This window comes from Priestia sp. HNGD-A6 (assembly GCF_045784335.1).
Classification (GTDB): domain Bacteria; phylum Bacillota; class Bacilli; order Bacillales; family Bacillaceae_H; genus Priestia; species Priestia zanthoxyli.
In genome coordinates this window covers 3,135,001-3,192,671 of sequence record NZ_CP138621.1, presented here as the reverse complement: position 1 = coordinate 3,192,671, position 57,671 = coordinate 3,135,001, and the positions used below count along the sequence as shown (strand labels likewise).

Here is a 57,671-nt window from a genome sequence, read left to right as displayed (position 1 = left end):
ACCATTCGCATAACCATTACTACATCTTCTAAGGAGTTATTTAAATCAGAACCTCCAAGTGTAATTCTAGACATAACAGGCGCTAACGAATATAAAAGTAAAAATGCAAGTATTCCTGTGACAAGCATTAATTTCATGCCGGCCCGATACATTCTTCTACTCGTATAATAATCACCGAGTGCATTATATTTTGATACAAATTTCGATACGGCCATTGGCATACCGGCTGTAGCAATACTTAAATAAATAGCATATTGGTTATATCCATAACCAAACAGTGCTCCCCCTACGGTTCCAACAAGGATCGCAAATGGAAATAAATAAATCATTCCCAGAATTCGGGATACATAAGTGCCAAGCGTTAGCACAAAGGTCCCTCTTAACAATTTTGAATCAGACATACGTTTGCCTCCGATACTTAATGTTACATACTGATAATAATGATAGAATTGAAAAGAAGCAAGTGAGAGTATACACTAAGAAAGGTCTTATACTCACTCACACTCGTCAACAAGCTAAAAAACAAAGACTATAGCCCATTTTATCCAATGTTGAGAGATTTGTCAGTGAACAAACTAAAATTTTTTAAGAATAGACAGGTTGGTGAAAGTATGATATATGATGTAGTCGTAATCGGAGGAGGACCTTCTGGTTTGATGGCATCGATTGCAGCTGGTGAGTCAGGTGCAAACGTATTATTAATTGATAAAGGCAATAAACTCGGACGAAAGCTTGCCATTTCTGGAGGGGGCCGCTGTAATGTAACAAACCGCCTTCCGATTGATGAACTTATTAAACACATTCCAGGAAACGGACGCTTTTTATACAGTGCGTTTTCTGTTTTTAATAACGAAGATATCATCTCCTATTTTGAAGGCCTTGGAATTAAATTAAAAGAAGAAGATCACGGGCGTATGTTTCCGGTTAGCAATAAAGCACAATCTGTTGTTGATGCATTAATTAGTGAACTTCACCGTCTTCGTGTAACAATTCGCACAAACACAGCCGTTAAACGCGTAAACTATGAAAACAACACCGTGAAAGAAGTTGTGCTTCAAGACGGAGAAGCAATCCAAACGAAAAGCGTTGTGATTGCAGTAGGCGGAAAATCAGTGCCTCATACGGGTTCGACAGGAGACGGTTATCAATGGGCAAAAGATGCAGGTCATAAAATTACTGAACTTTACCCAACAGAAGTTCCTATTACATCTAGCGAACACTTTATTAAAACAAAAACGCTTCAAGGTCTATCGCTTCGCAACGTAGGACTAAGCGTACTTAATAAAAAAGGCAAACCTGTCATCACTCATCAGATGGATATGATTTTCACTCACTTTGGCATCTCTGGCCCTGCCGCTCTTCGCTGCAGCCAATATGTTGTTAAAGAGTTAAAGAAACAAAAAAGCAACACTGTTCAAATGTCTCTTGATTTATTTCCTAGCCAAAACGAAGAAGAGATTTTTCAACAATTAGTCAAAACAACAAAAGAAGAGCCGAAAAAAGCGATTAAAAATGTTTTAAAAGGTTTTGTATCTGAACGCTATCTATTATTTTTACTCGAGCAAGCAGACATTGATAGCCAAGCGCTAGCGGGACAGCTTCAGCATGAAAAACTGAGAGAATTCTCGAGAATGTGCAAACGATTTGAATTTGCTGTAAACGGCACACTTTCTTTAGAGAAAGCCTTCGTCACAGGAGGCGGAGTATCCGTTAAAGAAATTCACCCAAAAGAAATGTCTTCTAAATTTATGCAAGGCCTTTACTTCTGCGGGGAAATTCTTGATATCCACGGATATACTGGAGGATACAATATTACTTCTGCCCTTGTAACAGGCCGTTTGGCTGGCAGTAATGCAGGAGAATTTGCAACAAGCCTAGCATAATACGCTAGGCTTTATACATAACCATGGCTGAAAAACAGTACACCTGCTCATCACGATCAACATCCACTGTGACTTGGTACTTAATATCCACGACGTCTTCATCTTCTAATTTGCGTAAAAATCGGTTCACCGCAAACTCTAAATCTTTTTCATGCTCTTTATCAAACATTTTCACCTGTATCATAGCTTCTACCACCTTGTCCTATCAAATTTGTTTCAATCAGAATGGACTGCTTCTCTCAATGATGGCTTTCGTACTGATTTTCAACTTCTTCCTACCTCTATTTTTATGAAGACTTTTATAGATTTAGTCATCATTTGTTTTGCTACTATCATTTTAGTCGAATGGTAGAAGTTTCATTCCAAAAGAAAAAAGCGCCTGTCAAAGGCGCTTTTTCTTATTTATTAACCGTTTTTCCTTCCCACTCTAACATACCGCCAACCATATTTGTTACTTTATAACCTTGTTCTTGAAGGTAGTAACATACGTTTTCACTGCGGCGTCCAGAACGGCAAATGAAAATATATTCTTTTTCTTTATCGAAATAATCCACATTAGTTGGAATATCATTCATACGAATGTGTTTAGCAGTTGGAATCATTCCTTCTGCTACTTCCTCATCTTCGCGAACATCAACTAAATGAAGCTCTTCTCCATTTTCAACGCGTTTTTGAAGCTCTTCAGGCGTAATCACTTTTACTTCTTCCATCTTCGTCATTCCTCTCTATTCTTTCATTCAGCTTGCTATCGCTATTGTAGCAAATTCAAATACCTTTATGCCACTAAATAAGAAAAGCTTAAGCAGCAGCCTACCTAAGCTTTTCCAATCGTAGTTAAAGGTTTAACTAAGGGCCTGATGTCAACCCCGAAAGGGGGACATCAGGCCCTTAGGTCTAGAACAGCCCCCCTGACTGCTCTTTAGTCAGGGGGGCTGTTCTACATCAATACTTAATTAGCTACGATGTTTACTAATTTACCAGGCACAGCAATCACTTTGCGTACTGTCTTACCTTCAATGAACTCTTGAACATCTTCATTAGCCATTGCAATATCTTGAAGCTCTTCACGAGATGCCTCAGCAGGTACGTTTAATTTTGCACGTACTTTACCGTTAATTTGAACGACAATTTCCACTTCATCATCTACAAGTTTCGCTTCATCAAACGCAGGCCAAGCTTCATATGAAATCGTATCTTCGTGGCCTAGTTTGCTCCATAATTCCTCAGTTGTATGAGGACAAATTGGTGCTAATAGCTTCACAAATCCTTCTACGTATTGCTTTGGCAGCACATCAACTTTGTATGCGTCGTTGATGAATACCATAAGTTGAGAGATACCTGTATTAAAACGAAGACCTTCGTAATCTTCCGTTACTTTTTTCACCGTTTGGTGATATACGCGTTCAAGTGTAGTATCATTGCTTTCTTGAACCTTGCTGCTTAATTCACCATTATCCTCGATAAGTAAACGCCATACACGATCTAAGAAACGGCGTGCACCATCAAGCCCTTTTGTTGACCAAGCAATGGATGCATCTAACGGTCCCATAAACATTTCGTAAAGGCGAAGCGTATCTGCACCGTGGCTTTCTACGATTTCGTCTGGGTTTACAACGTTACCTTTTGACTTACTCATTTTTTCATTGTTTTCTCCAAGAATCATACCTTGGTTAAACAGTTTTTGGAACGGCTCTTTTGTTGGAACTACGCCGATATCATATAAAAATTTATGCCAGAAACGAGCATACAATAGATGAAGAACAGCGTGTTCAGCTCCACCGATATAAATATCAACCGGCAACCATTCTTTTAATTTGTCTGCATCTGCTAATGCTTCGCTGTTCGCTGGATCAATGTAGCGTAAGTAATACCAGCAGCTGCCTGCCCATTGAGGCATTGTATTTGTTTCGCGGCGCCCTTTTTTGCCCGTTTCCGGATCTACAACGTTCACCCAGTCATCAATGTTTGCTAATGGAGATTCACCTGTACCTGACGGCTTGATTTCAGTTGTTTTTGGTAAAACAAGCGGAAGCTGATCTTCAGGAACTGCAGTTGTTGTGCCATCTTCCCAGTGAATAACAGGAATCGGTTCACCCCAGTAGCGCTGACGGCTGAATAACCAGTCACGCAGACGGTATGTTACTTGTTTTTCACCTTTTTCATTTGCTTGAAGCCACTGAATCATATTTGAAATTGCTTCTTCTTTGTCTAGACCATTTAAGAAGTCTGAATTAACGTGCTCGCCGTCGCCTGTATAAGCTTCTTTTGAAACGTCTCCACCCGCTACTACTTCTTTAATCGGCAGTTCAAATTTAACAGCAAACTCATAATCACGCTCATCATGAGCAGGAACAGCCATAATTGCACCTGTACCATAGCTCATTAGAACATAGTCAGCAATCCAAATTGGCATTCTCTCACCGTTTACAGGGTTAATTGCATAAGCACCTGTGAATACGCCCGTTTTGTCTTTAGCTAAGTCTGTACGCTCTAAATCGCTTTTGCTTTTAATTTGATCTAAATACGCTTCTACCGCTTCTTTTTGTTCGGCTGTCGTAATTTTATCCACAAACGGATGTTCAGGTGCTAAAACGGCATACGTTGCCCCAAACAGCGTATCAGGACGCGTTGTGAACACAGTAAATGTTTCGTCATATCCATCAATTGTGAAGTGAACGTGAGCTCCTTCAGAGCGGCCAATCCAGTTTCGCTGCATTTCTTTAATACTTTCTGGCCAATCAAGATCATCTAAATCTTCTAGTAAACGATCTGCATAAGCTGTGATTTTAAGCATCCACTGCTTCATTGGACGACGCTCAACCGGATGCCCACCGCGCTCACTTTTGCCATCTATAACTTCTTCGTTTGCAAGTACTGTTCCCAACGCAGGACACCAGTTAACAGCTACTTCATCCACATAAGCTAAGCCTTTTTTATATAGCTGTAAGAAAATCCACTGCGTCCATTTGTAGTAGTTAGGATCAGTCGTATTAATTTCACGCTCCCAATCGTAAGAGAAACCTAACGATTTGATTTGACGACGGAAATTATTAATGTTAAGTTCAGTGAACTCAGCCGGATCGTTTCCTGTATCTAATGCATACTGCTCAGCAGGTAGTCCGAATGCATCCCATCCCATTGGATGAAGTACATTGTATCCTTGCATACGCTTCATACGAGATAAAATGTCCGTTGCTGTATAACCTTCTGGATGCCCAACGTGTAAACCCGCCCCAGATGGATAAGGGAACATATCTAATGCGTAAAACTTACGCTTTCCTTCATCTTCTGTTGTTCTAAATGTTTTATTTTCTTCCCAAACTTTTTGCCATTTTTGTTCGATCTTTTCATGATTAAAAGCCATACATAATCCTCCTTGTACGCTCCAGCTGTATTTAATTAAACTAAAAAACCCCTCATCCCTCAAACAAAGGGACGAGAGGTTGAATAAACTTCCCGCGGTACCACCCAAATTAGCACAATTATGTACTCACTCATTTTCCTTAACGCGGATAGACGGTAAATGTTACTTTACTTCACATTTACAACTCCAAGGTGAGTTCATGAACGCCCGTTTGCTGACTCGCACCACCCGTCAGCTCTCTTAGCTCGCTTCGTTCACTACTATTCCTTATCATAGTTTTTACATCATACTACCTTGTATTGTAAATAATATGTTCGCAAACTGCAAGTTGTTCAACGGATTTTGTAAAAGTTTCTACACTGCCTCACTGCTTTGTTGCTAAATCCCCTCTTTCATTCTTATATATGAACAACTTCTCCCAAAAACATACATACAACGCCAAACAAAGAGATTTAGACATAATTAAGTTAATCCTATCTAAAGCTGAATAAATAGGATATCTGGACTCCTTGCTACAAAACTGTTCATTTCCGTGCAAGGCTTCATCTTGCGCTCCAATCAACAGCTTAAAGCAACTAAACACATAAAAGCCGAGTTCACCATAATAATGAAAAGATCCGAACGATTTATCGTTCGGATCTTCTTTCAGCTAAAATACTTTTGTCCCCGCCTCTACTTTCTTTAACAGCTATTATTAAATACCAAATCCAAAAGAAAACAGGATAATCGCAAGTACGAGACCAACAAGCGGCACAACTACCGTCATCGCTGCAACTGATCCATACGCATCTTTATGAGTTTCTCCGCAAATAGAATTAATTGTGGTGACGACATAACCATTATGAGGCAAGGAATCTAATACGCCAGAAGATATAGCTACTACACGATGGAGAGCTTCTGGATTTACACCAGCATCTAGATAGTGAGGGGCTAAAATTGGCAAAGCAATCGCCTGACCTCCTGAAGCCGAACCTGTCATCCCCGCGATAACACTCACCGCAATAGCTCCCCCTATCAACGGACTGCCTGGAATATGCGTCATGGCATCTACAGCCACTCCAAACGCGGGAACAGCCTTAGCAACCCCTCCAAAACCTACGACAGCAGCTGTATTCCCAATTGCAATTAGCGCTCCAAGCGTCCCTTCTGATGCTGCATTCCAAAATCCTTTAAAGTGTTTTCGGTTCACAATGTATGTGACAATGATACCGCTTAAAAGTGCGACAATCAACGCAGATTGCTGAAGCGGCTTATGAAGTGCAAAAGAAATAATGAGCACGACCACAAGCGGAAGCAAACTTAATAACGGATTAGGAAGAGACTGATTTTCCGTTACTGCTGGATCTTTCTCGCGTGATATAAAACGCTCTCCATTTTTAACTGCTTTTGAAATTAAGCGCTTTAACCACCAGTAGCCGAATACAGCCATCACTACCGCTACAACTAAACTAACTTCCCATCCTGCATACGGACTAGTCTTTAAATATTCAATTGGAATCCAGTTTTGGATTTCAGGCGATCCAGCCGAGGTCATCGTAAACGTAACGGAACCGAATGCTAAAGCAGCAGGGATAAACCGCCTCGGCAAATCAGCTTGTTTGAATAAGCTTAAAGCCATTGGATAGACAGAGAATGCTACTACAAACAGACTGACTCCTCCATATGTTAAGACCGCACAGGCAAGTACAATCGCCAACACTGCTCTTTTCATTCCTAGTTTACTGACAATCCAGCGAGAAACACTATCAGCGGCCCCGCTGTCTTCCATCACTTTTCCAAAAACGGCCCCCAATAGAAACATTAAATACCAAGAAGCAATAAATCCTGTGAAACCAGACATATAATTCCCAACAAAATTTGCTTCTCCTTCTTTCACCAGCTGTGGAAATAAAGGCATTCCGCTTGTTAACGCAACAACTAAAGCACTAAGCGGACCTGCTATAAATAAATTCATGCCTCTCATCGTTAATACAATGAGCAGCAATAATCCTCCAATTAATCCAATCATACTAAGCATATTCTAGCCCCCAAGAAGTCATATAATTAGAAAACGCTTACATTTTTACAGGTATATACTCCTTTCTTTGCTTGTCACGACCCTTACTATATTATTAAAGGAATACTGAAGACATTCCTACGTTTATTGAACAGTCAAAAATAAAACCACCTCTATTTATTTAGAGATGGTTAGTGAACGCTGACGTTTTTCTTTTAATTTATAATCGTATATCCATGTTGTACACATGCTAAATAACAATAGTGCAATTAATAAATAGCACAGGGTAGACATATTAAACGCATCGAAAATAACGCCTCCAAAGAGAGGGCCAATCATTTTACCTGCAGTAGCCATACTGTTGACTACGCCTTGATAAAACCCTTCTTTTCCTGATGGAGCTAACTGACTTGCGACAGCTGGAATTGCTGGCCAAACAAACATTTCTCCAACTGTTAACACAATCATTGCTGTTAAGAACTGCGAAAATGTTGTGGCATTCACCACGATGATGAAAGAAGCCACAAAAATAACCGTTCCAATTAGAACCTGTACTTTTAATGTCTTTGCTACTTTTTGAATGATAGGCACAATCAAAGGCTGACCGACTACAATTAAAATGCCGTTAATCGTCCAAAGCAAACTGTAGCTAGAAAGAGGTATATTCAACTCACGCGTATGCGTAGCAATCGTTGTTTGCCACTGAACATACGCGACCCAGCATAATACGTATCCTGTACATAAAATAAGAAGGGCCGTCAGTTTCGTTTTGTGCTGAATACTACCGGCTTCATTAAGGACATTCGTTTGCCCAACTGTAACCGAAATATGACGGTATGAAAAAATAGCAATAAGAAGAAAAATAACGTATAAAATTGTATTAGCTAAGAAAATATACGTAAATGAATAGGATGCTACAACGCCCCCTACCGCTGCGCCAATAGCCACTCCTGCATTTTGAGCAACGTACATCGCATTAAATGCTTTTCTTCCGCCTTGTGGCCAGACTGAGCCTGCCATTGCATACATAGATGGAAACACAATACCAGATCCAAACCCTACAATAACCAAGAGAACAACATATGTAGGCCAACCATGGAAAAACACCAGTCCCACTAATGCAACAAGGGTAATAATAATTCCTGATAAAATGGATTTATATCCTCCAATTTTGTCAAAAAGCGTTCCCCCTAGTAAATTACCCACTACGCTTGCAGCAGAGTTCAGCATAAGAACCACTCCTGCAACGGATAACGACTTTCCTAAATGTTCATTTATATAAATTGTATTGAGAGGCCATAAAAACGAAGCTCCCGTTACGTTTACAAGCATACCAATAATCAAAAACCAAAGTGACTTGGGCATTGATCTCCCCCCTATCTATTCGAATGCCAACGTACATTCTAGTCTTTTCTTAAAGGGTTCGCAATGCTTTTACATATAGACAATTTATTTGAAATTCGCTGACTATTTAAAAAGGTGATTTCACATGACAATATCATGCAAAATCACCTTTTTACCGCTTATTTTTGCTTCGAACGAACCGGCTGGGCACGCTTGCTGTTCCGTGCTTTTAATTCTTTTACAGGATCAAAATCTTTTCCTAGCTCAATATCATTGCTGTTGATCCCGTTTTTTGTTTTTTGTTCCGGGTTATTTTGATTTGAACGAGTTGCCATAAAATCCTCTCCTTAATGCTGAGTTGTAATCAATTTATTTTGCAGCTGCTGAACTTGCAGGCGCATGCGATATAGCTGCTCTCTTTGCTGTGCATTTGCACTGTGAGAAAACTCTTCAATTTCTTTATAAGCATTTTCTAATTTTTCCTGTGCTTTTGTATATTCAGTGTCATTGTAATGTTCTTGTTTCATGCCTTCCTGTAACTGACCTTGTCCAAAGCGAATAGCATCTTCACACTGCTGCATAAGTTGATCCACTGCTTGACGAGTTGTCATTGTCTATTCCTCCTATTCGTTCATTTCTGTCTTATTTTGCGCAACTTTACTCCCCTTTACGACAAGAAGAACCTGTTAAATATAAGCATCCTTAAATTTGTTTGGCACTTTTTCACGTTTTTGATACAATTTGTTGATGTATATTGCATGTAAAAAGGAGGTTGCTGATTTGAATCAGACAAACCCATTTCCGTATAAATCTGAAAACAAACGTTATCATACCTGGAATTACCACTTACGTAACCACTTTGGCCATAAGGTATTTAAAGTAGCCTTAGATGGAGGATTTGATTGTCCAAACAGAGACGGCACGGTAGCTCACGGCGGCTGTACGTTTTGCAGCGCTGCCGGTTCAGGAGATTTCGCTGGAAACAGAGCGGATGATCTTGTGACACAATTTAACGAAATCCGTGAAAAAATGCATCATAAATGGAAAGACGGAAAATACGTTGCTTACTTTCAAGCATTCACTAACACTCACGCTCCTGTTGAGGAGCTTCGTGAAAAATATGAAGCGGTCTTAAAGCTTCCCGGAGTTGTTGGGCTTTCTATCGCCACGCGCCCTGACTGTCTCCCCGACGATGTGGTGGAGTACTTGGCTGAATTAAATGAACGAACTTATCTATGGGTAGAACTTGGACTGCAAACTGTTCATGAACGAACTTCACTGCTTATCAACCGGGCACACGATCACCAATGCTATGTAGATGGTGTAGCAAAGCTTCGAAAACACGGTATTCGCGTTTGTTCTCACATCATTAATGGTTTGCCTTTAGAAACACCTGAGATGATGATGGAAACGGTACGGGCAGTAGCAAAATTAGACGTTCAAGGAATTAAGATTCATCTGCTTCATTTACTAAAAGGAACTCCTATGGTCAAACAGTATGAAAAGGGCCTTGTTGAATTTCTTTCATTTGAAGAATATGTAAAGCTTGTATGCGATCAGCTCGAAGTAATCCCTTCTGAGATGATTGTTCATCGTATTACCGGTGATGGACCGATAGACCTCATGATCGGACCGATGTGGAGCGTAAATAAGTGGAGCGTATTAAATGCCATTGATCAAGAGCTCGAACGTCGCCAAAGCTATCAAGGAAAATATTACGAAAAAGAGTTGATGGAAAGATGAAAATAGAACGTATCCTGCCTTTTGCCCGCACGTTGCTCACTAATGCTGTGGCTGAAGGAGATGTCGCGATTGATGCTACAGCAGGAAATGGACATGATACATTGTTCTTAGCCAACTTAGTCGGAGATACAGGTCATGTATATGGATTTGACATTCAGCCCCAAGCCATTCAAGCAACTCAGCAGCGATTGACAGAACATCATGTAGAAAAACGAGTCACGCTTATCCAAGAAAGCCATAGCAATATAAGCATGCTTCCTACTTCTATTAATGGACGAGTGACGGGCGCTGTCTTTAATTTAGGTTATTTACCAGGTGGAGATAAAGACATCGTCACCACTTCTGAAACAACAATTTCTGCAATTGAGCAGTTACTTGATTTGCTAGCACCTGAAGGAGTGATTGTGCTCGTTATTTATCACGGACACGAACAAGGGAAACAAGAAAGAGACGATTTACTAACGTACGTCCAAAATCTGGATCAAAAAGACGTCCATGTTTTACAATATCGCTTCATGAATCAGCAAAACAATCCTCCGTTCATCATTGCTATTGAAAAAAGATAAGCCGTATATGGCTTATCTTTTTAACATTCGGTACAAGCGTCCGTTGATATAGAAAAAGTAGCTGAGTGCTCCCCCCGCTTTGATTAATCGACGTGCATTCACATGAACATGTTTTTGTGCCCTCACTTTTTGATCGGACAAATAAACGCCCAGGAGTCCCTTATAGATAAAGCAGTGAAAGTGATAATCCGGCAGTTTTTTAGCATATTCGTCCGCTTTTACAACAAAATGCAAAAAGCGGTCCATCATTTGCTGATAGTGAGGATAATAAAAACAAAAGTTCAAATCTCCTCCTGCTTTATCTTCTTCTTGGTCAATTAAATAATCGAGTAAAATATGTAAACCTTGAATATAAGGAAAATATCCCGCTTTTATTTTCTCCGTCATTTCTTTGGTCATCTCTTCTTGAAAACTGTAAGCGGCCAAACAAAAAATGCCTAACGTTGAACCAGAGCACGCTGAAAATTCATACCACTCCATTTCAGGAACACTGTGCCGGTGAGCATCAAACCAATTCTCTAATCGTGGAACTCTTTCCTTGATTTCAACATGCTTATGTATTTGCAAATCACAATAATAAGTAGCTAGTTCTAATAAATGTGAAGAGACGATATGGTAATTACAGGCTTTTCGCAAGGACTGCTGACAAGTCTGGACAAGTTCCGCTAAATATCCTCCATCGTCTTTATCCGTTCGAAAACGATAGTAATCCCCAAGAGGTGCATGAGGAGTCAACGCATCTGGCATCGATTCATGTAAGGCTGCAAAATCTTTAGGATCGAGCGAATTGCTGCGGTCACATAAGTTATCTAAGTAATCGCTGATTGTTTGGTAGGCAACGATAAATTTTACGCATTCAATCATGTTTTCTTTCGCTAAAATCGATAGGATGCCGCCTCCTTCACAATGAAAAGTTTTTGTATCGATACTTGCCAATGCTTGAGTGCGTAATTCTTTATTAGGAATCTCTTTTGCCCGTTCCCGCCAATGGTTAAGCTCATGATGAACGACGGGAAACACTTCTCGATAAATTTTTCTCATTAATGAAATAGGACGAGACGGAATCTTCATTTATTTTCACCTCAATTTCTGACAGCACTCATTAAATGTGAAGATCAACAAAGCTTTTCGCGTATGTAAAAACGTATTCTCTTTCAGGCTCATTAAAGATTTCGTGATACAGCTGAGACCATTCTTTGTAGATTTTTTCACTTAGCTCTATTTCATCAAACCACTGTCTAACAATCAGCTTTTCAATAATTTTATCTTCTCCTGCCTGCATCACAAGAAGCGGAACATCCGGCAAACGATCGATATCTTTAAAAGCTAAGTTAACAGCTTGAATCAATTCTCGGTACCATCTTACAGAAACTTTTGTAACGTACAGTGAGTCGTTTTCATCTTCATCTCGAACTTCTTGGTTTCTTGTTGCTTTTTCAACAGTAAGACCCAAATCAAAAAGTTTGTTCGGCATGACTTTATTTAATCCTTTAGATAACATATCTAAGTAAGCTGGTACTTGCTCTTTTAATCCTAGACAAGGTGAGGAAAGAATCGCACCCCATATAGGAAGATTTTTTGTCTGCAGCGTACGAATAACCGCCAGTCCTCCCATACTATGTCCTAACAGGAAAATAGGCAAATCATATTTTTGCGCTTCACGTACCCATTCTTCCACTTCATATACATATTCATCAAAGGATAGGATATGTCCTCTTCTTCTCGTTGTTAAGCCTTGGCCAGGAAGGTCTCCCATGATTACGTGCATTCCAACCGAACGCCACATCTCAATCAGCCAGCGATAGCGCCCGTGATGCTCCGCTGCTCCATGGACCATGACAATAACGCCTTTTGGATTTTCTGCTTCCCATTTATGCATTTGAGTTACTCCTTCTTCCTTTTTTTGTTTACCTGCTTTAAAAACCTTTGTACACTTACATTAGAAGATTTACTACTTTTTTTCAACTAATAAAGGGAGATGATTTGATGATTTATCCGTATAAAGAAAAAATGCCTAATATTGCACCCAGCTGCTTCCTCGCAGACTATGTCACGATTACTGGAGATGTCACCATTGGTGAAGAAAGCAGCATTTGGTTTAACACCGTTATTAGAGGAGATGTTTCGCCTACTATTATCGGGAAACGAGTAAATATACAAGATCAATCAACACTCCATCAAAGCCCAAATGCTCCTTTGCTTATTGAGGATGATGTGACAGTAGGACATCAAGTTATTTTACACAGCTCCATCATCCGCAAACGCGCGCTCATTGGCATGGGCTCTATTATTTTAGACGGTGCGGAAATTGGTGAAGGTGCTTTTATCGGTGCAGGAAGTTTAGTGCCTCCCGGTAAAAAAATACCACCTAATACTCTCGCACTCGGTCGACCTGCTAAAGTAATCCGCACTCTGACTGAGGAGGATTTAAAAGATATGCAGCGCATTCGTACAGAATATGTAGAAAAAGGGCAGTATTATAAGTCTATTAAGAAATCTGATTCTTCATTATAAAGGAAACGTTCCCTCAGAAAGTCATACTGAGGGAATTTTTTTAGTATCTCCACAAACTCTCTAATCATGTTCTATTCTCTCCACAATTGTAAAGAAATTTCCATATTAATTTACATCGTTTTAGTACTGCCTCCACAATTAAAGATTAAACTGAATAATAAAGACGTATTTATTAAAAAGGGAGCGACTCTATGAAAGCCAAGTTAATTCAGTATGTATACGATGCCGAATGCCGATTATTCAAAAGTGTAAATCAACATTTTGATCGAAAGCACTTAAATAGATTTTTACGTTTACTAACTCATGCCGGCGGAGCCACGTTTACCATTGTGATAGCGTGCTTGCTGCTATTTCTGCATCCTTCATCCGTCGCTTACGCCTGTGCCTTTTCTCTAGCCGTTAGCCATATTCCTGTTGCCATTGCTAAGAAGCTATATCCGAGACAACGGCCTTATATTCAACTAAAGCATACAAAAGTATTAGAAAATCCATTAAAAGATCATTCATTTCCATCGGGGCATACAACGGCTATTTTTTCGTTAGTTACCCCTCTGATGATTACTTACCCAGCCTTCGCTGCCGTTCTTTTGCCGCTTGCAGTAACGGTAGGCATTTCAAGAATTTATCTCGGTCTGCACTATCCGACGGATGTCATGGTAGGCCTGATACTCGGCATCTTTTCAGGTGCTGTTTCACTGAACATATTTTTAGTCTAATTGATAGGAGGAGTACTCATGAGAATTGCTTTATTTACAGATACATTTGCTCCGGAAGTTAACGGAGCTGCTAAAACACTTTATCAATTTACTCAGTATGTCAAATCAAAGCAAATTCCCATCCAGGTATTTGCTCCTGAATTTGCTCATAATCGGTCGTTTTCACCGTATGTTCACCGCTCGCCTAGCATGCCGTTTTTCCTTTATCCAAACAGCCGCTTTTCATTGCCAAACGTTCTAAAAATTAAAAAGCAGCTGCAGGAATTCAACCCTTCTCTTATTCATTTGGCCACTCCTTTTACAATGGGGCTTTGCGGCTCCTATTACGGAAAAAGATTAGGTATTCCTCTTGTCGGCTCTTATCATACCAATTTTGATGATTATTTATCTCACTATGAACTTGAAAAAATGCGTGTACCACTGCAAAAATATATGAAATGGTTTTATAAACCTGTACAAAAATTATTCGCTCCCTCCGAAGTGACCAAACAGCAGCTAGAAAAACAAGGGTTTCACAACGTAGCTATTTGGTCGCGAGGGGTAAATCACAAATTGTTCCATCCCCACTATGACCGCTTTGATATTCGTATTAAATATAATATAAAAAAACCCTACATCTTAACGTATGTAGGAAGGTTAGCTAAAGAAAAGAACGCTGATTTTTTACTAAAAATTGCCCGATCTTTACCTGATCATATCCGCCACCAAGTTCACTGGCTTATTGTGGGAGATGGTCCTTTAAAAGAACAAATGCAACAGCAAGCATCTGAGCATATGACATTTACAGGCTTTCTTGAAGGTAAGCAACTTGCTCATATCTATTCTTCATCTGATTTGTTTGTTTTCCCTTCAGAAACAGAAACGTTCGGAAATGTCGTACTGGAGTCTCTTGCTTCTGGAACTCCCGTGGTGGCAGCAAATGCAGGAGGAGTTAAACAGATGGTTCAGCACGGGCGAAACGGCTACCTTTGCAAACCTCACTCCTTAGAAGAATTCAGTTCGGCTATTACAGGTTTACTTGATGATTTGCACCAGCGGCTTCACTTTGGCCATGCAGCTAGACACTATGCTCTTACTCAATCATGGGACGCCATTTTTCAGCATTTGCTTTCAGAATATGAAGATGTCGTAGAAAAATCTGCTGAAGGTATTCAATGGGCATAAAAAAAATCTCCGTTTTCACGGAGATTTTTTTTATTATTTAGCTAAAGCTTGAGTTTTTAATGCTTCAGCTTTGTCTGTGAACTCCCAAGGAAGCTCCACATCTGTACGACCAAAGTGACCGTAAGCTGCTGTTTGCTTATAAATTGGGCGACGTAAATCAAGCATTTTAATGATGCCTGCTGGACGTAGGTCAAAGTTTTTGCGTACTACATCTACTAGTACTTCTTCAGAAACTTTTCCTGTACCGAATGTATCAATTGAAATAGATACTGGCTGTGCAACACCAATTGCATATGCTAGTTGTACTTCACATTTATCAGCAAGATCAGCTGCTACAATGTTTTTCGCAACATAACGAGCTGCATAAGCTGCTGAACGGTCTACTTTTGTTGCGTCCTTACCAGAGAATGCACCGCCGCCGTGACGAGCATATCCGCCGTAAGTATCAACGATAATTTTACGACCAGTTAAACCAGCATCTCCTTGAGGGCCGCCGATTACGAAACGTCCTGTTGGGTTAATGAAATACTTTGTATTTTCATCAATTAACTCATTTGGAACAACTGGATTAATTACATATTCTTTTAAGTTACGTTGAATTTGCTCTAACGTTACTTCTGGGTGATGCTGAGTTGAAATAACAATTGTATCGATGCGAACAGGTTTGTTGTTTTCATCATATTCAACTGTTACTTGTGTTTTACCATCCGGGCGAAGGTAAGGAAGAATTTCTTCTTTACGTACTTCTGTTAGACGGCGAGCAAGTTTATGAGCTAATGAAATTGGAAGAGGCATTAATTCTTTTGTTTCGTTACATGCATAACCAAACATTAACCCTTGGTCTCCAGCTCCGATTGCTTCGATTTCTTCATCGGACATTTGACCTTCACGTGCTTCTAACGCTTGGTCTACACCAGCAGCGATATCAGCTGACTGCTCGTCGATAGATGTTAATACTGCACAAGTTTCAGCATCAAATCCGTATTTTGCACGAGTATAGCCAATTCCTTTAATTGTTTCACGAACTGTTTTAGGAATATCCACGTAAGTAGAAGTTGTAATTTCACCGCTTACTAAAACTAAACCAGTTGTTACGCTTGTTTCACAAGCAACACGAGCATTTGGATCCTTTGCTAGGATAGCATCAAGAATTGAGTCAGAAATTTGGTCACAAATTTTATCGGGATGTCCCTCTGTAACAGATTCTGACGTGAACAGACGACGTTGTGTTGACATCAGTTTTCCTCCTTATAAATACGATACATTGTGATACGGTACTCATTCCCTTATTTTCATTACACGTTAAAAAATATAAAAAAACCTTTCCTTGTATCGAGGAAAGGTATCAAATTCTACATAAGCCTTTCACTCTTATCGATCAAGGTTGTGCCCTTGCATCAGGTTAGCACCTTATCGTCTACACAAAAAAATGACGATGGTTGCTGGGTTTCACAGGGCCTGTCCCTCCACCAGCTCGGGATAAGAGAGTATCCGTTCAAGGACATATAATACATGAAAAAGCGCTTCACTGTCAACAACATTCAAATGGAAATCATCTCTTTATGTTTGAATCTGTTTTAATGTAACATACTCAAATTTAAAAATAGTATACCTTATTAAGAATGATCACGAAGTTTGGTTAACAAGACAGAAAAAAAAAAGGCTTTCACTTGAAATAACTTCACTTTTTTTGCTTCTAGCACATATACATGTGTCTAAAATAGGTATAACGTATATTTTTTTATAATACACAAACATTTTTAGTTAAATAGTATAGAATAATTAAATAAATGTGTTATACTAATTATAAATTTCAAACATTAATGAATAAATAATAGCTAAAAAGGAAGGTAGTGCACATGAGTACTGTTGATATGTCTATCGAATTAAATGGTTTGCTTCAATTAAAAACAACAAAACACCAATTATCTGTTCCACAACTTGTTGAAAAAATTCTAGCTCGACGCGAAGGAACGCTGACTTCTACAGGTGCTGTGTCAGTCGAAACCGGAAAATATACAGGTCGCTCTCCTTTGGATAAATTTATTGTAAGCGATGCTGTATCTTCAAAAACGGTTGAATGGGGACCCGTCAATCAGCCAATTTCTGCTCAGCGATTCGATGCGCTATACAAAAAAGTCTTAACCCACTTAAAGAAACAGGATGAACTTTTTGTTTTTAATGGATATGCTGGAGCTGATAAAAAGTATCAGTTACCAATTCAAGTAGTTAATGAATTTGCATGGCACAACCTATTCGCTCAGCAGTTATTCATTCGCCCTTCAGCTGAACAAAAAACAAATGATGATGTGAAGCCGTTTACAATTGTAGCAGCTCCAACGTTCAAAGCTGATCCTGAAACAGACGGGACGAATTCTGAAACCTTCATTATTCTTTCATTAGAGCGACGCATTGTGCTAATTGGAGGAACTGAATACGCTGGTGAAATGAAAAAATCTATTTTTTCAGTGATGAACTTCTTGCTTCCTCAAAACAATATTCTATCCATGCACTGTTCTGCTAACGTAGGAGAAGAAGGTGACGTTGCATTATTCTTTGGTTTATCTGGAACGGGTAAAACAACGCTTTCTGCTGATGCAAACCGTCGTTTAATCGGAGATGACGAGCACGGTTGGTCAAGCTCTGGTGTATTTAATATTGAAGGAGGCTGCTACGCGAAGTGCATTCAGCTTTCCGAAGAAAAAGAACCGCAAATTTTTAATGCAATTCGCTTCGGCGCAGTACTGGAAAATGTAGTGTTGAATCAAAATACGAAAGTAGCAGATTACAATGATAATAGTTTAACAGAGAATACTCGTGCCGCTTATTCAATTGACTCTATTGATAATACGGTATTGCCAAGCGTTGCTGGGCACCCTACAGCTATTGTCTTTTTAACTGCTGATGCCTTCGGCGTCTTACCTCCAATCAGCAAGCTTACAAAAGAACAAGCGATGTACCATTTTCTGAGCGGATACACTAGTAAGTTAGCTGGAACAGAGCGCGGCGTAACATCGCCACAGGCTACTTTCTCTACATGCTTTGGTGAGCCTTTCTTACCTCTTGCTCCAACAACTTATGCAGAAATGCTAGGAAAGAAAATCGATGAACATAACGTAAATGTCTACCTTGTAAACACTGGATGGACCGGCGGTGAATACGGCGTGGGTGAACGAATGAAGTTAAGTTACACTCGAGCTATGGTTCAAGCAGCTCTTGAAGGAGAACTAGCTAATACCGAAACAGTAACAGATGCTATTTTTGGTTTATCGATTCCAACTCATGTTCCGGGAGTTCCTGATGAAGTGCTTCAGCCTTCTAAAGCATGGAACGATGCAACAGCTTATAACCAAAAAGCAACTGAACTTGCCGCTAAATTCAAAGCGAACTTCAAGCGTTTTAATGATGTAGCATCGGACATTTCAACATTAGGCGGACCTAGAGTCTAATAAAAAACCGATCGTCTTATAGACGATCGGTTTTTTAGTTAGTCGAATGTAATTTTGTCAGTTCATATGTGACAATGGTTTTTTCCTGCTCCATTTCTACCTTACGCACAACAGCAGTTCCAATACATTCTCCATTTTTCGTTTTGTGAATGTTTAATGGAATATCCAACGGATACAAACGATATCCTTTTTTCTCAACTTGAAAAATGTTATCTGTTACACGCTTTTCGTTGCCTTTTGTCACAATCATTGTATTTAATTCTAGCGGCATCCCCATTTTCTCTCACTCCTCACTGTTATTCTACTTGTTTTTTCTATCGTAGCATATCTTTTATTGCGCTTTCATCCACTTCGTTAACTTCTTTACCGTTTCTCGGTTTTCTTTTGGTGGAAAAGCATGTGGAAAGTTTTCAAAATACCAGCTGGTAACTTTTTTATTGGACTTCTTTAGTTTAGATTCGAGCTGATAGGAATGATCAATTGAGACGTTTTTATCTTCTAAACCATGAATAAGCAAGACCGGCGGCTCGACGAGATGAGCACGATGCAAAGGTGTCCTCCATTCGTATCTTTCAGGATATTTAGAAGGAGTTCCTCCAATCACCCGCTTCATCATTCTTCTTAAATCTTCTCTTTCTTCATATGTCAGCACCATATCCGTGACGCCTCCCCATAGCACAAGAGAACGGCTGTCTTTTTTTTCAATGGCTGTGAGTAAAGCCATCACTCCCCCTCGTGAAAACCCAAAAATATGAATGCGGTCATGGTGGACGTTAGGGAGCTGTTTCAGTAAATCGTAAGCAGCAAAAGCATCGTAACGATCATCTCCTGCAAAATCTTCGTTTCCTTCGCCTCCTTGATTTCCCCTATAGAACGGAGCCATCACAATAAAACCTTGTGAAGCAAATTGAATGAGTCGAGCAGGGCGAACCGTTCCTACGTTCTTAATACCTCCTCTTAAGTATAAAAAGCCGTCATACATTCCTTTTTCTTTTGGCTCTGCAAGCATTCCTTTAATCTTAAGCCCTTGACATGCATATGTAATCACCCACAGCGTCACGCGGGGATTTGATGATGGGAAACGCTGTTTATGAAGAATTGTTCCATCTTTCATTTTTTTCCTCCATTCTTTATATAACTAGCCTACTTTCTTCCGCTAAGGTTTACTTTCAGTCGTTGACTACTACTTCTTTGATTTTCCACATAGTTATATAGGCACTCACCTTCTTCCACTTCTTTACATACATTATCATAAAATATTTTATTACTTTAAGGAGGCTTGCTTTATGAAACCAATTAAATGGCTTTTTTCTTTGCTTGCTATTATGATTTTACTAATTCCACTAATTAGCTGCAGCAAAACAACATCTGTACAAACGGTTCGTGTCGGCGAAGTAACTCGCTCTATCTTTTATGCTCCCCAGTACGTCGCTATTTCAAAAGGCTTTTTTGAAGAAGAAGGACTAAAGGTAGATTTAAAAACAACTTGGGGCGGAGATAAGACAATGACGTCACTTTTATCTGATGGCATCGACGTCGCCTTAGTCGGCTCGGAAACGTCAATCTACGTATATGCACAAGGGTCTAGTGATCCCGTCATCAACTTTGCACAGCTAACCCAAACCGACGGAACATTTCTAGTAGCACGTAAAAAGGTCGATCAATTTTCATGGGATCAGCTTAAAGGCAAAACGTTTCTTGGTCAACGCAAAGGCGGCATGCCGCAAATGGTAGGGGAATATGTGTTAAAACAGCATAATATTGATCCTAAAAAGGATGTAAAACTCGTTCAGAACATTGATTTTGCTAACGTTGCGAATGCTTTTGCTTCTGGTACTGGAGATTACGTTCAATTATTTGAGCCAACGGCTAGTATTTTAGAGAAACAAGGAAAAGGACATATCGTTGCTTCCTTCGGAAAAGAATCAGGAACAGTTCCTTATACAACATTTATGGCCAAAGAAAGCTATTTAAAAGATAACCCTGAAGCAGCAGCTAAATTTACTCGAGCTATTTACAAAGCACAAAAATGGGTGAATACACATAGCACAGATGAAATTGCTGAAGTGGTTGCACCGTATTTTGAAGATACACCTAAAGACACGCTAAAAACTGTTATTGACCGCTATAAATCGCAAAAATCCTTTGCAACTAACCCTTTATTAGATGAGAAAGAGTGGGATCATTTACAAACAATCATGGACGAATCTGGAGAACTTCCAAGACACATTGATCACAGCAAGCTAGTCAACACAAAATTCGCAAAAGATGCAATGAGGGAGTAATATGACAAAACTTCACATTCAAGATGTTCAACATATGTACCTTACGACAAAGTCTGCTACCACTGCACTTGAACATATTAATTTGTCTATTGAAGAAGGAGAATTCGTTTCCTTTCTCGGCCCAAGCGGATGTGGAAAAACGACGCTTCTATCGATTATTGCAGGCTTGATTGAACCAACGTCAGGCTCTGTCACAATAGACGGTGAAAATATCGGAACATCAGTTCCAAACATCGGTTATATGCTTCAACAAGATTATTTGTTTCCGTGGAAAACCATTAAAGAAAATATTTTACTTGGGCTTGAAATTCGCGGACAGCTAACAGACAAAACGGAGAGTAAAGCACTGCTGCTCCTAAAAGAAATTGGTCTACAAGGCGTAGATGACCTATATCCACACCAATTATCCGGAGGCATGAGACAACGCGTCGCTTTAGTCCGAACACTTGCCATTGACCCCGCTATTTTACTCTTGGATGAACCTTTTTCAGCACTTGATTTTCAAACAAAACTCAAGCTTGAAGAACTTGTCTCCAAAACACTGATGACTTATCAAAAAACGGCCGTTTTGGTCACGCACGATATCGGCGAAGCCATTGCTATGAGCAGCCGAATCTTTTTATTCTCAGCCAAGCCAGGAAAAATCGCAAAAACATTCACGGTTCCTTCTATTTTACGAACCCTCTCTCCGTTTGAAGCACGACAGCATCCTGTCTATAACGATTTATTTATGGACATATGGAAGGAGCTTGATCAACTTGAAACCCACTAGCTCCCTAGATACTCTTCACGAAAGCTACCTTCGCAAGGTTCGGGGCGAAAAACGATTAGTACTGAGCGTACAGCTGGTCATTTTCTTAGCCTTTTTTAGCTTCTGGGAACTGGCTTCTCGTTTAAAGTGGATTGACCCTTTAATCTTCAGTTCCCCTACTAAAGTATGGCATTTATTTTTAATTAAACTTGCCGACAGCTCGCTGGCAGAACATATTGGTTTTACGTTATTCGAAACAGTTCTTGGCTTCATTTTAGGCACAGTGCTAGGTATTTTACTTGCAACTGCCCTTTGGTATTCAACTAGGCTTGCACATATATTAGACCCTTACCTCGTTATTTTAAACGCCATGCCTAAAGTAGCGCTGGGCCCTATTTTAATTGTAGCAATTGGGCCAGGATTTTTCTCAATTTTAACGATGGGAGCGATTATATCCGTTATCATTACATCCATCGTCGTTTACACAGCCTTTAAAGAAGTAGATCCAAACTATATTAAATTACTAAAAAGCTTCGGGGCAACGAAAACCCGCTGTTTTAAAGAAGCAATTCTTCCAGCTTCCATGCCTGCCATTATTTCCACATTTAAAGTAAACGTCGGTTTATCTTGGGTAGGCGTCATCGTAGGAGAATTTTTAGTTTCTTCAAAAGGGCTTGGATATATGATTATTTATGGTTTCCAAGTCTTCAACTTTACTCTTGTTCTTCTCAGCTTATTATTAATTGCCATTTTCGCTACGATTATGTACCAAGGCGTGGCTTATCTAGAAAAGAAATTGATCCGACGCTCATAAAAAATACCCCCGTACAAACGGGGGTATTTTCGTTGATATGATGCTTTTACAAAAATGTTCGCTTTACATATTTCATTACATACTGCAAAACATTATCTTTCATAATGAAGCTGTACGCATCATCTTGTTGAATGCCCGAAGGTAGTTCGTCAATCATTACGGGACCATCTGTTTCCATGTAGTCTTCTTTTTTAATTACATTTCCAATCGTAGCAAAATAAATATTTTTAATAATGGTCTTTCCTTTACTTACTACTTTATATTGACCAATATAAGTTAAAGAAGAGACTTCTCCGCCTGTTTCTTCAAACACTTCTCGAACCGCTGCTTCTTCTGGTATTTCATTGCCTTCTAGTTTTCCTCCGGGAAATTCTAAACCTCGTTTTGAGTGATTCGTTAGCAACCATTGATTTTCATACCTGCATACGACCCAAACATGACGTGGAGTTTTCGAGAATGGATTTTTTTCAAATGATAAAAATACTTGATTATGATATGCATCCTTAAATGTGTACATGGTCGACTCAAACTCCATTTGATTTTTCCCTTATTTTATCATACATTACGGCCATACCTTATAAGAAAAGTATGCTCGTACTTTTTTTCTTTGCATTTTACCCCTTATTCCGTTCTATCTGAAGATAAAATATTCATCTGTTTGATATGTGATTTTGTTTCATCGTCTCCCAGCTGATAAAGCATGGCATATATGTCAACTGTTGTTTTATCGTACATATCATTTTGAGAATCATGATGATATTCCAGATACGGAATATGGGATCGCCAAAAGCTTGACCAATCGCTTGAAGCGCGCTGATCTAAATAGGTTCTCAGCTGCTCCACTTCTTCATCTGTTGCTTCAATCGCATAATTCCAATCTGAAGCAGTATTTGACTGATTGATTTCCCCTGAACTCAGAGATACATAATATTTTTTTGTCATGAAAGATATTCAGCTCCTTCTTTCTAGTGCCAACTTATCTTTCTTATGTGTATCTTATTCTTTTTTTATACACTCTACGATTTAAAGCGGTCTTTTAAAATCGCTATTGCTTTTTTTAACGGCTCTGGAATTGGAACCCCTACAATTCTTGCGTTTTCTGTAATTGAAATCATTTCGTTTAAAATATAGAACAAAATAGCTCCATCTCGAATAATATGACCGTTTTCCCAAAATACAGAATCGATAAAGTTTGCTACAGCAATCATGGCAAAAATAAAAATTTTTTTGGCAATTCCTTTAAAACCTACTTTGCTAGATAAACGTTTATTTATAAAAGCTGCAATCGTGCCTGTCAAGTAATCAATTGCCACTAATGCTACTAAAGCCATTAGTAAATAGTCCCACTCTCCAAATAAAAAAAAAGCCAGTGAACCTAAACTTGAAATTATCAAGACAGAAAGCTTCTGCATATCCACTTTTTTCACCCTTTCAGCAGTCATATCCCTACAGTATATGCCGATGAAAAAAAAGTGTTCGTCCATCTTATCATAAAAAAACCTGCGATTGCTCGCAGGTTTTACTTACTTGCCTAGGAATGACTTTAACATCCACGTATGTTTTTCTAAGCTTTGATGAATAGCTAACAGCATGTCTCCTGTTGTTTCATCGCCCGCTTCACCGGCTGCATCCATTCCTTCTTTTAATTCAGCAGTTAGCGTATCAAAATCGCTTACTAAAGAAGCAACCATGTCTTTAGCCGTTTCGCTTCCATCCGCTTCTTTAATAGAAGAAAGCTCTAACGATTCTTTCATTGTTGCCACAGGTTTTCCTTCTAGTGCTAAAAGGCGTTCTGCAAGGTCATCAATAATTGTAGCTGTTTCCGTATACAGCTCTTCAAACTTTTCATGAAGAGTGAAGAATTGTTCACCTTTCACGTACCAATGAAAATTATGAAGTTTTATGTACATTACACTAAAGTTTGCCACTTGTTTATTAACAATTTCATTTACATTTGCTGCCATGTTGTTCGCTCCTTTATGAACTCTTTATATAGTATAGTTGTACCCTTTTTTAGTTGATTAAAACATTTTTTTCATAAAAAGAGACATTTCCCTTTCTTTAGACTCAGAGAAACGTCTTCATCTTTTTCCAAATAAAATAAGCAGCCCAGCGGACTGCTTATTTTTAGCCAAATACTTTTTCTAAATCTTCTTTGTCCTGTTCTAACCAGAACTTCATCAAGCGTTTTGCTCCTTCTAAATCGTGAAGTTTTGCTTGACCGCACTGTTTTTCATTTGCTGCTGGAATTTCAGTAATGTTAATTGCATCTTTTAGCGTATCGTCCAACAAATCAATAATTTCACGTACAGTCGGCTCCCCGCTCACTACTAAGTAGTATCCCGTTTGACATCCCATAGGCGAAATATCAATAATATCAAAGTGATCGTATTTTTCTACATGAGTACGAATATTAAAAGCTAATAAATGCTCTAACGTATGAATAACGTCCGGCTTCATTGCTTGTTTGTTTGGTTGGCAAAAACGAATATCGAATTTATTTACAACGCCGTCGCTTCCCACTTTGTGAACACCGCAGTGTCTTACGTAAGGTGCTTTAACCGCATTATGATCTAGCTCAAAACTTTCTACTGATGGCATAATACCACTCCCTTTTTCTTCTTTCACCTATCATAACATGCAATTCCGATATATTTCATCCATTTAATAACCTTTATTTCTTTTAGTTGCTTTTTATTCCTTCTATCCCTTATAGTATGAGCAAACACGAAAGAAAGAACGTGATAATAAATGATTGCAAAGCTTTTGCTTTTACTTATAAAAGGATATCAAAAAGGAATTTCGCCTTTTCTTCCGGCAAGGTGCCGGTTTTACCCTACTTGCTCCCAGTACGGAGTTGAATCCATTAAACGCTTTGGTGCCGTAAAGGGATCTTATTTGACTATAAAACGCATTTTAAAATGCCACCCGTTCCATCCGGGTGGCATCGATGAAGTACCTGAGAAAAAATCACACTAAGCTTTAGTTGTTTTCGATTGCTTCATACCCATTTACAACAACATCTAGCTTTCCTGTATTTGGATCAATAACTAGTCCATGTACAGGAGTATCTTTTGAAAATAGAGGATGATTACGAATTGTCTCTACACTATGCTGAACAGTCTCTTCTACTGAATCAAAACCCGTTAACCATTTTTTCAAGTCCATAGAATATTCAATGGTATTAATCACTTCATCTGAGATGCCTTTTGCTCTTACTTTCTCTAAAAAAGGTTCCGCCTGAAGTTTACCTGCTCCGCAGTCATGGTGACCAATTACACATACCTCATCAGCTTGTAGCTCGTACACAGCTACTAAAATGCTTCGCATAATACTTCCAAATGGATGTGAAACAAGTGCTCCTGCATTTTTAACAATTTTCACGTCTCCGTTACGCAGATTTAAAGCGTGCGGAAGCAGTTCTACCAATCTTGTGTCCATACACGATAAAATAACCATTTTTTTATTAGGGAATTTGCTTGTTTCGTAAAGTTCATACTTCTTTTCTTCTACAAATTTTTTGTTGAATTCTAAAACATCTTGTAATAAGCTCATTTGCTGTCTTCTCCTTCATAAAAAAATTCTTTCTTGTATTATAATACTTTTTCCTATAAGATGAAAAGTGTTAAATCGTAATCATTATTATTTAAAGACAAGAAAGTAGGTTATAACAGTGAAAAAAATTCCCGTTACCGTTTTAAGCGGATACCTTGGGTCAGGTAAAACAACTCTTTTGAACCATATTTTAAAAAATAAAGAAGGTTTAAAGGTCGCGGTCATTGTCAATGACATGAGCGAAGTAAATATTGATGCAGACTTAGTTAAACAAGGCGGATTTTCTCGAACAGAAGAAAAACTTGTTGAAATGCAAAATGGCTGTATTTGCTGTACGCTTCGAGATGATTTAATGAAAGAGGTAGAACGCCTCGCTGACAATGATGATATTGATTATATTGTCATTGAATCTTCCGGAATCAGCGAACCTATCCCTGTTGCTCAAACATTTACTTATATTGATGAAGAGCTTGGCATTGATTTAACTCAGAAATGTTCATTAGATACGATGGTCACTGTAGTAGATGCTAATCGCTTTTGGGAAGACTTTTCATCCGGCGAAAGCTTATTAGACCGCAAAGAAGGAACGGATGAAAACGATAAAAGAGAAGTGGTTGATTTATTAATCGATCAAATTGAATTTGCAAACGTCATTTTATTAAACAAAGTTGATTTGTTAACAAAAGATGATGCAGATGAGCTGCAGGCTGTTCTTCACAAATTAAACTCAGAGGCCACTGTTATCCAAACAATTAATAGTGAGGTAAAACTTGAAGCCATACTTCATACCGACTTATTCGACTTTGAAAAAGCTAGTCAAGGAGCCGGGTGGATTAAAGAATTAAATGAAGAACACCATACGCCTGAAACAGAAGAGTTTGGTATTTCTTCTTTTGTATATAGAAGGAATCGTCCCCTTCATCCTGAACGCTTTATGAAATGGTTAGAGGACTGGCCGGTTGATATTGTACGTGCAAAAGGATTTTTCTGGCTTGCTTCACGTAACCATATGGCAGGACTTCTTTCTCAAGCAGGTACGTCCATTATGATTCAAGGAGCGGGTGAATGGGTCGCAACGTACACAGCAGAGGAAAGGGAACAAACCTTAAAGGAAGAACCTGAATTACGAGCAAAATGGGATGAACAATTTGGAGACCGTATTAACGAGCTTGTATTGATTGGTATTGATATGAACAAAGCTGAAATAATTGAAACTTTAGACCACTGTTTGCTGACAAATGAGGAAATGAATCAAGATTGGGCTACTTTCAAAGACCCCCTTCCTAAGTTTACAGTAAGTACGTAAATTTTTAGTTTTCAAATCGTAATAATTACGATATAATAACATAGGTTATAAATGGTTACGATACGAACGGAAGGAGCAACATAATGAAATTCAAACCACTTTTAATGGTGCTGGCATTAGGAATTGGAACAGCCCTTGCAGGGTGCAGTTCAAGCAGTGCAAATAACGCATCTGATAATAAAAATAAAAAATTAGAAGTTTACACAACAATTTACCCTTTACAGGATTTCACTGAAAAAATCGGTGGAAAATATGTAGAAGCTAAAAGCATTTTACCAACGGGTGTAGATGCTCACTCATTTGAACCTACCACAAAAACAATGGTCAAACTCGCAAACGCGGACGCATTCGTTTACTCAGGAATTGGGCTTGAAGGCTTTGCAGATAAAGCACAGTCTACGCTAAAGAATGAAGATGTCGCTTTAGTAGAAGCTGCAAAAGGAATTGAACTAGCAAAGAGTTCTGAAGATGAGCATGCCCATGAGGACGAACATGCACATGAAGAAGAGCATCACCACGGAGATACAGACCCTCACGTTTGGCTTGATCCTATTTTAGCTATTCAATTAGCAGAAAATATTAAAAATGAACTTGTTGAATTAAAACCAGATAAAAAAGCAGAATTTGAAAAGAACTTCCAATCCTTAAAGACTCAGCTTGAAGATGTGAACCAAGAGTTAAAAACAACGATTGGCGACGCACCTCATAAAGAAATTTTAGTATCACATGCAGCCTACGGCTACTGGGAAAAACGATACGGATTAAAGCAAATTAGCGTAGCGGGTTTATCTCCTACAAATGAGCCGTCTCAAAAACAATTAGAAAACATCGTAAAACAAGCAAAAAAAGACCATATCAAATACTTTATCTTTGACCAAAATTTAAAGCCTAAAGTGTCTACACTTGTAAAAAATGAAGTGGGAGCTCAAGCTTTAACACTTCATAACTTAGAGTCATTAACGAAAAACGATGTTAAAAATAAAGAAGATTATTTCTCCATTATGCAACACAACATTGATACGTTGAAAAAAGCATTATATTAATAAAAAAACTAGCCTCTCGGCTAGTTTTTTTATTGTAATTTATATTTTTGCTTAAAGCGTTCCACACGGCCGCCTTTATCAGCAAATTTTTGTTTTCCTGTATAAAATGGATGTGTATCCGAACTAATTTCAACTTTTAAAAGCGGATATGTGTTGCCATCTTCCCATTGGACGGTCTCATTTGATTGTTTTGTAGATCCTGATAAAAATGATGTTCCGCTATTTGTATCCATAAACACAACTTTACGATAGTCTGGATGAATATTTGTTTTCATTAAATATCTCTCCTTTAAAACAATATATACTTATTATAATCGTAATGATTACTATTTTCAAGTTATATGTTTTACCAATTCTGATGCATAAAGCGTGGTAAAAAGTGGACAATAAGGTTTATCAATACTTTACTGGAAAGGTTGAAAAATGAATGGATCATTTAGTTACTGCACGTTCAATGTTTGGTCTGAACATGGGAGTACATATCATTTTTGCCACTCTTGGCGTCGGCATTCCTCTCATGATTTTATTGGCTGAAATTCTTTACTACAAAACAAAAGATAAAGATTATGAACTTATGGCACAGCGCTGGACAAAAGGAGCTGCTGTCCTGCTTGGAGTCGCTATTCCTACGGGAACGATTGCTGGTGTGCAATTAGCGTTGCTTTGGCCGGGTTTTATGGAAATCATAGGGAAAGTGATGGCTCTTCCTTTTCAAATTGAAATTTATGCTTTCTTTATTGAGGCTCTTTTTCTCTCTATTTACGTATACGCAGCGGACCGTATTTCTCGAAAAATGAGGATTATCAGTCTCATTTTAGTAGCAATAGGCGCTCTTGCCTCTGCCGTTTTAATTACAAACGTGCACGCATTTGAAGGAACACCTGCTGGCTTTCGAATTTTAAATGGCGAAATTGTAAGCGTAGATCCTTGGGCAGCTTTCTTTAATCCGAGTTTCTTTGTAACGTCCGGTCACGTAGCCGTTTCTGCTTATACAACCGGAGGCTTTGTCATTGCTTCAGTCGCTGCCTTTAAAATGCTTCGTGCGCGAAAACATAATCCAAGAGAATATAAATTTCATCATAAAGCATTGATGATGGGATTAGTAATCGGCGGGATTTTTTCTTTTGTAACAGCTTTGAATGGACATGAATCGATGCAAAAAGTATACGAATATCAACCCGAAAAACTTGCAGCAGCTGAAGGTCTATTTGAAACGCAAGATCATGCGCCATTAGCTTTAGGCGGATTTACAGATGAAAAAGAACAGCGAGTCAAGTATGGCATTGAGTTTCCATGGATGCTCAGCTTCTTGTCAGGTAATAGCTTTAATACAGTGATTACTGGACTCAATGACTTCCCTAGAGATTATTGGCCGCCGCTTTTTGTGCATACCTTGTTTAACGGTATGGTCATTATCGGATCGATTTTAATTTTAGTGGCGCTAGTGGGCGTTGTTTGGTACAAGTTTTTAAAGAAGAAAAGCTTCCCTAAAGTTTTCATGTGGGCATTTGTCGCAACGGGCCCTCTCGCGATCATGGGCATTGAATTCGGATGGATTTTCGCATGTACAGGCAGACAACCCTGGGTCATTTACCGCATCATGCGTACATCAGAAGCCGTTACTACTTCTGCTAATTTGCATATTTTATTTTTCTTGTTTTTGCTTGTTTATATCGTACTCGTGGCCGCAGTCGCCCTTGTACTGGTGTTTTATTTTAGACGAAATCCGCTTTCTAAAGAGCTTGCTGCGCAAGCAGATTAAAAAGGATGTGAGAATATGGGTGATTCATTACTAGCAATTACTGTAATATGGGGCTTCATTTTTATCTATGCTGTAATGGGAACGATGGACTTTGGAGCTGGTTTTTGGTCGATGGTCTATATTAACCGTACGAAAACAAATGCTACAGATGTAGCAAACAGATATCTATCGCCTACTTGGGAAGTAACCAATGTATTTATCGTTGCGATTGTTGTTGCGCTGTTTAGCTTTTTTCCGCGAGCTACATTTACGCTTGGAACAGTGCTACTAGTACCGGGGAGTATCATTTTACTTCTCTTATCTATTCGAAGCGGATTTTTAGTGTTTTCACACTATGCTGGCAGCTTCAAATATCGGAGAGCGTTGGTTTATGTATCTGGTATATCTGGCGTATTAATTCCTGCTTTTTTAATCGCCGTACTGCCCGTAAGTCAAGGTGGATTTATTGATGTAATTGACGGAACGCAGCGATTAAATTTAGCAAGAGTGTTTTCAAGTCCGCACGTCTATTCATTTATTGGTTTTGCCATTACCTCTTCCCTGTTTCTGTCGTCTCTTTTATTAGCAGATTACTCGAAGTCATCTGACGAAATGGAAGCTTATGCGGTCTATCGGCGCGATGCGCTCATTACAGGACCTCTTTCACTGCTAATGGCTATCTTTATTATGATTACAATGCAATCAGAAGCCAGCTGGTTATATGATAAAATGATGCAGTTTAAGCCTCTTCTTTACGGGTCTGTAGGTCTATTTGTAGTAGCTGGTATTGCTCTGCTGCTGCCTTCTCAAAAAGGAAAAGGAATGCCTCGTTTAGCCGTGGTATCAATCGTCCTTCAATATTTCTTAGCAAGTTACGTATACGGACGAAGTCATTTACCGTATGTCGTGTATCCAAACGTAACGATTGAGAATGGATTTACACATCCCGATGCGTTCCATTCGTTATTTATTGTGTATATTGTTGGCTTTGCGATTTTATTTCCTGGATTCTTTTATTTCTGGCGTCTATTTATGAAAGATAATAAAGAATACAGCAAAAAGAAGCCATATTAAAAACCCGGTCAGCACTTGACCGGGTTTTCTTATGAAGCAGCAGATTTTGCCACTACTTCAGCAAAGTCTTTAGCAAATACCTTACATTTTTCTACATCTTCTCCAAAGGGAGAAAGCTCGATTTTCAAACCAGGAACAGCTATATTTCCGTTGCGTCCCTTTATTTTTTCTTCAATTAAATCAACTGCTCCGCAAAAAACATCATATGATGAATCACCTGAACCAAATACAGCCATCTGCTTTTGACTGAGATCTATATCATCCATTTCATCATAAAGATCTAAAAAATCATCTGGCAGCTCTCCATCTCCCCACGTATAAGCTCCAAAGATAATAGATTCTGCCAATACAAGGTCCGAAGCATCAATGTCATATACTTCTGCTCGTTTCACATGCAATCCATGCTTGACTAATTCTTCTTCGATCAAATCGGCTATTGCTTCTGTGTTGCCTGACATACTCGCATAAGCTAGTAAGATTTCCTTCATGTAAATGACGCTCCTTTACACCAGCAGTGTGGGCCGCACATCCCCTTCTTCATCACATTCTTGCTTAAGAGGACAGTTTTCACACTCACTGGATGCATAGTTCTTTTGAAAATGTTTTGGTTCCATTAACACACTTTTGACAATATGTAGTTGAAGTATGGCTTTTTCATAATCGCCTGTTGCAATATAATAAGTTGTTGTTTCTCCGGTTAATAATGAATAAAAACGAATTTGTTCAGGAACCTTTTTAAAAGCTTGTTTCGAAAAAACGATAATAAAGTCTTTCATTGCGTTCTTCACTTCTTCATGGTCATCTAGAATGAATTTTGTTACCGTATAAGACTTCTCTGTCCATGTAGCAAAATCAATGGTCAGAGAAAGGTTGCTTTGAATTTCTTCTACATAAACGCTGTATTTCTCAAACACAAAAAGTGGTAGATCCACATGTGTTTTCTCGCCTAAAAACCTCAGTAAATAATCACTTACTTTAGCTAACACATCGTAATAGTGAATGGGTGATGAAAACATATTTGGCTTTAGACGCCAATATTTTTCAATAAGCTGTAAAACATAGAGGTTTGAGCGATACTCAACTGGCTTGCTATAGTATGTTTTAATGATTTGATGGACGGTTACTTGAACATGCTGTTTCCAATCTATAGATGTCTTTTTCAAAAGAAGCTGCTGCTGATAAAATTTGTACGGACATCGAATAAATTGTTCGATGTGGTTATTGGAAAGTGTCTTTATATGCACTTTCATCGGTTCCATCTATGTCTCACCACCCTAATTGAAATTCATTCTCAATAATGATCAAAAATTAAATCATGAAATTTGCTCAATCACTTTACGAATAGCACTCCATGAATGTTTGACGAAATAAATTGGTTTTTGCTGTTTTTTTGCTTTCTCTTTAATGACTTTTGCCATATTGTGATTAATAAAATCCGTAATAACTAATACAAACCCAATATGTTCGGGAATTTCTCGCTTCACCATATTGCTTTTACGGCCATCTAAATGAATTACTTCATTAAACCCTTCTCCCGCTAGACGATCTGTAATATGCTTTAACCTGTCTCCTCCTACAACCATGACTGATGACATGTTTGTTCCCTCCCAATTAATTATTCATTTAATGATTTGACAACAACCTGTATTCTTTACTATATATACAGTTTAATTGAGAATGATTCTCTTTGTCAATGTTTAATTGATAAAAATTCTCAATTAAAATGAAAGTCTACCACCTTTCTTATAAGTTAGTTGAATTTTGACCATACTATAGCTATCACATACAAAGGAGGGTTAACGTTGGAACAAAACATTCTTTGTGAAGTAAATAACTGTCACTTTTGGAAAAATGGAAATCACTGCAGTGCAGAAGAAATTTACGTAGTAAGTCATAGCGGAAAACATGCAGCAAGCAGCTATGAAACAGACTGTAAAACGTTCAAGCCAACTGAAGCGTAACCCGCAAAAGGACAGCCTCTGGGTTGTCTTTTTTCTCTCTTCAAGATCATAAAAAAGGAGACTAGTATGAAGACTGAACAACTGATTCATTTTTTTAAAGAAGAAGCCATAAAAGCAAATGAACAAACCTTTCCAATCTATGTACAATCATTTACTCATTTATGGACATACAAATGGGGAACACTTGAAAACATTCCAGAAGAAATTGATGACTTAATTACCACACGTGCGTTAGAACTTGGACTTATTCACTTAAAAAAAGCTGACTAATCAATAAGGAAATTAGTCAGCTTTTGTGTTTATAGATCATCAAATCCATTTGCATCTGATGCTTTTGTATATTGTCGTGATTTCTGTTCAAAGAAATCGGTTTTCCCTAAATCTACCTCTTGATAAGCAATAATCCAACGAAGAGGATTTTCAATCGGTGCTTCTGGGAAAGCAGCTCGACCGAAGCCTAACTGATTACAGCGTTTATTCGCCATATATTCAATGTACTGCTGCAGTTCTTTCATCGTAATGCCGTCGAATTTTTCTCCAATAACAGATTCCGCCCATTCAATTTCAAGACGAGCTGCCTCTTGGAACGTTTCAACTACAAACGTTTCTAGCTCCTCCGTACGATAAGCTGGATTTTCATTTAGTACTTCCTTGAAAATCTTTTCAAATAACCCAACGTGAAGCTGTTCATCACGATTGATATAATTAATCATCGTAGATGTCGCCACCATCTTTTGATTTCTCGCAAGATTATAGAAGAACGCAAATCCGCTATAGAAGAAAAGTCCTTCTAAAATAACATCATATACCATAGACTTCAAAAAGTTTTCAACCGTTGCTTCTTCGCTAAATGCTTTATATCCGTTTGTAATAAAGTCATTTCGTGCGCGAAGCTTTTCGTCTGTACGCCAGTATTCAAATACTTCATCTTGTTTTCCTTTTGGTACAAGACTTGATAAAACATATGAATACGAATGATTATGAACCACTTCTTGCTGCGCTAAAATAATCATTAGAGCGTTAATCGAAGAATCGGTTACATAGTCAGCTACTTTGCTAGCATAATCTGATTGAATACTGTCCAGTAGCGCCAGCAGGCCAATAATTTTTAGAAAGCTCTCTTGTTCGTCAGCGGTTAACTGAGGGAACTGTTTAATATCTTGACCCATATTAATTTCAAACGGCGTCCAGAAATTAGCTAGCATACGCTTGTATTTAGGGAACGCCCATGAAAATCGGACGTCATCCCAGTTTAGAATATTGGAGCTCTTGCCGTTGATGATTCCTGTCGAACGGTTCGGAGCTGTTTCGTTCATTAATTCTCGTTTTAACATGCTTGTCATCAATTATTCACTCCTTTTAACTATGACAGCTTTCACATTCTTCAATGACTTCACTTGATGTTGAACGTACGTAATAGGTCGTTTTTAATTTTTCTTTCCATGCCGTCATATGAAGATCTAGCAGCTCTTTTGCTCGGATATCATTTTGTACATATAAATTGAATGAAATAGATTGATCAATATGACGCTGGCGCTTGGCGTTTTGCTTAATGCTCCAGTGCTGATCAATTAAATAAACGGACTTATAATACCAGTTTGTTGCTGGCGATAAATCTGGTGCCGTCACTGGGATTTTATAGTTTTTCTTTTCCTCTGAATAAAACTTACGGAAAATCGGATCAATACTTGCCGTAGAACCCGCGATAATAGATGTTGATGAATTAGGTGCTACAGCCATTAAATATCCATTTCTTATCCCATTGCTTTGAACTTCGCTACGCAGTTCACTCCACGCTTCGCTCGTGTATTCACGTGTTTCAAAATAAGCGCCTGACTCAAAATCTGAGCCTTTAAATAATGGATATGCGCCTTTTTCTTTAGCTAAGTTCATGCTTGCCTGCACGGTTAAGTAAGAAATTTGTTCATACAATTCATCGCAATATGCTACCGCTTCATCTGTCTCCCATGCTATTTTCTTTAAGGCAAGCAAATGGTTCCAGCCAAATGTGCCAAGCCCTACTGCGCGGTACTTTTGATTCGTTAGCTTTGCTTGAAGTACCGGCAAATCATTTAACTCAATAACATTATCAAGCATGCGTACTTGAATTGGAATTAAACGTTCAAGTACATCTTCAGTTACGGCTCTCGCTAAGTTAATAGAAGAAAGATTACATACAACAAAATCGCCCGGATTCTTTGTAATAATAATTTTTCCGTCTTCCGTAATTTCCTCTGTTACGACCGTTGTACTTTGGTTTTGCGTGATTTCTGTACATAAGTTACTGCAGTAAATCATGCCCGCGTGTCGGTTTTGATTAGCTCGGTTAACCGTATCACGATAGAACATATAAGGAGTTCCGGTTTCAAGCTGCGAAAGCATAATGCGCTTGAAGATCTCAATAGCAGGCACTGTTTCTCTTGAAAGCTGTTCATTGTTTACACACTCAGCGTAACGAGTGCGGAACGAACCGCTGCCTTCTTCTTCATCATAAAAATCTTCTAACGAGTAGCCCATCAGCGTACGAACTTCGTGAGGATCGAATAAGTGCCAGTCTTCACGTGCTTCTACTTTTTCCATAAACAAATCTGGCAAACATACGCCAGTGAATAAATCATGCGTGCGCTGGCGTTCATCACCATTGTTCAAACGCGCGTCTAAGAATGAAAAAATGTCTTTATGCCAAACGTCTAAATATACGGCAATAGCTCCTTGTCGTTGACCTAGCTGATCGACACTTACAGCCGTATTATTTAGCTGTTTCATCCATGGAATTGTTCCTGATGATACGCCTTTAAAACCTTTTATATCACTTCCTCGGCTTCTAATATGACCGAGGTAGACACCAATTCCGCCTCCATTTTTACTAAGCGTGGCCAAATCTGTATTGCTATCATAAATACCGCGTAAGCTGTCATCAATCGTATCAATAAAGCAGCTAGATAGCTGTCCGTAGCTCTTTCCTGCGTTTGAGAGTGTTGGTGTGGCAACCGTCATATATAGACTAGAAAGCGCCCAGTACGCTTCTTTTACTAATGCTGTTCGATTTTCTTTCTTTTCTTGAGACATCAGCGTCATAGCAATGATAAGAAAACGTTCTTGCGGTAATTCGTATACACGCTTATCATGTGATGTCGCTAAATAGCGATCTGCTAATGTCAGCAATCCAATGTATGTAAATAAACGATCGCGTTCAGGAATAATGACTGAAGCAATTTCATTAATTTCTTCTTCTGTATATGTTTTTAATAGCTGTTTATTATAAATGCCGATTTTTGTTAGTTCTTGAATAAGCTGATAAAACGAACCGTACTTCTCTTTTTTATCATAACCTCGGTTGTCCGCTGCTTTTCGATATAGTTCGTTTAAATAGACGTCTGCCGCCACGTACGTCCAATCTGGTTCTTCCATTGAAATACGCTCTAGGGCTGCCAAAATTAGTACGTTTGCAACCTTTTCGTCCGTCATATTTTCCTTTACTGTAACAGTTTGAATAACCTTTTCCTCATACAAAGAAAAATCAAGCTGCGTAAATTCTTTTTTTAAACGTTCAATATATGCAGTTAATTCATGTAGAATTGTAGGCTTTAATGTATTCACCATAAATATGGCTCCTCTCTTCACTTCAAAATAAAAAATCGCTCACCGTACCTCGGTGAGCGAATAGAACGAAGATAGAAGAAGACACTAAGTCTTTTCTCAATCCTCGCTCTACCCTCTCACCTCCCGAAGAAGATAAAACGACATAAAAAAGGCAGGTCTCCTGACTTATGCTTCTTTTTACTTTAAGGCCTTCCCATGATGTTTACTCACAGTGGATTTCCTTATTTCATCAGCATTCACAGTTGCGGGGACAGCTTTGGATTTTCACCAAATTCCCTTTTAAGTCTTTTTATCAGACACCTTTTTCACTGGAAAACACAAAATATAGTATTTTATTATTGTTTAACAAACAACATATTGTGTTATGTTATAAACACATTATATAGGACAACTTAGAAAACTATCAACCTATTTTCAAAAATAATTTTGTTTTTTACGATAAAATCCTTCGACTTTTTTCATCAAACTACTCCATCATAACATGTTTTGACACGCTTGATGGAACAATGTGCTCTTTTTAAAAAATTTGTCCTATTTTTCTACTAAACATTGCCAACATCAATAAAAAACCGTTTTTCATAAAAAACGGTTTTTAATTATTTGTATTCTTTTTCAAATGCTGTGATTGTTTTGATAAACTTTTTATCAATATCGTATCCGATCCCCGGTTTTTCCTTCACCTTTATTACTCCGGCTTCTACCTCTACTTCGGGCTTAATAATATCTTTTTCCCAATAGCGAGACGACGCAGAAATGTCACCTGGTATCGTGAAAGAAGGCAGTGTGGCAAGGGCGATATTATGAGCTCGTGAAATCCCGGCTTCTAACATTCCGCCAACCCAAAGCCTTACACCGTGTAGGGCGCATAAATCATGAATTTTTTTTGCTACAGACATTCCGCCAACTCGACCGATTTTCACATTGATAATCTTGCAGCTTTTTTGTTCGATTGCATGACGTGCATCTTCATAGCTCACAATACTTTCATCTAAGCAAATCGGCGTCTTCATTTGCTTTTGTAATAATCGATGATCAAGGATATCATCCGAACTTAACGGCTGTTCGATCATCATTAAATTCAATTCATCTAGTTTTTTCAATGAATCACTATCGCTTAACTTATAGGCTGAATTGGCATCAGCCATAAGAGGAATGCTTGGAAATTCATCTCGAATTTGTTTCAGTAGCTCATAGTCAGCGCCTGGCTTAATTTTCACTTTAAAGCGCTTATAACCATCTTTCATATAAGTCTTTATTTGTTCTTTCATGATGGAAATATCATTTAAGCCAACTACCACTCCAGCTTCTACAGCAGGCCTTACTCCGCCAATTACTTCGGCTAAGGGCTTATTTTGGCGCTTTGCATACAAATCCCATACAGCACAGTCCAAAGCTGCTTTAGCCATGTTGTTGCGCTTTAGAGGTTTGAATAACTTTTGAACATCCTCTGGTTTTTGAAGCTGCTGGTGAAGAAGAGAAGGAATTAAAAAATCGTCTAACATATGAAAACATGTCCGAATCGTTTCTTCCGTATACCAAGGAGATGAAAAAGCAACGACTTCTCCCCATCCTGTAAATCCTTTTTCATCTTCTACTTCAAGCAAAATCAATTCTCGATCCTGGACCGTACCATAGCTTGTTGAAAAAGGAGAAAGAAGCTTCATGTCAATTTTATAAAGATGTACTTTTTTGATAATCATCGATTAAATTCCTTTCTGTATGAACGATGATAGCTTCCGGCGTATGATTTTATTAGAGGCCGTTCGCGGTAGCTCCTCTACTCGAACGAAATACTTTGGAAGTTTGTACTTTGCTAAAAATTGTTGAATGTGTAAAGATAACTCTTCATCTGAAACGTCTTCGTTTATAACAATGCATGCTGCAGGAACTTGTCCCCATTTTCCATCGGCTACTCCCGTTACACCGGCCTCTTTAACAGCGGGATGCTTCAACAAAACATTTTCAATTTCAGCTGGATATACATTTTCTCCACCTGAAATAATAAGGTCCGAACGTCTGTCTAATACATATAGAAAGCCTTCTTCATCCACTTTCCCTATATCTCCTGTATAGAACCAGCCTTGTTGAAGGGCTTTTTTAGTAGCTTCAGGTTTATTTAAATATCCTTTTGTAACATTTGGACCTTTAACAATGATTTCTCCTGCTTCACGTGTTTCATTTCCATTCTCATCTACAATTTTCATTGCACACGGAAATAATGGTTTACCTGCTGATCCCAGTTTTCGCAAACTATCTTCAGGTGAAAGCGTAACGAACTGTGAAGATGTTTCTGTCATTCCATACGTTTGATAAACAGGAATTTCTTTATTCACACAAGCCTCTAAAATAGTAAGCGGTGCGGGTCCTCCTCCTAAAAGCATACAGCGAAATGTATTTGGATATTTACGTTCAGCTAATTCATCCAGCATATTCGATAGCATGGAAGTGACAACCGAAATAATTGTTACTCCTTTGTTTTCAATGGCTTCATTCACCGCTCTTGCTTCAAATCGTTCTTCTAAAATGATTTTCATTCCGTAAAAGACGCTCCGCATTAAAATGGATAATCCGCTAATATGAAACAAAGGAACCGCTATAAGCCAGCAGTCTTTTTCATTTAATCCTAAATTAAGCGCTGAACCAATGGAACTCCACCAGTGATTTCCATATGTCTGCAGCACTCCTTTTGGATTACCTGTTGTTCCAGACGTATACATAATGGTGAACGTCTCCTCGAGATTCCAAGTTTTCTGAAAATACGTTTCTGTTTCTGGAGAACTTTTTAAAGAAGATAAAGGAAGCTGAGTAATAGAACTTTGGAACTCTCTCGTTAAAAATGCTTCATCCGTAATAAGCAACGACACGTTTGCATCTGTTAGCTGATAATTGATTTCTTCATTTGTCAAACGCGTATTGACGAGCAGCACCCGAGCGCCAATATAAGAAACCGCATGTAAAATCTCAATAAACTCCACGCTGTTTTTCATGCATAAAGCAATGGTATCACCTTGCTTTACACCGTTAAACGAAAGCTGCTGCGCTACTTTTTGAACACGCTTATGAAGCTCTTGAAAAGTAAGCGATGTTTGCGGTGTTTCTACCGCCACTCGGTTTGGCGTCAAATATGCTCTTTGCATAAGCCCATTAGGAATCGTTTGGCCACTCATAAATTTCTCTCCTTTTTATACTAATTAACTAAATCAAATTGAAAAAACAGCCTGATGATAATCACCAAGCTGTTTCAGCTGTTTAAGGGAAACGTGGGAACTGTTGGAAGTCTGGATTGCGTTTTTCCTTAAATGCATCGCGACCTTCTTTTGCCTCGTCCGTTGTGTAATAAAGAAGCGTTGCGTCACCCGCAAATTGCTGGATACCAGCTAAGCCGTCCGTATCAGCATTAAATGCTGCTTTTAAGAAACGAAGAGCGGTTGGACTTTTTTCTAACATCTCTTCACACCATTGAATTGTTTCAGCTTCAAGCTGTTCTAATGGAACGACCGTGTTTACTAATCCCATGTCTAGTGCTTCTTGAGCGTTGTACTGACGGCATAAGAACCAGATCTCACGCGCTTTCTTATGGCCTACGATGCGAGCTAAGTAACCAGAGCCATATCCTGCATCGAAGCTTCCAACTTTAGGACCTGTTTGTCCAAAGACTGCGTTATCCGCTGCAATTGTTAAGTCACATACAACGTGAAGAACGTGGCCTCCACCAATTGCATAGCCTGATACCATTGCAACAACCGGCTTTGGAATTACGCGAATTAAACGCTGTAAATCTAGAACGTTTAGACGTGGAATTTCATCTTCTCCTACATAGCCGCCGTGACCGCGAACTCTTTGGTCTCCGCCTGAGCAAAATGCTTTATCCCCAGCACCTGCTAATACAATTACTCCAACGCTTGCATCGTCACGAGCATAAGCAAATGCATCGATCAATTCCATTACTGTTTTTGGACGGAATGCATTGTGCACTTCCGGACGGTTAATCGTAATTTTAGCGATTCCGTTATATGTTTCGTATAAAATGTCTTCATATTGACGTACTGATGTCCATTCAACTGTCATCTTTATTTCCTCCTAATTATGTAGTAGCTAAGAACTCACTTACTATTCTACCAAAAATCTCGGGTTGTTCCACGTGAATTGCATGGCCTGTCCCTAAAATAATTTTAGAAGTAGCATTTGGTATTAATGTTTGCATTTCTTTGGAAATTAAACAAAACTTTTGATCTACTTCTCCTGTAATAAGCAAAACCGGCATCAACAGATCGTCCAGCTTCTCCCAAAGGGACGGCTGGACTCCTGTTCCCATTCCTTTCAAGCTGTTGGAAAGGCCGATTTCTGTATGCGAAAGTCTTTCTTGACGCACCGCTTCTTGAACATAGCTAGGCAATTGCTTTTGAGAACGAAAAAGAGGGATTTCCTCCCAAAAGTTCACAAATTCTTCAATTCCATTTTTCACAATGCGGCTCGCCAGCTGCTCATCTTTTTCTTTTCTTAGCTTTTGTTCTTCTCGCGTTTTTAAACCAGGCGATGCGCTTTCTAATACCAACTTTTTCACAGGGTGTGGATATCGCTGAGCAAATGAGAGAGCAAGCCTTCCTCCCATCGAATATCCAATTACATTCACCTGTGATAGAGATAGCTGTTGAAGCAGCTCATGCAGTGCTTCAACAACTGCTTCCATTGAATATGGTTTGATTTCTTTCGGAGCTGCTGATTGGCCATGACCAATAATATCAACAGCAATCACTTGATAGTCTTTAACGAATTTCTTCATAAAGGTACGCCAGGTTTGAGAAGAACCGGTAAAGCCGTGAAGAAGCAGCAGCGGCTCTCCTTTTCCCTCGGTGTGCACATAGTAAGATACACCATTTAATTGATACATCATTGCTTATTCCTCACCGTTTGACAAATTTATTTCCTCGGAAACAAGTTTCCACAAACTGCGATGAGTCTCTACATTTTCTGTACGAGTTGTGCGAATCTCTACAACATGTAACCCGCCTTTTGTGAAAGCATGGTTCATTGCATGTCGAAATTCTTCCCAGCTGCTTGCTGAAGAAAATGTGCCATCATACAGACGAGTGGCATGCTCAAAATTCAATCCAGTTGGCGTACCGAATAAAAATTCAAAGTGCTTTTCTTGTTTTGACTGCGGTAAAAATGAAAAAATTCCTCCGCCGTCATTGTTAACTAGCACAACGGTTAAATTTAAATTATGCATCTTAGCTGCCAGCAGACCATTTAAATCGTGATAAAAAGATAGGTCACCAATAAATAAAACGGTGTGATCGTAAGCCGTGCTTACGCCTAGAGCAGACGAAACCACACCATCAATTCCATTTGCTCCTCGGTTTACAAAAAGTGGAATATCTTTCTCCGTATTTAAGAAGAAAGAATCAATATCTCGAACAGGCATTGAATTTCCAACAAACAAAGCCGTGCCTTCAGGTACTACATCCACAATTTCTTGAACTACTTGTCCTTCGAACCATTCCTGGCCAGAAGTTAATGTTTTGAGAGCCTGTGCAGTTTGAGCATTAATCTTTTTCCATAGACTCAGCCATGAAGTAGACTCCTCTTGATTCGCTGAAAGGCGCTTGATCAGTTCTTCACAAAATAATGTTTCATTGGCTTCAATCATCACTGTTGAACGCAAAGTAGGATCTCTCCAGCCTTTACCTTGGTCAACTACAAACATTTCTTTCGGCTCGTGTGCTTTTAAAAATTGCAATAGCGGTTTCGATACCGGCATCGCGCCAAAACGAATGACAACTTCGGGGTAAAAACGCTCATCAACCTTATCACTTTTTAAAAATGTATCATATGTCTCTATTACATTTTCTTTTGAATGCTTGCCGCTTCTTAATTGTGATAACGGATCTGCGAGCACCGGAAAGCTTAAAGCGTCAGCTAAACGGCATACGCTGTCTACTGCTTTTAAAGACATTTGATCTCCGCATATAATAAGTCCTTTTGTTGTTCCCTCTAGGCGCTTCGCAATTTCTTCGAATCCTTTTTCAGATAGAGATGCTTCTCCATGAATAGCAGCCACATATGATTTACCGCGTTTCCCCTGACTCCATAAATCTTCAATAGACAAATCTGGTACAATCGGTTCACGTAAAGGTACGTTAATGTGTACAGGACCGCTCGGTATAGCTTGAGCTGTATGAACAGCCCTTGAAGCTACTGTTCGAATATAACGATTCATATCTGCACTTTCTTCTGGTAAAGCTGTATCTACAAACCACTTCGCATACTGACCGAAAAGATGATTCTGATTAATTGCCTGCGGGGCACCTATATCCCTTAACTCGTGCGGCCGATCCGCTGTGATAACGACTAAAGGAATGCGTGAGTAGTGAGCTTCAATTACTGCAGGATAATAATTCGCTGCAGCTGTTCCAGATGTACATACAAGCGCCACTGGTTTTTTCTTTGCTTTTGCTATTCCTAGAGCAAAAAAACCGGCAGAACGTTCATCAATGTTTAAGTGCACATGAATATCAGGGTGCTCAGCCATAAGCATCGCAATAGGCGTTGAACGTGACCCTGGACTGACCACTACTTCTTCAACATTTGCTTCTACTAATTCATCCACGAATGACGCAATATACGTTGTTAATGATTTAATGTGTTCCACGCATAATCCCTCCTAAAGCTGAAAGCATCGGGTTGAATTTAATTTTTGTTTCTTCATATTCACTTTCAGGCGTAGAATCTGCTACAATTCCACAGCCCGCAAATAAAACAGCTTCTTTTTGCTGAATAACAGCCGAGCGGATTCCTACTATAAATTCACCGTTTCCATTGATATCCATCCATCCTAAAGGAGCTGCGTACCACCCTCGGTCAAAGGATTCTAGCTTTCGAATAATAGGCAAGGCCTCCTGTTGAGGATATCCTCCTAACGCTGGTGTTGGATGGAGCTTTTGAATAAATGAAAATAGCGTCACATCTTCCTTTATACGCCCTTTCACAGGTGTATACAAATGTTGAATATGCTTTGTTTTATATAAACTTGGCTTACTTGGAATTTCTACTTCATAACAATAAGAATTCATCGCTTCTTTAATCATATGAACAACAACATCGTGCTCAATTAAGTTCTTAGGATCCTGAAGCAATTCCTCACCTAGTTCGTGATCTTCCTGCCTTGTCTTTCCTCTTGGAATCGAACCCGCTAAACAAGTGGAAAACACGTAATCTCCTTGTTTTTGTACTAGTCTTTCTGGGGAAGCGCCGATAAAATGCTGATGCTCTCCCTCTAAAATATATGTGTAGCTAGTTGGCTGTTCCTTTAACAGACGCTGAAGCACGTATTCAGTAGAAATATCTTCATTAAATTTTACTTTTAATTGGCGAGCAAGAACCACTTTCTCTATAACCTGTTGCTTAATTAAAGTAGTAGCTCTTTCAATATTTCCTTTAAATTTCTCTACCCCAATTTCTTCTTTTTCCAACAGCAAAGGTGAAATATGAGATTCCCCGTCGTACTCTTCACAAAGAACAAGTTTTTGGACCTCTTCGAAATAATTGATGTGCTCTTTTACAGAATCTTGTCCTTTAACCATCATATTAACGGTAAGATATCCTTCTTTATTTACCTGGGTATATAACACAGTTGGAATCATAAATTTTGAACTCGGGAAATCACTCCAATAGTTTTCTCGATACTGATTTGGGTCAAATGAAAATCCTCCAAATAAAAGAGGACCTGTCCCGTCAGGGAAAATTTGGTTATTTTTATAAAAGTCTTCTTTTATAAAGCGCTTCCATTCATTTTCAATGTGGAAATAACGTTCTTTTGCCGCATTGGTGCAAATAGTATGCGCATATCCTAATCCAACAAATGTATAATAACTGTTGGGATCTTTCCAAAAAAAGCGTTCTTTATAAAACTGGTCATGTCCGTTCGCATAAAAAATAAGGGGGTCAATAGGTCTTACTTTTTTCACTAAACTGACCAATTTTGGCTGATTTTCATTTTTTGCACACTCAATCGCATCTTTAATGTATTCTTGTACTAACTGTTCGGTCGTTGCAATCACACTACGTCCCCCCGTTCATCTTTTTTTCTTAAGTCTGTAACTAACTTATTATAAACTTTCAGTTCAAAAAAATCTAGCATCGCGATTCATGAGCAAAAATTAATTTCGCTTGTCTAAATTACGCCTTTTCAGTAAACCAATAAAAAAATCTTTATGATCTATTTAGTACTCTTTAGCCCTCAAGAACGTTATTTTTATCATACCCTTTTCTATAACCTTTACCTTTCTTTAATTTTCCACTCCATTTCTCTCTTAGCTTCATGAATACCCCAAATCCTCCTAATATGAATCGTGTTTTTTTGAATTTTTAACACATACTACAAAAGCACACTAAATTTTTAAGGGGGAGCTTCATGACACTTTCAAAACAAGAAATCAGTCAGTTAAAACAAAATTTACAGCAGCAGCAGGCTGATATTCAATCGCACTTTGATCAAAATGATCATTTTGGTCTAACTCGAAGCGACGCTCACGATGCTGTAGGAGAACTTTCAAGCTACGATAACCACCCTGGTGACACAGCCACAGAAACATACGAGCGTGAAAAAGACCTTGCACTAAATGAACATGCAAAACAAGAGCTACATGAAATAGAAGAAGCACTGCAGGCAATCGCTCACAGCACGTATGGAACATGCAAAGTATGTGGAGCAGATATCTCATTTGAAAGACTTCAGGCTGTACCAACTACTTTATACTGTAGAGAACATAGCCCATCACAGGATATTCCAAAGCACAGACCTGTAGAAGAAAATGTTCTCCATCACCCATTTGGTCAATACGACTATGACGATACCGAGACGACAGGATACGACGCAGAAGATTCTTGGCAAGACGTTGCGCGTTACGGGACGTCTGAATCTCCTTCTGATTTTATAGAAGATACGTCTAACTATAGTGAAACCTATATTGAGGCGGATGAAGCTATTGGGTACGTTGAAGATTATGAAAACTTTGCCGCTACCGATTTATATGGACAGCCTCTTCCTATTTATCCTTCAAAAGAGCATGAGCGATATGAAAATGCACTGGATGAAGAAGGTACGATGACCATATTTGGAGATTTACCGGCCTATGAGAAAGATCCATACACTGAAAAGGAGTAGTTCTTCATACTACTCTTTTTTCTATTTTTAGTAGGAGCTATGGGAGATGACATCGAATGAATAGGAGATTAGAATTAATAATGAGGTGAACATAATGAATGCACATGAAATTGATTATAAATTGTATGGAGATGACATGCAGTTTGTTGAAATTGAATTAGATCCTTCAGAAAGTGTGATAGCAGAAGCTGGAGGAATGATGATGATGGAAGATGATATTGAGATGGAAACCATTTTTGGTGACGGTTCTTCCTCCAACAGCAGCGGACTTTTTAATAAACTAAAAGGTGCTGGGAAACGCGTATTAACTGGTGAAAGTTTATTTATGACGGTATATACAAATAACGGATATCACAAGCGAAAAGTATCTTTCGCTTCACCTTTTCCAGGTAAGATTATTCCTGTCGATTTAGAGCAGCTCGATCATAAAATTATTTGTCAAAAAAGCTCCTTTTTATGCGCTGCCAAAGGCGTATCCGTTGGTATTGACTTTCAAAAAAAACTAGGAACTGGCTTCTTTGGCGGTGAAGGTTTTATTATGCAAAAATTAGAAGGCAATGGCCTAGCATTTTTGCATGCAGGCGGCACCATTCATAAGAGACAGCTGCAGCCGGGTGAACGCCTTCGTGTAGATACTGGCTGTTTAGTGGCCATGACCCGTGATGTAAATTACAACATCGAATATGTAGGGAAAATTAAAACAGCTCTGTTTGGAGGAGAAGGCATGTTTTTTGCTACTCTGTCAGGACCGGGAACAGTTTGGATTCAATCTCTTCCTTTTAGCCGACTAGCCGATCGCGTTTTATCAAGTGCAGTTTCACCAACGGGAGGTAAAGGTGAAGGCAGTATCCTTGGTTCTTTAGGTGATTTCTTAAACGGTGACAACAGATAAAATAAAAAAGGTGTAGTCGTTGACTACACCTTTTTTATTTATTGATTTAATAAATTTTTAGTGGAATGAATTTCCCAAATATCAGATGCATATTCCTCAATCGTTCGGTCACTAGAAAAAAAGCCGGAATGTGCAATGTTCGTCGCACTCATTTGAAGCCATTTATTTTCATTTCCATAAGCTTCGTTTACTTTTTGCTGTGCCGTAACGTATGAGTCAAAGTCACGGAGTACGTAGTATTCATCATTTTGCATTAATAATGAATCATATATAGGCTCGAATAAGTCATATGTGTCAGGTAAGAAGCCGTTTGTGAGCTGCTCGAGCACTTGTCGAATCCGCTTATCATGATGGTAATAATCATAGGCACGGTATCCTCCATTTTGCTGATAGCTCAATACTTCTTCGGCTTTTAACCCAAAAATAAAGACATTATCTTTTCCTACTGCCTCGCTAATTTCGACGTTCGCTCCGTCCATCGTACCAAGAGTTAACGCTCCGTTCATCATGAATTTCATATTTCCCGTTCCCGAAGCTTCTTTGCTGGCGGTTGAAATCTGTTCGCTGACATCCGCTGCAGGAAAGATATACTCAGCAAGTGACACTCGATAGTTTTCTAAAAAAACGACTTTTAAAAACGGTGATGTTTGTGGATCATGATTGACAACATCAGCTACAGAATTAATTAGCTTGATGACTTTTTTTGCATAATAATAGCCGGGAGAAGCTTTCGCACCAAAAATAAATGTACGAGGCACGATTTGAAAATTAGGGTCTTCTTTTAATCGATTGTACAAATACATAATGTGCAGTACATTTAAAAGCTGTCTTTTATAAGCATGAAGCCTTTTAACCTGTACATCAAAAATAGAATGTGAATCTATTTTAATTCCCGTTTGCTCTTGAATAATATCGGCAAGCAGCTTTTTACGCTGTTGTTTTACTGTTTTTAGTCCTTGTAAAAAGCTTGGATCTTCCACATACTCTTGGAGCTTTATAAGAGAATGCGGCTGTTTAATCCATTTATCTCCTATCACCTCGGTAATAAGAGAGGAAAGCTGCGGGTTAGCTTTTAACAACCAGCGCCGGTGGGTAATTCCATTCGTTTTATTGTTAAATTTAGCAGGATAAAACTGATAAAAATCTTTCATTTCTCGTTCTTTTAAAATATCAGTATGAATCTTTGCCACGCCGTTTACTTTATAACTTCCCACAATTGCTAAATGAGCCATCTTTACTAGCCCGTGCGCTACAATAGCCATATTTTCAATCCGCTGCCAGTCTCCTGGATATGCTTCCCATAATTCTTTACAAAAGCGCTCATTAATTTCTTCAATAATCATATACACTCGTGGAAGCAAGGGTTGAAATAAATCAATCGGCCATTTCTCAAGGGCTTCAGAAAGAGTCGTATGGTTTGTGTATGAAATGGTATTGGACGTAATATGCCATGCATCTTCCCATTCCATTTTTTCTTCATCCAGTAAAATTCTCATTAGCTCAGGAATCGCAAGTACAGGATGCGTATCGTTAATATGAATGGCTACTTTTTCGTGAAAGTTTGTAAGTGTTTGATAGGTATTTCGATGTGCTCTGATAATACTTTGTAAGCTAGCTGACACAAGAAAATATTGCTGTTTCAACCTTAATATTTTACCATCTTCATGTGTATCATCCGGATATAAAAATTCTGATACAGCCTCTGTTTGACGCTTATACTCCATCACATCTTTATGTACTGGAAATGATGAAGGCTCCGCATTCCAAAGGCGAAGTGTATTCACTGTATCTGTTTTATACCCGATAACCGGGATGTCATAAGGAACAGCAGAGACGGGTTCTCCTTTTACATGACGAAAAGAGAATGTTCCGTCTTCCTGTACCATTTCAACTTCGCCCCAAAAGTTCACTTCGATTGCTTGATCTAATTTGCGTACTTCCCATGAATTCCCATGCCTTAACCATTGTTCTGGGAGCTCAATTTGAAAGCCGTTTACAATCTTTTGATCAAACAAACCGTGTTTATAGCGAATCCCATAACCGTGACCAGGAAGATTAAGTGAAGCAAGAGAATCTAAAAAACAAGCAGCAAGCCTGCCTAATCCCCCGTTTCCTAATCCTGCGTCTACTTCGATTTCCTCAATATTTTCAAGTGAAATATTCAGATCACTTAATCCTTCTTTTACAACTTCCCGAATTCCTAAGTTCAACAGATTTTGACCCAACAGTCTGCCTAATAAAAATTCGATAGAAAGATAATACACTTGCTTTGTATGTGAAGACCTATGAATTTCATTGGTTGAAATCCAATCGCTGCTAATATACTCTCGCACCATATTTCCTAATGTATGATAGTGATCTTGAACAGTAGATTCTTTAAAGCTCTTTCCATATGTCATTTCCAGCTTTTTTAAAAAAGCCTCTTGAAAGCTTTTTTTATCAGAGAACAATCTGCTCACCCTTTCACGATGGAGTAGATGTCAAATTTGAATACAATTGATTATATTTAAATGCCGATTGCCCCCAGCTATAATCCTGACTCATAGCATCCATCATTAATTTTTTCCATACATCTTTCTGGTGATAAAATGAAACAGCTCTTTCTAACGTATGAAGCATGTCATGAGCATTATAATTCTTAAAAGAGAAGCCATTTCCCTCTCCGCTATATTCATTATAAGCTTTGACCGTGTCATTCAGGCCGCCCGTTTCACGCACGACTGGAATGGTTCCATACTTTAAGGCTATTAATTGTCCGAGTCCGCAAGGCTCAAAACGGGAAGGCATTAAAAATAAATCCGTACCGGCATAAACTTTATGAGCAAGTTCCTCATTAAAACCAATAATGGCTTTTACTTGTTGCGGGTACGTATCTTCCATCTCACGGAAAAACTGCTCAAACTCGTGTTCGCCAGTTCCTAAAATAACAATTTGGGCTCCTAAGTTAACCGTCTCATGGAAAACGTGCTTGACTAAATCCAATCCCTTCTGCTGGGTTAACCTTGTAACCATCGAAATAATTGGAACATCCTTATTTTCCTCTAATTCAAGATAGCGCTGGAGCTCTTTTTTATTTTTATATTTTCCTTCAATCTCTTCTACAGAATAAGGATAAGATATAAGCTGATCTGCGTCTGGGCTATAAGCTTCTTCATCGATTCCATTTACAATCCCAATTAAATCTTGATTTCGCTGACGCAATAATCCATCTAAACTTTCTCCGTAATAGGGCATTTGAATTTCATCTCGATATGTAGGACTTACCGTGGTAATTTTATCAGCTGATACAAGAGCCGCTTTCATAAAATTAATATTCCCATAAAACTCGAGCTGGCTTGTAGTAAAATAATAATCATTTAAATTTAATAGCTCATATAAATTGCTTTTAGGGAAAATTCCTTGGAATTGCAAGTTATGAATCGTAAAGACCGTCTGGATATGATCATACATATCATAATTAGCACGAAGTAAAAATGGAATCATAGCCGTATGCCAGTCGTGACAATGAATGATATCAGGCTCATTCTCTAAAAATGGGATAGCTTCAAGCACAGCTCTGCTGAAGAAAGCAAATCGTTCAGCGTCATCGTAGTGCCCATATAAGCTATCTCTTTTAAAATAATATTCATTATCAATGAAAATATATTTAACGCCATCCATCGTTAACGATTCAATCCCACAGTACTGTCTTCTCCACCCAACCTGCACATGAATAACTTTTTCAAGCACCATTTCATCTTGATAATGTTGAGGAATGGTTCCGTACTTTGGCATGACTACACATACGTTCGTTCCTAACTTTTTTAATTCTTTAGGCAGGGCACCTGCTACGTCTGCTAATCCTCCTGTTTTAATAAAAGGTACACATTCTGATACAGCAAATAATACATTCACGACTTCATCAACGCTCCTTGAGTTGTTCCTTTAGCAATGACTCTAGGTAGACCTGACTCACCTAGCAACGTTTCATTACTTCCTATTTTCACATCTTTGTCTAAAACAACATTTTCTAATACACTATTTTCTAAAATAACGCCTTTTTGCATCACAATGCTATTCTTAACGACCGTACCTTTTCCAATTTTAACGCCTCGGAAGATAATACTATTTTCCACATGTCCTTCAATCACGCACCCGTTTGCGATCATTGAGTTTTTCACAACCGCTTTTTTTGCGTAACGAGTAGGCGGTTCATCTTTTACTTTAGTGAAAACAGGACGTTCGTTGATAAATAACTGCTTCCAAACATCTGGAGATAAAATTTCCATACTTGTTTTATAGTAGGCATCTAAGCTAGAAATCTCAGCCGTATATCCATGGTGCTCGTACTTTTCTACACGATGAGATTGTGCCATATATCGAACCATTTCTTTAATCGTATAAAAATCATGCGATTCATTTTGCAAAATATTAACTAGAATAGATTTATTAATAATATACATATTAAGCGATTTATCACCCTGCTTCATTTCAGTAATATCTGCATTTGAAGCAATATGACGCTGCAGCACGTGCTCAAAGTCAACTGTACATATCGTATAACTATTAGCAATTAATACGTATTCCTGCTTACTTCTTAAGAAATAATCAATATGATAACGGAACTGCGTGAATAGTGATGGACTCTCTAAGTGTAAATCACTTGTCATAGGAGGGAAGATAAACAATCCATCTCGCTTCCGATCCAAATCCCATTCTTTTCCTGAACCTATATGATCCATCAATGCGCGATAGCGATCACGAGGAAAAATGGCAACGCTCGAAATTCCAGAGTTCACCATATTAGAAAGCGTAAAATCGATTAATCGATAGCGCCCTGCAAAAGGAATGGCAGCAATCGATCTATAAAAGGTTAAAGGCTGCAGCGCTGTTGTGTTTGTACAAGCATCAATAATACCAAGCATTTGATTATTCAATGTCGTTCATCCTCTCTGTTCGTTAAATGCATTTAGCAACTGATTCAATCAATTCTTGAGTAACAAGAATTACTTCTTCGCTTCCTTTGGTCGGTCGAATGATAGTACCGTCTGGAACTTCAATGTCCGATGGAACAATTGCGTTTTCAATATATACGTTAGAGCCTATCTTTGCAGTAGGCATGACAACCGTTTTCTTAACTTCAGAACCTGAACCGATTTGTACACCTGGAAATAACACGGACTGCTCTACGTTTCCTTCGACAACGCACCCTTCATTTACTAATGACTCCACCACGCAGGCGTTTGGCGCAATATATTGAGGAGGCTGATTAGGGTTAACAGAGTATACTTTCCATGAAGAGTCAAATAAATTAAGCTCGTCTTTATCACATAACAAATCCATATTCGCTTCCCATAAGCTTTTTACAGTTCCTACATCTTTCCAATAACCTTGGAATGGATATGCAATTAGCTTTTTCTTTTCATCTAGTAAAAGCGGAATAACATCTTTACCAAAATCATGGCTTGAGTATGGATTGCGTGCATCCATTTCTAAATATTCTTTTAAAATACTCCATTTAAAAATATAAATCCCCATAGAAGCTAGATTATTTTTAGGACGCTGTGGCTTTTCATCGAACTCCATTACATCTAGGTCACTATTTGTATTTAAAATACCAAAACGGCTCGCTTCTTCCCAAGGTACTTCAATAACAGAAATCGTTACATCTGCTTCTTTGTTTATATGATAATCAAGCATATTTTCATAGTTCATTTTATAAATGTGATCACCTGATAGAATCAGTACGTACTCAGGATCATATTGTGTCAAATAGTTTAAATTTTCATAAATAGCGCTAGCCGTGCCTTTATACCACTTTACTCCATCTGACTCCGCGTATGGAGGCAATACTGTGACGCCACCATTCCGTCGGTCCAAATCCCAAGCGCTTCCAATTCCAATGTATGAATTGAGAACTAGCGGTTGATATTGTGTTAATACACCTACTGTTTCAATACCTGAATTTGTACAATTACTTAAAGCAAAATCAATAATTCGATACTTACCACCAAATGGTACAGCTGGCTTTGCTAGATTTTTTGTAAGTGAACTTAGCCGACTACCTTTTCCTCCTGCCAATAACATCGCTACGCATTTCTTTTTTAACATGTTGTTTTCTCTCCCCTCGTTTTCTCTTTGCTCGTAGTATACTAATGCCAAACGGCGGAATATTCATTTCAATGCAAAAAGGTTGACCGTGAAACGATTCATCCACTGATTTTAATGCCTTTTTATTTACAATGCCTGAACCGCCGTACACTTCGTCATCACTGTTAATAACTTCAATGTACTCTGTCTCAACTGGAACTCCAACTTTGTAAGAATGATATGGATACTCAGAAAAATTGCTAACAACTATAAAAATCTCCTGATTTTCTTTCGACTTGCGAATAAAGGAGAAAATTTGTTGATGATGATTGTTAACATCAATCCATTCAAATCCATCTGGATTATGGTCTAATTCATATAAAGGCTTGCTTCTTTTATAAATCTTGATGAGATCCTTCATATATCCGTTAAGATTGCGATGCATGTCAAAGTCATAAAGCATCCAGTCTAATTCTTCCAAATCTTTCCACTCATCAAATTGGCCAAACTCTCCGCCCATAAATAAAAGCTTTTTTCCAGGGTGTGCAAAGAAATATCCATATAGCAGTCGAAGCTGTGCAAACTTGCGCCAGTAATCACCTGGCATCTTATTAAGCAATGATTTTTTCCCATGTACGACTTCATCATGAGAAAGCGGCAAAATAAAGTTTTCGTTAAACGCATACATTAGTGAAAAGGTCATTTTATCGTGAAGATAGGGACGTCTTTCCACGCCAGCTTCCATGTACGTTAAAACGTCATTCATCCATCCCATGTTCCACTTATAATTAAAGCCTAAACCTCCCTCATACGTAGGTGCTGTAACAAGGGGCCAATCCGTTGAATCTTCTGCCATCATTAATATCGTTTCATCAGATTTAAAAACAGCTTCATTCAATTTTTTTAAGAAGCTGACAGCTCCATCATTTACTGCTTTTCCAGAAGAATTTTGCCAATAAAGCATATTAGCTACAGCATCTACTCGAAATCCATCTATGTGGAAGTACTCCAACCAAAACAAAGCGTTCGAAATGAGAAAACTTTGTACTTCAGGCTTGCCTAAATCGAAATTAGCTGTTCCCCAAACATAGTTTTCACGGTCGGGTTCTTTTTTGTATTCATAAGTAGGTTCTCCATCGAACATATACAGACCATGTTCATCCTTACAAAAATGCCCGGGTACCCAGTCTAAAAGAACGCCTATATTATTTTGATGACACTCATCTATAAAGTTCATCAACTCTTTAGGTGTACCGTATCGACTGGTAGCAGAATAGTATCCAGTTCCTTGATATCCCCAGGATCGGTCGAGCGGATGCTCAATGACTGGTAATAACTCAATATGTGTAAAACCTTGTTCAGCAATATAAGGAATAAGCTCCTGTGCTAATTCACTGTATGTATAAAGGCTGCCATCTTCATGAGTCCTCCAAGACCCTGCATGCAGCTCGTAAATACACAGTGGTCTTTCATATATATTTTGCTGTTTTTTCTTTCTACGCCAATATTGGTCGTTCCATTTGTACCCATCCAATGAGTAAACAATAGACGCAGTGTTTGGACGCACTTCACTGAAGAAAGCGTATGGATCTGCTTTTAATTTTTTTTGATTGCTTTGTGTGATGATTTCATATTTATAAATAGTCCCTTGTTCTAATTCAGGGATAAATGTCATCCAAATACCTTCTTCATTAACTTTAACCATTGAATGTTGAAAACCGTTCCATTTATTAAAATCACCTACAACGCTTACACCCTTTGCATGAGGTGCCCACACGCAAAATCGTACGCCTTCAATTCCTTCTACCGTTACCTGATGCGCACCGAAAATAGAGTAACTGCGAAATAAGTTTCCTTCGTGATACAAATGAACATCAAATTCAGTAGGCTGAACCGCTAGATTCACTTTTGCCACCCCTTTAACTTCAAACATAATATACGCACATAATATACGCTTCTTACCACTCATTCCCTTTTATAGTAAAAACATAAACCTTTTCTACAAATATAATAGAATAAATGTTCTTTAAAATTACTCTTTATTCCATACTCTTCATACTTTATTACTTTATGAATAATTCCATATGATATAGGGAAAATCCTGCTTAAAACTTACTTTTTATTCTGAAAATTCATGGTAATTATTCCTAACTATTATTCCTGTTTACTTAATCTTTAAAAAAGCGCAAATAAAAAAAGGTTTGCATATATGCAAACCTTTTTAAGATGACCCGTACGGGATTCGAACCCGTGTTACCGCCGTGAAAGGGCGGTGTCTTAACCGCTTGACCAACGGGCCATATTTAAATTTAAAACGACTGGCGGAGAAGGAGGGATTTGAACCCTCGCGCCGCTTACACGACCTACACCCTTAGCAGGGGCGCCTCTTCAGCCACTTGAGTACTTCTCCGTATGGCTCCACAGGTAGGACTCGAACCTACGACCGATCGGTTAACAGCCGATAGCTCTACCACTGAGCTACTGTGGAATATGGTGGGCCTAAGTGGACTCGAACCACCGACCTCACGCTTATCAGGCGTGCGCTCTAACCAGCTGAGCTATAGGCCCATTATTTGGAGCGGGTGATGAGAATCGAACTCACGACATCAGCTTGGAAGGCTGAGGTTTTACCACTAAACTACACCCGCGTTACTTAAGATGGGGCGACTGATGGGAATCGAACCCACGAATGCCGGAACCACAATCCGGTGCGTTAACCACTTCGCCACAATCGCCGTCTTAAAATGGTGGCTCGGGACGGAATCGAACCGCCGACACAAGGATTTTCAGTCCTTTGCTCTACCAACTGAGCTACCGAGCCAAACAAAATGGCGGTCCCGACGGGAATCGAACCCGCGATCTCCTGCGTGACAGGCAGGCATGTTAACCGCTACACCACGGGACCACTTTGGTTGCGGGGACAGGATTTGAACCTGCGACCTTCGGGTTATGAGCCCGACGAGCTACCGAACTGCTCCACCCCGCGATGATATGAATATGATATAAATAAATGGCGGAGGAAGAGGGATTCGAACCCCCGCGGGCTTTAACACCCCTGTCGGTTTTCAAGACCGATCCCTTCAGCCGGACTTGGGTATTCCTCCGTATATTTATAACAAATGTAACTTATATGGTAGCGGCGGAGGGAGTCGAACCCACGACCTCACGGGTATGAACCGTACGCTCTAGCCAGCTGAGCTACACCGCCATATTATTCGTTACAATTATTTAATTTCATTGGTGGAGCCTAGCGGGATCGAACCGCTGACCTCCTGCGTGCAAGGCAGGCGCTCTCCCAGCTGAGCTAAGGCCCCATAAATGGTCGGGAAGACAGGATTCGAACCTGCGACCCCTTGGTCCCAAACCAAGTGCTCTACCAAGCTGAGCTACTTCCCGTTTATGGCGCGCCCGAGAGGAGTCGAACCCCTAACCTTTTGATCCGTAGTCAAACGCTCTATCCAATTGAGCTACGGGCGCTTATTAAAATGGTGCCGAGGGCCGGACTTGAACCGGCACGGTAGTCACCTACCGCAGGATTTTAAGTCCTGTGTGTCTGCCAATTCCACCACCCCGGCAGGACTTATATACGTGGAGCGGAAGACGAGGTTCGAACTCGCGACCCCCACCTTGGCAAGGTGGTGTTCTACCACTGAACTACTTCCGCGCATATATGAAATTAAGTAAAGATGCGGGTGAAGGGACTTGAACCCCCACGTCGTAAGACACTAGATCCTAAGTCTAGCGCGTCTGCCAATTCCGCCACACCCGCGTGTGAATATTAAATGGTGAGCCATGAAGGACTCGAACCTTCGACCCTCTGATTAAAAGTCAGATGCTCTACCAACTGAGCTAATGGCTCGAAAAAAATGGTGCCGGCAAGAGGACTTGAACCCCCAACCTACTGATTACAAGTCAGTTGCTCTACCAATTGAGCTACACCGGCGTGCAATCTCTGACTTAAATAGTCGATGGTGGAGGATGACGGGATCGAACCGCCGACCCCCTGCTTGTAAGGCAGGTGCTCTCCCAGCTGAGCTAATCCTCCGATATAAAAGCCTGGCAACGTCCTACTCTCACAGGGACAAAGTCCCAACTACCATTGGCGCTAAAGAGCTTAACTTCCGTGTTCGGTATGGGAACGGGTGTGACCTCTTCGCTATCGCCACCAGACATATTATATTATACACTATTATATAAAGAAAGCAATACTTTTTTTCGAAAGATTTATTCTTTCAAAACTAGATAACAGTTTGCTGAGTAAAGCTTACACTTTTAAAGTTTGGTTAAGTCCTCGATCGATTAGTATCAGTCAGCTACACATGTCGCCACGCTTCCACCTCTGACCTATCAACCTGATCATCTTTCAGGGATCTTACTAGCTTGCGCTATGGGAAATCTCATCTTGAGGGGGGCTTCATGCTTAGATGCTTTCAGCACTTATCCCGTCCACACATAGCTACCCAGCGATGCCTTTGGCAAGACAACTGGTACACCAGCGGTGTGTCCATCCCGGTCCTCTCGTACTAAGGACAGCTCCTCTCAAATTTCCTACGCCCACGACGGATAGGGACCGAACTGTCTCACGACGTTCTGAACCCAGCTCGCGTACCGCTTTAATGGGCGAACAGCCCAACCCTTGGGACCGACTACAGCCCCAGGATGCGATGAGCCG

At 39.1% G+C, this 57,671-nt stretch carries 55 protein-coding genes, 20 tRNA genes, 2 rRNA genes, 2 riboswitches and 1 other annotated feature (2 of these 80 only partly in view); of the genes, 19 read left to right on the top strand and 58 right to left on the bottom strand.

What is annotated here, in order from left to right; genetic code table 11:
- A protein-coding gene (locus tag SCI76_RS16310; RefSeq protein WP_407544046.1) for an oligosaccharide flippase family protein crosses the window boundary here: on the bottom strand, positions 1-401 show its 5' portion. It extends 1,243 nt beyond the left edge of the window; 401 of the gene's 1,644 nt are visible here — the first part of the coding sequence; its start codon is at positions 399-401; its stop codon lies beyond the left edge, outside the window.
- Positions 402-611: 210 nt separating this feature from the next.
- Between SCI76_RS16310 and SCI76_RS16305 the strand changes: the two genes are divergently transcribed.
- The gene (locus tag SCI76_RS16305) at positions 612-1,883 is read left to right on the top strand and encodes an NAD(P)/FAD-dependent oxidoreductase (protein WP_028411837.1); all 1,272 of its coding nucleotides are present in this window, start codon (positions 612-614) and stop codon (positions 1,881-1,883) included.
- Between the two features lie 4 nt (positions 1,884-1,887).
- On the opposite strand, the gene SCI76_RS16300 is transcribed toward SCI76_RS16305, so the two are convergent.
- The 7 genes from SCI76_RS16300 to SCI76_RS16270 form a co-directional block, all read right to left on the bottom strand.
- Complete coding sequence (locus SCI76_RS16300) at positions 1,888-2,067, bottom strand: sporulation protein Cse60 (RefSeq protein ID WP_013059521.1); 180 nt, start codon at positions 2,065-2,067, stop codon at positions 1,888-1,890.
- Positions 2,068-2,281: 214 nt separating this feature from the next.
- Complete coding sequence (locus tag SCI76_RS16295) at positions 2,282-2,593, bottom strand: rhodanese-like domain-containing protein (protein ID WP_028411838.1); 312 nt, start codon at positions 2,591-2,593, stop codon at positions 2,282-2,284.
- A gap of 239 nt (positions 2,594-2,832) precedes the next feature.
- On the bottom strand, positions 2,833-5,247 hold the full coding sequence (gene leuS, locus SCI76_RS16290) for a leucine--tRNA ligase (protein WP_048019677.1): 2,415 nt from the start codon (positions 5,245-5,247) through the stop codon (positions 2,833-2,835).
- A 64-nt stretch (positions 5,248-5,311) separates the two neighbouring features.
- Positions 5,312-5,530, bottom strand: a binding site (T-box leader).
- Positions 5,531-5,941: 411 nt separating this feature from the next.
- Complete coding sequence (locus tag SCI76_RS16285; protein ID WP_048019676.1) at positions 5,942-7,264, bottom strand: GntP family permease; 1,323 nt, start codon at positions 7,262-7,264, stop codon at positions 5,942-5,944.
- Between the two features lie 156 nt (positions 7,265-7,420).
- A complete protein-coding gene (locus SCI76_RS16280) occupies positions 7,421-8,608 on the bottom strand; it encodes an MFS transporter (RefSeq protein ID WP_028411841.1) in 1,188 nt (395 codons plus the stop codon).
- Between the two features lie 158 nt (positions 8,609-8,766).
- The gene (locus tag SCI76_RS16275) at positions 8,767-8,922 is read right to left on the bottom strand and encodes a hypothetical protein (RefSeq protein WP_013059527.1); all 156 of its coding nucleotides are present in this window, start codon (positions 8,920-8,922) and stop codon (positions 8,767-8,769) included.
- Positions 8,923-8,934: 12 nt separating this feature from the next.
- Positions 8,935-9,198 carry a YtzC family protein gene (locus SCI76_RS16270; protein ID WP_013059528.1) on the bottom strand — a complete coding sequence of 88 codons (264 nt, stop codon included), beginning with the start codon at positions 9,196-9,198 and terminating at the stop codon, positions 8,935-8,937.
- A 169-nt stretch (positions 9,199-9,367) separates the two neighbouring features.
- Between SCI76_RS16270 and SCI76_RS16265 the strand changes: the two genes are divergently transcribed.
- Complete coding sequence (locus SCI76_RS16265) at positions 9,368-10,330, top strand: TIGR01212 family radical SAM protein (RefSeq protein WP_048019675.1); 963 nt, start codon at positions 9,368-9,370, stop codon at positions 10,328-10,330.
- Complete coding sequence (locus SCI76_RS16260; RefSeq protein WP_028411843.1) at positions 10,327-10,896, top strand: class I SAM-dependent methyltransferase; 570 nt, start codon at positions 10,327-10,329, stop codon at positions 10,894-10,896. Before SCI76_RS16265 ends, SCI76_RS16260 begins: the two co-directional genes overlap by 4 nt.
- A 12-nt stretch (positions 10,897-10,908) precedes the next feature.
- Here the strand turns inward: SCI76_RS16260 and SCI76_RS16255 are convergent, their stop codons facing one another.
- A complete protein-coding gene (locus tag SCI76_RS16255) occupies positions 10,909-11,967 on the bottom strand; it encodes a tetraprenyl-beta-curcumene synthase family protein (RefSeq protein WP_028411844.1) in 1,059 nt (352 codons plus the stop codon).
- A gap of 31 nt (positions 11,968-11,998) precedes the next feature.
- Positions 11,999-12,775: an alpha/beta fold hydrolase gene (locus SCI76_RS16250; protein ID WP_063248621.1), complete on the bottom strand. Its 777-nt coding sequence runs from the start codon at positions 12,773-12,775 to the stop codon at positions 11,999-12,001.
- 107 nt (positions 12,776-12,882) lie between these two features.
- On the opposite strand from SCI76_RS16250, the gene SCI76_RS16245 reads away from it, so the two are divergent.
- The 3 genes from SCI76_RS16245 (at position 12,883) to SCI76_RS16235 (ending at position 15,290) form a co-directional block, all read left to right on the top strand.
- The gene (locus SCI76_RS16245) at positions 12,883-13,410 is read left to right on the top strand and encodes a gamma carbonic anhydrase family protein (RefSeq protein ID WP_028411845.1); all 528 of its coding nucleotides are present in this window, start codon (positions 12,883-12,885) and stop codon (positions 13,408-13,410) included.
- Between the two features lie 191 nt (positions 13,411-13,601).
- A complete protein-coding gene (locus SCI76_RS16240; RefSeq protein ID WP_028411846.1) occupies positions 13,602-14,126 on the top strand; it encodes a phosphatase PAP2 family protein in 525 nt (174 codons plus the stop codon).
- An 18-nt stretch (positions 14,127-14,144) separates the two neighbouring features.
- Complete coding sequence (locus SCI76_RS16235) at positions 14,145-15,290, top strand: glycosyltransferase family 1 protein (protein WP_049166263.1); 1,146 nt, start codon at positions 14,145-14,147, stop codon at positions 15,288-15,290.
- A gap of 33 nt (positions 15,291-15,323) precedes the next feature.
- On the opposite strand, the gene metK is transcribed toward SCI76_RS16235, so the two are convergent.
- A complete protein-coding gene (metK, locus tag SCI76_RS16230; RefSeq protein ID WP_013059536.1) occupies positions 15,324-16,526 on the bottom strand; it encodes a methionine adenosyltransferase in 1,203 nt (400 codons plus the stop codon).
- Positions 16,527-16,658: 132 nt separating this feature from the next.
- Positions 16,659-16,776, bottom strand: a riboswitch (SAM riboswitch).
- 373 nt (positions 16,777-17,149) lie between these two features.
- Here metK and pckA point away from each other — a divergent pair.
- Positions 17,150-18,739: a phosphoenolpyruvate carboxykinase (ATP) gene (pckA, locus tag SCI76_RS16225; RefSeq protein ID WP_028411848.1), complete on the top strand. Its 1,590-nt coding sequence runs from the start codon at positions 17,150-17,152 to the stop codon at positions 18,737-18,739.
- Positions 18,740-18,773: 34 nt separating this feature from the next.
- On the opposite strand, the gene SCI76_RS16220 is transcribed toward pckA, so the two are convergent.
- Together SCI76_RS16220 and SCI76_RS16215 are read right to left on the bottom strand one after the other, a co-directional pair.
- A complete protein-coding gene (locus SCI76_RS16220) occupies positions 18,774-19,016 on the bottom strand; it encodes a DUF2584 domain-containing protein (RefSeq protein WP_028411849.1) in 243 nt (80 codons plus the stop codon).
- Between the two features lie 54 nt (positions 19,017-19,070).
- On the bottom strand, positions 19,071-19,853 hold the full coding sequence (locus SCI76_RS16215) for a S9 family peptidase (protein ID WP_028411850.1): 783 nt from the start codon (positions 19,851-19,853) through the stop codon (positions 19,071-19,073).
- Positions 19,854-20,025: 172 nt separating this feature from the next.
- Between SCI76_RS16215 and SCI76_RS16210 the strand changes: the two genes are divergently transcribed.
- Genes SCI76_RS16210 through SCI76_RS16200 form a run of 3 tightly spaced genes read left to right on the top strand, consistent with a single transcriptional unit; the run spans position 20,026 to position 22,589 of the window.
- Positions 20,026-21,024, top strand: coding sequence for an ABC transporter substrate-binding protein (locus SCI76_RS16210; protein WP_028411851.1), 999 nt, complete (start codon positions 20,026-20,028; stop codon positions 21,022-21,024).
- Position 21,025: 1 nt separating this feature from the next.
- The gene (locus SCI76_RS16205; protein ID WP_025750714.1) at positions 21,026-21,796 is read left to right on the top strand and encodes an ABC transporter ATP-binding protein; all 771 of its coding nucleotides are present in this window, start codon (positions 21,026-21,028) and stop codon (positions 21,794-21,796) included.
- A complete protein-coding gene (locus SCI76_RS16200) occupies positions 21,783-22,589 on the top strand; it encodes an ABC transporter permease (RefSeq protein ID WP_407544045.1) in 807 nt (268 codons plus the stop codon). The genes SCI76_RS16205 and SCI76_RS16200 overlap by 14 nt, the downstream gene beginning before the upstream one ends.
- Positions 22,590-22,635: 46 nt before the next feature.
- On the opposite strand, the gene ytkD is transcribed toward SCI76_RS16200, so the two are convergent.
- From ytkD to SCI76_RS16175, 5 genes are all read right to left on the bottom strand, one after another.
- Entirely contained in the window at positions 22,636-23,106 is a 471-nt protein-coding gene (ytkD, locus tag SCI76_RS16195) for an RNA deprotection pyrophosphohydrolase (protein ID WP_034271379.1), read from the bottom strand.
- 104 nt (positions 23,107-23,210) lie between these two features.
- Positions 23,211-23,531 (bottom strand): hypothetical protein, encoded by a 321-nt coding sequence (locus tag SCI76_RS16190; protein WP_033579584.1) that lies wholly within the window; start codon positions 23,529-23,531, stop codon positions 23,211-23,213.
- Positions 23,532-23,605: 74 nt separating this feature from the next.
- The gene (locus SCI76_RS16185; protein ID WP_043975885.1) at positions 23,606-24,031 is read right to left on the bottom strand and encodes a holin family protein; all 426 of its coding nucleotides are present in this window, start codon (positions 24,029-24,031) and stop codon (positions 23,606-23,608) included.
- Positions 24,032-24,112: 81 nt separating this feature from the next.
- The gene (locus SCI76_RS16180) at positions 24,113-24,553 is read right to left on the bottom strand and encodes a Dps family protein (protein ID WP_013059546.1); all 441 of its coding nucleotides are present in this window, start codon (positions 24,551-24,553) and stop codon (positions 24,113-24,115) included.
- Between the two features lie 163 nt (positions 24,554-24,716).
- On the bottom strand, positions 24,717-25,190 hold the full coding sequence (locus SCI76_RS16175; RefSeq protein ID WP_013059547.1) for an S-ribosylhomocysteine lyase: 474 nt from the start codon (positions 25,188-25,190) through the stop codon (positions 24,717-24,719).
- A 150-nt stretch (positions 25,191-25,340) separates the two neighbouring features.
- Here SCI76_RS16175 and yidD point away from each other — a divergent pair, with 150 nt between their 5' ends.
- Entirely contained in the window at positions 25,341-25,568 is a 228-nt protein-coding gene (gene yidD / locus SCI76_RS16170; RefSeq protein WP_080754454.1) for a membrane protein insertion efficiency factor YidD, read from the top strand.
- A 3-nt stretch (positions 25,569-25,571) separates the two neighbouring features.
- Here yidD and SCI76_RS16165 read toward each other — a convergent pair whose 3' ends face one another.
- On the bottom strand, positions 25,572-26,144 hold the full coding sequence (locus SCI76_RS16165; protein WP_028411855.1) for a carbonic anhydrase: 573 nt from the start codon (positions 26,142-26,144) through the stop codon (positions 25,572-25,574).
- A 118-nt stretch (positions 26,145-26,262) separates the two neighbouring features.
- Here SCI76_RS16165 and SCI76_RS16160 point away from each other — a divergent pair, with 118 nt between their 5' ends.
- Both SCI76_RS16160 and SCI76_RS16155 read left to right on the top strand, forming a co-directional pair.
- Positions 26,263-27,450 carry a GTP-binding protein gene (locus SCI76_RS16160; protein WP_221831913.1) on the top strand — a complete coding sequence of 396 codons (1,188 nt, stop codon included), beginning with the start codon at positions 26,263-26,265 and terminating at the stop codon, positions 27,448-27,450.
- A gap of 83 nt (positions 27,451-27,533) precedes the next feature.
- Positions 27,534-28,493: a metal ABC transporter solute-binding protein, Zn/Mn family gene (locus SCI76_RS16155; protein WP_243495217.1), complete on the top strand. Its 960-nt coding sequence runs from the start codon at positions 27,534-27,536 to the stop codon at positions 28,491-28,493.
- Positions 28,494-28,522: 29 nt separating this feature from the next.
- Here the strand turns inward: SCI76_RS16155 and SCI76_RS16150 are convergent, their stop codons facing one another.
- Entirely contained in the window at positions 28,523-28,768 is a 246-nt protein-coding gene (locus tag SCI76_RS16150) for a type B 50S ribosomal protein L31 (RefSeq protein WP_013059552.1), read from the bottom strand.
- A gap of 152 nt (positions 28,769-28,920) precedes the next feature.
- Here SCI76_RS16150 and SCI76_RS16145 point away from each other — a divergent pair, with 152 nt between their 5' ends.
- Together SCI76_RS16145 and SCI76_RS16140 are read left to right on the top strand one after the other, a co-directional pair.
- The gene (locus tag SCI76_RS16145; protein WP_243495218.1) at positions 28,921-30,255 is read left to right on the top strand and encodes a cytochrome ubiquinol oxidase subunit I; all 1,335 of its coding nucleotides are present in this window, start codon (positions 28,921-28,923) and stop codon (positions 30,253-30,255) included.
- Positions 30,256-30,270: 15 nt separating this feature from the next.
- Positions 30,271-31,308, top strand: a complete 1,038-nt coding sequence (locus SCI76_RS16140) for a cytochrome d ubiquinol oxidase subunit II (RefSeq protein ID WP_028411860.1) — start codon at positions 30,271-30,273, stop codon at positions 31,306-31,308.
- A gap of 29 nt (positions 31,309-31,337) precedes the next feature.
- On the opposite strand, the gene SCI76_RS16135 is transcribed toward SCI76_RS16140, so the two are convergent.
- Genes SCI76_RS16135 through SCI76_RS16125 form a run of 3 tightly spaced genes read right to left on the bottom strand, consistent with a single transcriptional unit; the run spans position 31,338 to position 32,903 of the window.
- A complete protein-coding gene (locus SCI76_RS16135) occupies positions 31,338-31,796 on the bottom strand; it encodes a flavodoxin (protein WP_034271367.1) in 459 nt (152 codons plus the stop codon).
- 15 nt (positions 31,797-31,811) lie between these two features.
- Positions 31,812-32,567, bottom strand: coding sequence for a hypothetical protein (locus tag SCI76_RS16130; protein ID WP_407544044.1), 756 nt, complete (start codon positions 32,565-32,567; stop codon positions 31,812-31,814).
- Between the two features lie 54 nt (positions 32,568-32,621).
- Complete coding sequence (locus SCI76_RS16125; protein WP_028411863.1) at positions 32,622-32,903, bottom strand: DUF2325 domain-containing protein; 282 nt, start codon at positions 32,901-32,903, stop codon at positions 32,622-32,624.
- Between the two features lie 207 nt (positions 32,904-33,110).
- Here SCI76_RS16125 and SCI76_RS16120 point away from each other — a divergent pair, with 207 nt between their 5' ends.
- Both SCI76_RS16120 and SCI76_RS16115 read left to right on the top strand, forming a co-directional pair.
- Positions 33,111-33,269: a DUF1540 domain-containing protein gene (locus SCI76_RS16120; protein ID WP_013059558.1), complete on the top strand. Its 159-nt coding sequence runs from the start codon at positions 33,111-33,113 to the stop codon at positions 33,267-33,269.
- A 66-nt stretch (positions 33,270-33,335) separates the two neighbouring features.
- Positions 33,336-33,539, top strand: a complete 204-nt coding sequence (locus SCI76_RS16115) for a hypothetical protein (protein WP_013059559.1) — start codon at positions 33,336-33,338, stop codon at positions 33,537-33,539.
- Between the two features lie 29 nt (positions 33,540-33,568).
- Here SCI76_RS16115 and SCI76_RS16110 read toward each other — a convergent pair whose 3' ends face one another.
- From SCI76_RS16110 to SCI76_RS16075, 8 genes are all read right to left on the bottom strand, one after another.
- A complete protein-coding gene (locus SCI76_RS16110; protein ID WP_013059560.1) occupies positions 33,569-34,612 on the bottom strand; it encodes a ribonucleotide-diphosphate reductase subunit beta in 1,044 nt (347 codons plus the stop codon).
- A gap of 16 nt (positions 34,613-34,628) precedes the next feature.
- Positions 34,629-36,872, bottom strand: a complete 2,244-nt coding sequence (locus tag SCI76_RS16105; protein WP_028411864.1) for a ribonucleoside-diphosphate reductase subunit alpha — start codon at positions 36,870-36,872, stop codon at positions 34,629-34,631.
- A gap of 132 nt (positions 36,873-37,004) precedes the next feature.
- A riboswitch (cobalamin riboswitch) is annotated at positions 37,005-37,191 on the bottom strand.
- A 277-nt stretch (positions 37,192-37,468) separates the two neighbouring features.
- The gene (gene menC, locus SCI76_RS16100; protein WP_048019668.1) at positions 37,469-38,572 is read right to left on the bottom strand and encodes an o-succinylbenzoate synthase; all 1,104 of its coding nucleotides are present in this window, start codon (positions 38,570-38,572) and stop codon (positions 37,469-37,471) included.
- 3 nt (positions 38,573-38,575) lie between these two features.
- Positions 38,576-40,039: an o-succinylbenzoate--CoA ligase gene (locus SCI76_RS16095; protein ID WP_098112340.1), complete on the bottom strand. Its 1,464-nt coding sequence runs from the start codon at positions 40,037-40,039 to the stop codon at positions 38,576-38,578.
- An 82-nt stretch (positions 40,040-40,121) separates the two neighbouring features.
- Positions 40,122-40,940, bottom strand: a complete 819-nt coding sequence (gene menB / locus SCI76_RS16090; protein WP_013085280.1) for a 1,4-dihydroxy-2-naphthoyl-CoA synthase — start codon at positions 40,938-40,940, stop codon at positions 40,122-40,124.
- 16 nt (positions 40,941-40,956) lie between these two features.
- On the bottom strand, positions 40,957-41,766 hold the full coding sequence (menH, locus tag SCI76_RS16085; RefSeq protein ID WP_243495221.1) for a 2-succinyl-6-hydroxy-2,4-cyclohexadiene-1-carboxylate synthase: 810 nt from the start codon (positions 41,764-41,766) through the stop codon (positions 40,957-40,959).
- Positions 41,767-41,769: 3 nt separating this feature from the next.
- On the bottom strand, positions 41,770-43,524 hold the full coding sequence (menD, locus tag SCI76_RS16080) for a 2-succinyl-5-enolpyruvyl-6-hydroxy-3-cyclohexene-1-carboxylic-acid synthase (RefSeq protein WP_033579580.1): 1,755 nt from the start codon (positions 43,522-43,524) through the stop codon (positions 41,770-41,772).
- A complete protein-coding gene (locus SCI76_RS16075; protein ID WP_048019666.1) occupies positions 43,511-44,932 on the bottom strand; it encodes an isochorismate synthase MenF in 1,422 nt (473 codons plus the stop codon). The genes menD and SCI76_RS16075 overlap by 14 nt, the downstream gene beginning before the upstream one ends.
- A 353-nt stretch (positions 44,933-45,285) precedes the next feature.
- Between SCI76_RS16075 and SCI76_RS16070 the strand changes: the two genes are divergently transcribed.
- Together SCI76_RS16070 and SCI76_RS16065 are read left to right on the top strand one after the other, a co-directional pair.
- Positions 45,286-46,038, top strand: a complete 753-nt coding sequence (locus SCI76_RS16070; RefSeq protein ID WP_013059568.1) for a TraR/DksA C4-type zinc finger protein — start codon at positions 45,286-45,288, stop codon at positions 46,036-46,038.
- Positions 46,039-46,132: 94 nt separating this feature from the next.
- A complete protein-coding gene (locus tag SCI76_RS16065; protein ID WP_013059569.1) occupies positions 46,133-46,930 on the top strand; it encodes a TIGR00266 family protein in 798 nt (265 codons plus the stop codon).
- A gap of 38 nt (positions 46,931-46,968) precedes the next feature.
- Here the strand turns inward: SCI76_RS16065 and SCI76_RS16060 are convergent, their stop codons facing one another.
- The 27 genes from SCI76_RS16060 to SCI76_RS15930 all read right to left on the bottom strand — a co-directional run.
- Entirely contained in the window at positions 46,969-49,380 is a 2,412-nt protein-coding gene (locus tag SCI76_RS16060) for a glycogen/starch/alpha-glucan phosphorylase (RefSeq protein WP_048019665.1), read from the bottom strand.
- Between the two features lie 13 nt (positions 49,381-49,393).
- Entirely contained in the window at positions 49,394-50,824 is a 1,431-nt protein-coding gene (gene glgA, locus SCI76_RS16055) for a glycogen synthase GlgA (RefSeq protein WP_033579578.1), read from the bottom strand.
- Complete coding sequence (locus SCI76_RS16050) at positions 50,821-51,846, bottom strand: glucose-1-phosphate adenylyltransferase family protein (protein WP_025750736.1); 1,026 nt, start codon at positions 51,844-51,846, stop codon at positions 50,821-50,823. The genes glgA and SCI76_RS16050 overlap by 4 nt, the downstream gene beginning before the upstream one ends.
- A 22-nt stretch (positions 51,847-51,868) precedes the next feature.
- The gene (locus SCI76_RS16045) at positions 51,869-53,020 is read right to left on the bottom strand and encodes a glucose-1-phosphate adenylyltransferase (protein WP_016765788.1); all 1,152 of its coding nucleotides are present in this window, start codon (positions 53,018-53,020) and stop codon (positions 51,869-51,871) included.
- Entirely contained in the window at positions 52,971-54,932 is a 1,962-nt protein-coding gene (gene glgB / locus SCI76_RS16040; protein ID WP_063248613.1) for a 1,4-alpha-glucan branching protein GlgB, read from the bottom strand. Before glgB ends, SCI76_RS16045 begins: the two co-directional genes overlap by 50 nt.
- 294 nt (positions 54,933-55,226) lie before the next feature.
- Positions 55,227-55,298: transfer RNA gene (locus SCI76_RS16035), tRNA-Glu, on the bottom strand.
- 20 nt (positions 55,299-55,318) lie between these two features.
- Positions 55,319-55,409 (bottom strand) — tRNA-Ser (locus SCI76_RS16030).
- A gap of 3 nt (positions 55,410-55,412) precedes the next feature.
- A tRNA-Asn gene (locus SCI76_RS16025) sits at positions 55,413-55,487 on the bottom strand.
- Positions 55,488-55,490: 3 nt separating this feature from the next.
- Positions 55,491-55,567: transfer RNA gene (locus SCI76_RS16020), tRNA-Ile, on the bottom strand.
- Between the two features lie 6 nt (positions 55,568-55,573).
- Positions 55,574-55,647 (bottom strand) — tRNA-Gly (locus tag SCI76_RS16015).
- An 11-nt stretch (positions 55,648-55,658) separates the two neighbouring features.
- Positions 55,659-55,734: transfer RNA gene (locus SCI76_RS16010), tRNA-His, on the bottom strand.
- Positions 55,735-55,744: 10 nt separating this feature from the next.
- Positions 55,745-55,820: transfer RNA gene (locus tag SCI76_RS16005), tRNA-Phe, on the bottom strand.
- Positions 55,821-55,828: 8 nt separating this feature from the next.
- Positions 55,829-55,904 (bottom strand) — tRNA-Asp (locus SCI76_RS16000).
- A 4-nt stretch (positions 55,905-55,908) separates the two neighbouring features.
- Positions 55,909-55,985: transfer RNA gene (locus SCI76_RS15995), tRNA-Met, on the bottom strand.
- 25 nt (positions 55,986-56,010) lie between these two features.
- A tRNA-Ser gene (locus SCI76_RS15990) sits at positions 56,011-56,103 on the bottom strand.
- 27 nt (positions 56,104-56,130) lie between these two features.
- Positions 56,131-56,207: transfer RNA gene (locus SCI76_RS15985), tRNA-Met, on the bottom strand.
- Positions 56,208-56,237: 30 nt separating this feature from the next.
- A tRNA-Ala gene (locus tag SCI76_RS15980) sits at positions 56,238-56,313 on the bottom strand.
- A gap of 5 nt (positions 56,314-56,318) precedes the next feature.
- Positions 56,319-56,395, bottom strand: a tRNA-Pro gene (locus SCI76_RS15975).
- Between the two features lie 4 nt (positions 56,396-56,399).
- Positions 56,400-56,476, bottom strand: a tRNA-Arg gene (locus SCI76_RS15970).
- A gap of 9 nt (positions 56,477-56,485) precedes the next feature.
- Positions 56,486-56,574 (bottom strand) — tRNA-Leu (locus SCI76_RS15965).
- 14 nt (positions 56,575-56,588) lie between these two features.
- Positions 56,589-56,663: transfer RNA gene (locus SCI76_RS15960), tRNA-Gly, on the bottom strand.
- A 23-nt stretch (positions 56,664-56,686) separates the two neighbouring features.
- Positions 56,687-56,768: transfer RNA gene (locus SCI76_RS15955), tRNA-Leu, on the bottom strand.
- Positions 56,769-56,782: 14 nt separating this feature from the next.
- Positions 56,783-56,858: transfer RNA gene (locus SCI76_RS15950), tRNA-Lys, on the bottom strand.
- 8 nt (positions 56,859-56,866) lie between these two features.
- Positions 56,867-56,942 (bottom strand) — tRNA-Thr (locus tag SCI76_RS15945).
- A 26-nt stretch (positions 56,943-56,968) separates the two neighbouring features.
- A tRNA-Val gene (locus SCI76_RS15940) sits at positions 56,969-57,044 on the bottom strand.
- Positions 57,045-57,053: 9 nt separating this feature from the next.
- Positions 57,054-57,169 (bottom strand): 5S ribosomal RNA (rrf, locus tag SCI76_RS15935).
- A gap of 109 nt (positions 57,170-57,278) precedes the next feature.
- Positions 57,279-57,671, bottom strand: a 23S ribosomal RNA gene (locus SCI76_RS15930); it runs 2,543 nt beyond the window's last position.

Coding starts and splice junctions, on each gene's coding strand:
- pckA (WP_028411848.1), top strand. CDS start 17,150: ATGAGTACTGTTGATATGTCTATCGAATTAAATGGTTTGCTTCAATTA.
- metK (WP_013059536.1), bottom strand. CDS start 16,526: ATGTCAACACAACGTCGTCTGTTCACGTCAGAATCTGTTACAGAGGGA.
- SCI76_RS16250 (WP_063248621.1), bottom strand. CDS start 12,775: ATGCATAAATGGGAAGCAGAAAATCCAAAAGGCGTTATTGTCATGGTC.
- SCI76_RS16210 (WP_028411851.1), top strand. CDS start 20,026: ATGAAACCAATTAAATGGCTTTTTTCTTTGCTTGCTATTATGATTTTA.
- SCI76_RS16280 (WP_028411841.1), bottom strand. CDS start 8,608: ATGCCCAAGTCACTTTGGTTTTTGATTATTGGTATGCTTGTAAACGTA.
- SCI76_RS16070 (WP_013059568.1), top strand. CDS start 45,286: ATGACACTTTCAAAACAAGAAATCAGTCAGTTAAAACAAAATTTACAG.
- SCI76_RS16245 (WP_028411845.1), top strand. CDS start 12,883: ATGATTTATCCGTATAAAGAAAAAATGCCTAATATTGCACCCAGCTGC.
- SCI76_RS16255 (WP_028411844.1), bottom strand. CDS start 11,967: ATGAAGATTCCGTCTCGTCCTATTTCATTAATGAGAAAAATTTATCGA.
- SCI76_RS16205 (WP_025750714.1), top strand. CDS start 21,026: ATGACAAAACTTCACATTCAAGATGTTCAACATATGTACCTTACGACA.
- SCI76_RS16275 (WP_013059527.1), bottom strand. CDS start 8,922: ATGGCAACTCGTTCAAATCAAAATAACCCGGAACAAAAAACAAAAAAC.
- leuS (WP_048019677.1), bottom strand. CDS start 5,247: ATGGCTTTTAATCATGAAAAGATCGAACAAAAATGGCAAAAAGTTTGG.
- SCI76_RS16150 (WP_013059552.1), bottom strand. CDS start 28,768: ATGAAAACAAATATTCATCCAGACTATCGTAAAGTTGTGTTTATGGAT.
- SCI76_RS16125 (WP_028411863.1), bottom strand. CDS start 32,903: ATGTCATCAGTCATGGTTGTAGGAGGAGACAGGTTAAAGCATATTACA.
- SCI76_RS16260 (WP_028411843.1), top strand. CDS start 10,327: ATGAAAATAGAACGTATCCTGCCTTTTGCCCGCACGTTGCTCACTAAT.
- SCI76_RS16095 (WP_098112340.1), bottom strand. CDS start 40,039: ATGAGTGGCCAAACGATTCCTAATGGGCTTATGCAAAGAGCATATTTG.
- menB (WP_013085280.1), bottom strand. CDS start 40,940: ATGACAGTTGAATGGACATCAGTACGTCAATATGAAGACATTTTATAC.
- yidD (WP_080754454.1), top strand. CDS start 25,341: ATGATTGCAAAGCTTTTGCTTTTACTTATAAAAGGATATCAAAAAGGA.
- SCI76_RS16145 (WP_243495218.1), top strand. CDS start 28,921: ATGGATCATTTAGTTACTGCACGTTCAATGTTTGGTCTGAACATGGGA.
- SCI76_RS16180 (WP_013059546.1), bottom strand. CDS start 24,553: ATGGCAGCAAATGTAAATGAAATTGTTAATAAACAAGTGGCAAACTTT.
- SCI76_RS16065 (WP_013059569.1), top strand. CDS start 46,133: ATGAATGCACATGAAATTGATTATAAATTGTATGGAGATGACATGCAG.
- SCI76_RS16140 (WP_028411860.1), top strand. CDS start 30,271: ATGGGTGATTCATTACTAGCAATTACTGTAATATGGGGCTTCATTTTT.
- menC (WP_048019668.1), bottom strand. CDS start 38,572: ATGATTATCAAAAAAGTACATCTTTATAAAATTGACATGAAGCTTCTT.
- SCI76_RS16215 (WP_028411850.1), bottom strand. CDS start 19,853: ATGAAAGATGGAACAATTCTTCATAAACAGCGTTTCCCATCATCAAAT.
- SCI76_RS16305 (WP_028411837.1), top strand. CDS start 612: ATGATATATGATGTAGTCGTAATCGGAGGAGGACCTTCTGGTTTGATG.
- SCI76_RS16155 (WP_243495217.1), top strand. CDS start 27,534: ATGAAATTCAAACCACTTTTAATGGTGCTGGCATTAGGAATTGGAACA.
- menH (WP_243495221.1), bottom strand. CDS start 41,766: ATGATGTATCAATTAAATGGTGTATCTTACTATGTGCACACCGAGGGA.
- SCI76_RS16300 (WP_013059521.1), bottom strand. CDS start 2,067: ATGATACAGGTGAAAATGTTTGATAAAGAGCATGAAAAAGATTTAGAG.
- SCI76_RS16105 (WP_028411864.1), bottom strand. CDS start 36,872: ATGGTGAATACATTAAAGCCTACAATTCTACATGAATTAACTGCATAT.
- SCI76_RS16295 (WP_028411838.1), bottom strand. CDS start 2,593: ATGGAAGAAGTAAAAGTGATTACGCCTGAAGAGCTTCAAAAACGCGTT.
- SCI76_RS16175 (WP_013059547.1), bottom strand. CDS start 25,190: ATGCCATCAGTAGAAAGTTTTGAGCTAGATCATAATGCGGTTAAAGCA.
- SCI76_RS16270 (WP_013059528.1), bottom strand. CDS start 9,198: ATGACAACTCGTCAAGCAGTGGATCAACTTATGCAGCAGTGTGAAGAT.
- ytkD (WP_034271379.1), bottom strand. CDS start 23,106: ATGTACACATTTAAGGATGCATATCATAATCAAGTATTTTTATCATTT.
- SCI76_RS16110 (WP_013059560.1), bottom strand. CDS start 34,612: ATGACAAGCATGTTAAAACGAGAATTAATGAACGAAACAGCTCCGAAC.
- SCI76_RS16135 (WP_034271367.1), bottom strand. CDS start 31,796: ATGAAGGAAATCTTACTAGCTTATGCGAGTATGTCAGGCAACACAGAA.
- SCI76_RS16130 (WP_407544044.1), bottom strand. CDS start 32,567: ATGGAACCGATGAAAGTGCATATAAAGACACTTTCCAATAACCACATC.
- SCI76_RS16220 (WP_028411849.1), bottom strand. CDS start 19,016: ATGGGGATGCCGCTAGAATTAAATACAATGATTGTGACAAAAGGCAAC.
- SCI76_RS16185 (WP_043975885.1), bottom strand. CDS start 24,031: ATGACTGCTGAAAGGGTGAAAAAAGTGGATATGCAGAAGCTTTCTGTC.
- SCI76_RS16045 (WP_016765788.1), bottom strand. CDS start 53,020: ATGTTAAAAAAGAAATGCGTAGCGATGTTATTGGCAGGAGGAAAAGGT.
- SCI76_RS16240 (WP_028411846.1), top strand. CDS start 13,602: ATGAAAGCCAAGTTAATTCAGTATGTATACGATGCCGAATGCCGATTA.
- glgB (WP_063248613.1), bottom strand. CDS start 54,932: ATGTTTGAAGTTAAAGGGGTGGCAAAAGTGAATCTAGCGGTTCAGCCT.
- SCI76_RS16190 (WP_033579584.1), bottom strand. CDS start 23,531: ATGACAAAAAAATATTATGTATCTCTGAGTTCAGGGGAAATCAATCAG.
- SCI76_RS16235 (WP_049166263.1), top strand. CDS start 14,145: ATGAGAATTGCTTTATTTACAGATACATTTGCTCCGGAAGTTAACGGA.
- SCI76_RS16115 (WP_013059559.1), top strand. CDS start 33,336: ATGAAGACTGAACAACTGATTCATTTTTTTAAAGAAGAAGCCATAAAA.
- SCI76_RS16285 (WP_048019676.1), bottom strand. CDS start 7,264: ATGCTTAGTATGATTGGATTAATTGGAGGATTATTGCTGCTCATTGTA.
- SCI76_RS16165 (WP_028411855.1), bottom strand. CDS start 26,144: ATGAGCTTATTACAAGATGTTTTAGAATTCAACAAAAAATTTGTAGAA.